Source organism: Vibrio splendidus, assembly GCF_024347615.1.
Lineage (GTDB): Bacteria > Pseudomonadota > Gammaproteobacteria > Enterobacterales > Vibrionaceae > Vibrio > Vibrio splendidus.
Genome location: NZ_AP025508.1, coordinates 1038086 through 1095756 on the forward strand (window position 1 = coordinate 1038086; position 57671 = coordinate 1095756).

At 44.3% G+C, this 57671-nt stretch carries 53 protein-coding genes, 6 tRNA genes, 1 other RNA gene and 1 pseudogene (2 of these 61 running past the window's edge); 38 read left to right on the forward strand and 23 right to left on the reverse strand.

From position 1 onward, the window contains the following. From OCU90_RS04615 to OCU90_RS04625, 3 genes are all read left to right on the forward strand, one after another. On the forward strand, positions 1 to 595 hold the 3' portion of the coding sequence (locus OCU90_RS04615; protein ID WP_004736072.1) for a TRAP transporter substrate-binding protein. The gene continues 401 nt to the left of window position 1, outside the view; 595 of the gene's 996 nt are visible here — the last part of the coding sequence; its start codon lies beyond the left edge, outside the window; its stop codon occupies positions 593 to 595. A 65-nt stretch (positions 596 to 660) separates the two neighbouring features. Further along, on the forward strand, positions 661 to 1416 hold the full coding sequence (locus OCU90_RS04620; protein WP_017076776.1) for a TRAP transporter small permease: 756 nt from the start codon (positions 661 to 663) through the stop codon (positions 1414 to 1416). 2 nt (positions 1417 to 1418) lie between these two features. After that, on the forward strand, positions 1419 to 2780 hold the full coding sequence (locus tag OCU90_RS04625; RefSeq protein WP_004736074.1) for a TRAP transporter large permease: 1362 nt from the start codon (positions 1419 to 1421) through the stop codon (positions 2778 to 2780). Positions 2781 to 2812: 32 nt separating this feature from the next. On the opposite strand, the gene OCU90_RS04630 is transcribed toward OCU90_RS04625, so the two are convergent. The 3 genes from OCU90_RS04630 to OCU90_RS04640 all read right to left on the reverse strand — a co-directional run bounded on the left by OCU90_RS04630 (position 2813) and on the right by OCU90_RS04640 (position 6353). Continuing rightward, positions 2813 to 2986 (reverse strand): hypothetical protein, encoded by a 174-nt coding sequence (locus tag OCU90_RS04630; protein ID WP_004736075.1) that lies wholly within the window; start codon positions 2984 to 2986, stop codon positions 2813 to 2815. A gap of 78 nt (positions 2987 to 3064) precedes the next feature. After that, complete coding sequence (locus tag OCU90_RS04635; protein ID WP_017084548.1) at positions 3065 to 4414, reverse strand: sigma-54-dependent transcriptional regulator; 1350 nt, start codon at positions 4412 to 4414, stop codon at positions 3065 to 3067. 97 nt (positions 4415 to 4511) lie between these two features. Continuing rightward, entirely contained in the window at positions 4512 to 6353 is a 1842-nt protein-coding gene (locus OCU90_RS04640; protein ID WP_061024985.1) for a sensor histidine kinase, read from the reverse strand. 164 nt (positions 6354 to 6517) lie between these two features. Between OCU90_RS04640 and OCU90_RS26095 the strand changes: the two are divergent. The 8 genes and pseudogenes from OCU90_RS26095 to OCU90_RS04675 form a co-directional block, all read left to right on the forward strand. Further along, positions 6518 to 6700, forward strand: a pseudogene (locus tag OCU90_RS26095) (hypothetical protein); the annotation flags it as partial. Between the two features lie 335 nt (positions 6701 to 7035). Then, positions 7036 to 8334, forward strand: coding sequence for a trigger factor (tig, locus tag OCU90_RS04645; RefSeq protein ID WP_004736079.1), 1299 nt, complete (start codon positions 7036 to 7038; stop codon positions 8332 to 8334). 105 nt (positions 8335 to 8439) lie between these two features. Continuing rightward, the gene (clpP, locus tag OCU90_RS04650) at positions 8440 to 9066 is read left to right on the forward strand and encodes an ATP-dependent Clp endopeptidase proteolytic subunit ClpP (protein WP_004736080.1); all 627 of its coding nucleotides are present in this window, start codon (positions 8440 to 8442) and stop codon (positions 9064 to 9066) included. Positions 9067 to 9147: 81 nt separating this feature from the next. Then, positions 9148 to 10428 carry an ATP-dependent protease ATP-binding subunit ClpX gene (clpX, locus tag OCU90_RS04655; RefSeq protein WP_004736081.1) on the forward strand — a complete coding sequence of 427 codons (1281 nt, stop codon included), beginning with the start codon at positions 9148 to 9150 and terminating at the stop codon, positions 10426 to 10428. Positions 10429 to 10560: 132 nt separating this feature from the next. Next, a complete protein-coding gene (lon, locus tag OCU90_RS04660) occupies positions 10561 to 12912 on the forward strand; it encodes an endopeptidase La (protein WP_061024987.1) in 2352 nt (783 codons plus the stop codon). Positions 12913 to 13082: 170 nt separating this feature from the next. Next, the gene (locus OCU90_RS04665; RefSeq protein WP_012604504.1) at positions 13083 to 13376 is read left to right on the forward strand and encodes an HU family DNA-binding protein; all 294 of its coding nucleotides are present in this window, start codon (positions 13083 to 13085) and stop codon (positions 13374 to 13376) included. Positions 13377 to 13596: 220 nt separating this feature from the next. Further along, positions 13597 to 15462, forward strand: coding sequence for a peptidylprolyl isomerase (gene ppiD, locus OCU90_RS04670; RefSeq protein ID WP_061024989.1), 1866 nt, complete (start codon positions 13597 to 13599; stop codon positions 15460 to 15462). Between the two features lie 260 nt (positions 15463 to 15722). Continuing rightward, positions 15723 to 16022 (forward strand): ComEA family DNA-binding protein, encoded by a 300-nt coding sequence (locus OCU90_RS04675; RefSeq protein WP_061024991.1) that lies wholly within the window; start codon positions 15723 to 15725, stop codon positions 16020 to 16022. On the opposite strand, the gene rrtA is transcribed toward OCU90_RS04675, so the two are convergent. Continuing rightward, entirely contained in the window at positions 16013 to 16561 is a 549-nt protein-coding gene (rrtA, locus tag OCU90_RS04680; RefSeq protein ID WP_029222361.1) for a rhombosortase, read from the reverse strand. The genes OCU90_RS04675 and rrtA overlap by 10 nt on opposite strands. Before the next feature lie 9 nt (positions 16562 to 16570). Between rrtA and OCU90_RS04685 the strand changes: the two genes are divergently transcribed. Continuing rightward, positions 16571 to 17170, forward strand: a complete 600-nt coding sequence (locus OCU90_RS04685) for a tRNA-uridine aminocarboxypropyltransferase (protein WP_061024992.1) — start codon at positions 16571 to 16573, stop codon at positions 17168 to 17170. A 26-nt stretch (positions 17171 to 17196) separates the two neighbouring features. On the opposite strand, the gene OCU90_RS04690 is transcribed toward OCU90_RS04685, so the two are convergent. From OCU90_RS04690 to OCU90_RS04700, 3 genes are all read right to left on the reverse strand, one after another. Then, positions 17197 to 18540 carry an anti-phage deoxyguanosine triphosphatase gene (locus OCU90_RS04690; RefSeq protein ID WP_017095902.1) on the reverse strand — a complete coding sequence of 448 codons (1344 nt, stop codon included), beginning with the start codon at positions 18538 to 18540 and terminating at the stop codon, positions 17197 to 17199. Positions 18541 to 18594: 54 nt separating this feature from the next. Continuing rightward, a complete protein-coding gene (yfbR, locus tag OCU90_RS04695) occupies positions 18595 to 19179 on the reverse strand; it encodes a 5'-deoxynucleotidase (RefSeq protein ID WP_061024994.1) in 585 nt (194 codons plus the stop codon). A 344-nt stretch (positions 19180 to 19523) separates the two neighbouring features. Further along, the gene (locus OCU90_RS04700) at positions 19524 to 20756 is read right to left on the reverse strand and encodes a pyridoxal phosphate-dependent aminotransferase (protein WP_004736094.1); all 1233 of its coding nucleotides are present in this window, start codon (positions 20754 to 20756) and stop codon (positions 19524 to 19526) included. Between the two features lie 296 nt (positions 20757 to 21052). On the opposite strand from OCU90_RS04700, the gene OCU90_RS04705 reads away from it, so the two are divergent. The 6 genes from OCU90_RS04705 (at position 21053) to menE (ending at position 28432) form a co-directional block, all read left to right on the forward strand. Beyond that, complete coding sequence (locus OCU90_RS04705; RefSeq protein ID WP_004736095.1) at positions 21053 to 22360, forward strand: isochorismate synthase; 1308 nt, start codon at positions 21053 to 21055, stop codon at positions 22358 to 22360. Continuing rightward, positions 22357 to 24081 (forward strand): 2-succinyl-5-enolpyruvyl-6-hydroxy-3-cyclohexene-1-carboxylic-acid synthase, encoded by a 1725-nt coding sequence (menD, locus tag OCU90_RS04710; RefSeq protein ID WP_061024997.1) that lies wholly within the window; start codon positions 22357 to 22359, stop codon positions 24079 to 24081. Before OCU90_RS04705 ends, menD begins: the two co-directional genes overlap by 4 nt. Positions 24082 to 24090: 9 nt before the next feature. After that, positions 24091 to 24891: a 2-succinyl-6-hydroxy-2,4-cyclohexadiene-1-carboxylate synthase gene (gene menH / locus OCU90_RS04715; RefSeq protein ID WP_017080363.1), complete on the forward strand. Its 801-nt coding sequence runs from the start codon at positions 24091 to 24093 to the stop codon at positions 24889 to 24891. A gap of 102 nt (positions 24892 to 24993) precedes the next feature. After that, complete coding sequence (menB, locus tag OCU90_RS04720) at positions 24994 to 25860, forward strand: 1,4-dihydroxy-2-naphthoyl-CoA synthase (RefSeq protein ID WP_029222208.1); 867 nt, start codon at positions 24994 to 24996, stop codon at positions 25858 to 25860. Between the two features lie 75 nt (positions 25861 to 25935). Then, the gene (gene menC / locus OCU90_RS04725) at positions 25936 to 26943 is read left to right on the forward strand and encodes an o-succinylbenzoate synthase (protein WP_061024999.1); all 1008 of its coding nucleotides are present in this window, start codon (positions 25936 to 25938) and stop codon (positions 26941 to 26943) included. 52 nt (positions 26944 to 26995) lie between these two features. Beyond that, complete coding sequence (menE, locus tag OCU90_RS04730; protein ID WP_061025001.1) at positions 26996 to 28432, forward strand: o-succinylbenzoate--CoA ligase; 1437 nt, start codon at positions 26996 to 26998, stop codon at positions 28430 to 28432. Positions 28433 to 28577: 145 nt separating this feature from the next. On the opposite strand, the gene nagE is transcribed toward menE, so the two are convergent. Next, complete coding sequence (nagE, locus tag OCU90_RS04735; RefSeq protein WP_183091213.1) at positions 28578 to 30023, reverse strand: N-acetylglucosamine-specific PTS transporter subunit IIBC; 1446 nt, start codon at positions 30021 to 30023, stop codon at positions 28578 to 28580. A 193-nt stretch (positions 30024 to 30216) separates the two neighbouring features. Between nagE and OCU90_RS04740 the strand changes: the two genes are divergently transcribed. Continuing rightward, entirely contained in the window at positions 30217 to 31095 is an 879-nt protein-coding gene (locus tag OCU90_RS04740; protein WP_061025004.1) for a LysR substrate-binding domain-containing protein, read from the forward strand. Positions 31096 to 31201: 106 nt separating this feature from the next. Beyond that, the gene (locus tag OCU90_RS04745; RefSeq protein ID WP_169798677.1) at positions 31202 to 31369 is read left to right on the forward strand and encodes a hypothetical protein; all 168 of its coding nucleotides are present in this window, start codon (positions 31202 to 31204) and stop codon (positions 31367 to 31369) included. Between the two features lie 133 nt (positions 31370 to 31502). Here OCU90_RS04745 and OCU90_RS04750 read toward each other — a convergent pair whose 3' ends face one another. From OCU90_RS04750 to OCU90_RS04760, 3 genes are all read right to left on the reverse strand, one after another. Beyond that, positions 31503 to 32423 carry a YeiH family protein gene (locus OCU90_RS04750; protein WP_004736106.1) on the reverse strand — a complete coding sequence of 307 codons (921 nt, stop codon included), beginning with the start codon at positions 32421 to 32423 and terminating at the stop codon, positions 31503 to 31505. A 146-nt stretch (positions 32424 to 32569) separates the two neighbouring features. Then, positions 32570 to 34444: an MFS transporter gene (locus OCU90_RS04755; RefSeq protein WP_017084561.1), complete on the reverse strand. Its 1875-nt coding sequence runs from the start codon at positions 34442 to 34444 to the stop codon at positions 32570 to 32572. A gap of 17 nt (positions 34445 to 34461) precedes the next feature. Then, positions 34462 to 35052, reverse strand: a complete 591-nt coding sequence (locus OCU90_RS04760) for a TetR/AcrR family transcriptional regulator (protein ID WP_004736110.1) — start codon at positions 35050 to 35052, stop codon at positions 34462 to 34464. Positions 35053 to 35248: 196 nt separating this feature from the next. On the opposite strand from OCU90_RS04760, the gene OCU90_RS04765 reads away from it, so the two are divergent. Beyond that, positions 35249 to 36157, forward strand: coding sequence for a Tim44 domain-containing protein (locus tag OCU90_RS04765; protein WP_017076759.1), 909 nt, complete (start codon positions 35249 to 35251; stop codon positions 36155 to 36157). Positions 36158 to 36248: 91 nt separating this feature from the next. On the opposite strand, the gene OCU90_RS04770 is transcribed toward OCU90_RS04765, so the two are convergent. The 7 genes from OCU90_RS04770 to OCU90_RS04800 form a co-directional block, all read right to left on the reverse strand. Further along, complete coding sequence (locus OCU90_RS04770) at positions 36249 to 37490, reverse strand: hypothetical protein (protein ID WP_017095604.1); 1242 nt, start codon at positions 37488 to 37490, stop codon at positions 36249 to 36251. A 294-nt stretch (positions 37491 to 37784) separates the two neighbouring features. After that, positions 37785 to 37869: transfer RNA gene (locus OCU90_RS04775), tRNA-Tyr, on the reverse strand. A 102-nt stretch (positions 37870 to 37971) separates the two neighbouring features. Continuing rightward, positions 37972 to 38056: transfer RNA gene (locus OCU90_RS04780), tRNA-Tyr, on the reverse strand. A gap of 102 nt (positions 38057 to 38158) precedes the next feature. Continuing rightward, positions 38159 to 38243, reverse strand: a tRNA-Tyr gene (locus OCU90_RS04785). 102 nt (positions 38244 to 38345) lie between these two features. Further along, positions 38346 to 38430, reverse strand: a tRNA-Tyr gene (locus tag OCU90_RS04790). A 102-nt stretch (positions 38431 to 38532) separates the two neighbouring features. Then, a tRNA-Tyr gene (locus OCU90_RS04795) sits at positions 38533 to 38617 on the reverse strand. A gap of 102 nt (positions 38618 to 38719) precedes the next feature. Next, positions 38720 to 38804 (reverse strand) — tRNA-Tyr (locus OCU90_RS04800). A 388-nt stretch (positions 38805 to 39192) separates the two neighbouring features. On the opposite strand from OCU90_RS04800, the gene OCU90_RS04805 reads away from it, so the two are divergent. Together OCU90_RS04805 and vexH are read left to right on the forward strand one after the other, a co-directional pair. Continuing rightward, a complete protein-coding gene (locus OCU90_RS04805; protein ID WP_061022831.1) occupies positions 39193 to 40269 on the forward strand; it encodes an efflux RND transporter periplasmic adaptor subunit in 1077 nt (358 codons plus the stop codon). After that, the gene (gene vexH, locus OCU90_RS04810; protein WP_061022829.1) at positions 40269 to 43382 is read left to right on the forward strand and encodes a vibriobactin export RND transporter permease subunit VexH; all 3114 of its coding nucleotides are present in this window, start codon (positions 40269 to 40271) and stop codon (positions 43380 to 43382) included. The genes OCU90_RS04805 and vexH overlap by 1 nt, the downstream gene beginning before the upstream one ends. Before the next feature lie 212 nt (positions 43383 to 43594). Here vexH and OCU90_RS04815 read toward each other — a convergent pair whose 3' ends face one another. Next, positions 43595 to 43918, reverse strand: a complete 324-nt coding sequence (locus tag OCU90_RS04815) for a DUF1244 domain-containing protein (RefSeq protein WP_061022827.1) — start codon at positions 43916 to 43918, stop codon at positions 43595 to 43597. 233 nt (positions 43919 to 44151) lie between these two features. On the opposite strand from OCU90_RS04815, the gene OCU90_RS04820 reads away from it, so the two are divergent. From OCU90_RS04820 to OCU90_RS04855, 8 genes are all read left to right on the forward strand, one after another. Continuing rightward, on the forward strand, positions 44152 to 44646 hold the full coding sequence (locus OCU90_RS04820) for a hypothetical protein (protein WP_061022825.1): 495 nt from the start codon (positions 44152 to 44154) through the stop codon (positions 44644 to 44646). 446 nt (positions 44647 to 45092) lie between these two features. Further along, positions 45093 to 45758, forward strand: a complete 666-nt coding sequence (locus tag OCU90_RS04825) for an NAD(P)H-binding protein (protein ID WP_061022823.1) — start codon at positions 45093 to 45095, stop codon at positions 45756 to 45758. A 61-nt stretch (positions 45759 to 45819) separates the two neighbouring features. Next, a complete protein-coding gene (locus OCU90_RS04830) occupies positions 45820 to 46326 on the forward strand; it encodes a chalcone isomerase family protein (protein WP_017094025.1) in 507 nt (168 codons plus the stop codon). Positions 46327 to 46405: 79 nt separating this feature from the next. Continuing rightward, positions 46406 to 46903 (forward strand): hypothetical protein, encoded by a 498-nt coding sequence (locus OCU90_RS04835; RefSeq protein WP_237296665.1) that lies wholly within the window; start codon positions 46406 to 46408, stop codon positions 46901 to 46903. Positions 46904 to 46957: 54 nt separating this feature from the next. Continuing rightward, positions 46958 to 47824: a DUF302 domain-containing protein gene (locus OCU90_RS04840; RefSeq protein WP_061022819.1), complete on the forward strand. Its 867-nt coding sequence runs from the start codon at positions 46958 to 46960 to the stop codon at positions 47822 to 47824. A gap of 172 nt (positions 47825 to 47996) precedes the next feature. Continuing rightward, positions 47997 to 48674: a hypothetical protein gene (locus OCU90_RS04845; protein ID WP_061022817.1), complete on the forward strand. Its 678-nt coding sequence runs from the start codon at positions 47997 to 47999 to the stop codon at positions 48672 to 48674. Between the two features lie 36 nt (positions 48675 to 48710). Beyond that, positions 48711 to 49238, forward strand: a complete 528-nt coding sequence (locus OCU90_RS04850) for a DUF3332 family protein (protein ID WP_061022814.1) — start codon at positions 48711 to 48713, stop codon at positions 49236 to 49238. 84 nt (positions 49239 to 49322) lie between these two features. Beyond that, positions 49323 to 49595 carry a hypothetical protein gene (locus OCU90_RS04855; RefSeq protein WP_061022812.1) on the forward strand — a complete coding sequence of 91 codons (273 nt, stop codon included), beginning with the start codon at positions 49323 to 49325 and terminating at the stop codon, positions 49593 to 49595. 99 nt (positions 49596 to 49694) lie between these two features. Here the strand turns inward: OCU90_RS04855 and OCU90_RS04860 are convergent, their stop codons facing one another. Continuing rightward, on the reverse strand, positions 49695 to 50762 hold the full coding sequence (locus OCU90_RS04860; protein WP_061022810.1) for a PLP-dependent cysteine synthase family protein: 1068 nt from the start codon (positions 50760 to 50762) through the stop codon (positions 49695 to 49697). 129 nt (positions 50763 to 50891) lie between these two features. Here OCU90_RS04860 and OCU90_RS04865 point away from each other — a divergent pair, with 129 nt between their 5' ends. Together OCU90_RS04865 and OCU90_RS04870 are read left to right on the forward strand one after the other, a co-directional pair. After that, complete coding sequence (locus OCU90_RS04865) at positions 50892 to 51365, forward strand: Lrp/AsnC family transcriptional regulator (RefSeq protein ID WP_017078855.1); 474 nt, start codon at positions 50892 to 50894, stop codon at positions 51363 to 51365. Between the two features lie 89 nt (positions 51366 to 51454). Next, positions 51455 to 52120, forward strand: a complete 666-nt coding sequence (locus OCU90_RS04870) for a hypothetical protein (protein WP_017078856.1) — start codon at positions 51455 to 51457, stop codon at positions 52118 to 52120. 154 nt (positions 52121 to 52274) lie between these two features. On the opposite strand, the gene tesB is transcribed toward OCU90_RS04870, so the two are convergent. Further along, positions 52275 to 53135: an acyl-CoA thioesterase II gene (tesB, locus tag OCU90_RS04875; RefSeq protein WP_026012255.1), complete on the reverse strand. Its 861-nt coding sequence runs from the start codon at positions 53133 to 53135 to the stop codon at positions 52275 to 52277. A gap of 168 nt (positions 53136 to 53303) precedes the next feature. Between tesB and OCU90_RS04880 the strand changes: the two genes are divergently transcribed. After that, positions 53304 to 53744: a YbaY family lipoprotein gene (locus tag OCU90_RS04880; protein WP_048616800.1), complete on the forward strand. Its 441-nt coding sequence runs from the start codon at positions 53304 to 53306 to the stop codon at positions 53742 to 53744. 75 nt (positions 53745 to 53819) lie between these two features. On the opposite strand, the gene OCU90_RS04885 is transcribed toward OCU90_RS04880, so the two are convergent. Then, a complete protein-coding gene (locus OCU90_RS04885) occupies positions 53820 to 54122 on the reverse strand; it encodes an MGMT family protein (RefSeq protein WP_061022809.1) in 303 nt (100 codons plus the stop codon). Between the two features lie 51 nt (positions 54123 to 54173). On the opposite strand from OCU90_RS04885, the gene OCU90_RS04890 reads away from it, so the two are divergent. Together OCU90_RS04890 and ffs are read left to right on the forward strand one after the other, a co-directional pair. Continuing rightward, positions 54174 to 54917 carry a VP0952 family biofilm-associated protein gene (locus tag OCU90_RS04890; RefSeq protein ID WP_017064066.1) on the forward strand — a complete coding sequence of 248 codons (744 nt, stop codon included), beginning with the start codon at positions 54174 to 54176 and terminating at the stop codon, positions 54915 to 54917. Positions 54918 to 55113: 196 nt separating this feature from the next. Beyond that, an RNA gene (ffs, locus tag OCU90_RS04895) (signal recognition particle sRNA small type) lies at positions 55114 to 55210 on the forward strand. 104 nt (positions 55211 to 55314) lie between these two features. On the opposite strand, the gene OCU90_RS04900 is transcribed toward ffs, so the two are convergent. After that, positions 55315 to 56076, reverse strand: a complete 762-nt coding sequence (locus OCU90_RS04900) for a transporter substrate-binding domain-containing protein (RefSeq protein WP_061022807.1) — start codon at positions 56074 to 56076, stop codon at positions 55315 to 55317. Positions 56077 to 56363: 287 nt separating this feature from the next. On the opposite strand from OCU90_RS04900, the gene OCU90_RS04905 reads away from it, so the two are divergent. Then, positions 56364 to 57413 (forward strand): HlyD family secretion protein, encoded by a 1050-nt coding sequence (locus OCU90_RS04905; protein WP_061022805.1) that lies wholly within the window; start codon positions 56364 to 56366, stop codon positions 57411 to 57413. 72 nt (positions 57414 to 57485) lie between these two features. After that, on the forward strand, positions 57486 to 57671 hold the 5' portion of the coding sequence (locus OCU90_RS04910; RefSeq protein WP_061022803.1) for a DUF2955 domain-containing protein. 828 nt of this gene lie beyond the right edge of the window; the window shows 186 of its 1014 coding nt (coding positions 1-186); it begins with the start codon at positions 57486 to 57488; its stop codon lies off the right edge, out of view.

Below are 57671 nucleotides of genomic sequence, written 5' to 3' on the forward strand. Positions count from 1 at the left end.
TGCGATGAAGCGTCGTGGCCTTCAAGGTCTAGCGTTTTGGCACAATGGCATGAAACAGATGTCGGCGAATAAGCCTCTTATCAACCCTGAGGACGCGGAAGGTTTGAAATTCCGTGTTCAAGCATCAGACGTATTGGTGGCTCAGTTTGAACAACTAGGCGCTAACCCACAGAAGATGTCTTTCAAAGAAGTTTATGGTGGCCTGCAAACTAAGGTTATCGATGGTCAAGAGAACACATGGTCAAACATCTACGGTAAGAAGTTCTTTGAAGTACAAGACGGCGTAACTGAAACCAATCACGGTATCTTGGATTACCTAGTGGTAACGTCAAACGACTTCTGGAAAGACCTACCTGAAGATGTACGTACACAGCTTGGCACTATCGTTCAAGAAGTCTCTGAAACACGTAATGCAGAATCTTCAAAAGTTAACCTAGCGAACAAAAATAACATCATCGAAGCCGGTGGTGAGGTTCGTACACTTACGCCTGAACAGCGTGAAGCATGGGTAGCTGCACTTCAACCAGTATGGAAGAAGTTTGAAAAAGACATCGGTTCAGACCTTATCGATGCAGCGTTAGCTTCAAACCAATAACACCGCTAAGGGAGTGGCGTGCATTTCGCCACTCCTTATTAAAATAACTATAAGCGGAGTCAATTATGGATAATCCTCAAATGGAACAACCAAATTCTAGCGAATCAGCACTGGAAACCTCTTTTTTTTCCAAAGTCGGAAGAGTTACAGATGTGATTGAAGAGTCATTAATCGCATTTTTCCTTGGCGCAATGACGCTACTTACTTTTGCCAATGTTGTATTCAGATACGCATTCAATGGCAATATCTTGTGGGCACTAGAACTGACTGTGTTCATGTTCGCTTGGATGGTATTAGTGGGCGCATCTTATGGCGTTAAAAAACACTTCCACATTGGCGTTGATGTGATCATCAACCTTGCCCCAGAAAAGCTACGTAAAGTGTATGCGTTAATCGCCGTCACAAGCTGCCTAGCATTCTCAATCTTACTTCTTATCGGTTCTTGGAATTACTGGTACCCGTTCGCGACTGAGCGCGCTTGGTACGAGACCGATGATATTCCAATGCCCGAGATGCTTCAGTTTCTTGCTGACTGGCTGAATGAAGGCGAGCGATACGAGAAACTGCCACGTTTTATTCCTTATATGGCGCTGCCGATTGGTATGGCAATGCTGACGTTCCGATTCATCCAAATCGCTTATCAAGTGGCGACGGGCAAGCTTGACCGCATGATTGCAGGCCATGAAGCCGAAGAAGAGCTGGATGCATTGAAAGCTGATGTGTTAGCGGGTTCTGATGAAGACGCGACAGCGGTATTGGATTCGACTAAGCAAAACAAGGCGAACGAGTCGGGTACAAAATCTAACGGTAAGGAAGACTAATCATGGCAATGTTATTTCTATTTTTAATGGTAATTGCTTTCATGTTGGTCGGTGTACCAATTGCGATTTCCCTTGGTTTATCAAGCGTCATATTCTTGTTGATGCACTCTGATGCGTCACTAGCTTCGGTTGCACAAACGTTGTTCAACGCATTTGCAGGCCACTACACACTCTTAGCGATCCCTTTCTTTATCTTGGCCTCTAGCTTCATGTCAACCGGTGGTGTGGCGAAACGTATTATCCGTTTTGCTATCGCAATGGTCGGCTGGTTCCGCGGCGGTTTAGCGATGGCGTCGGTTGTGGCATGTATGATGTTCGCAGCGTTATCTGGTTCGTCTCCAGCAACGGTAGTAGCAATCGGTAGCATTGTTATCGCTGGTATGATCAAAAACGGCTACACAAAAGAGTTCGCGGCAGGGGTTATCTGTAATGCGGGTACTTTGGGTATCTTGATTCCACCGTCAATTGTTATGGTTGTTTACGCTGCGGCGACGGATGTATCTGTAGGTCGTATGTTCCTCGGTGGCGTTATTCCTGGTCTGTTGGCGGGTGTGATGTTGATGATTGCCATCTACATTGCAGCACGTATTAAGAAGATTCCTGCACAGCCGTTTGTGGGCTGGGGTGAGATGTTCGCAGCAGCAAAAGACGCAAGTTGGGGGCTGCTACTGATTGTCATCATTTTAGGTGGTATCTACGGCGGTATCTTTACACCGACGGAAGCGGCGGCTGTTGCAGCGGTATACGCGTTCTTTATTGCCAACTTTATCTATAAAGATATGGGGCCTTTCGCTGACAAGAAGAATACAAAGCCTGCTTTGGTTAAGGTGTTCCAAACCTTCTTCCATAAAGATACCAAAGACACGCTCTATGATGCGGGTAAGCTGACGATCATGCTGCTGTTTATCATTGCCAATGCTCTGATTCTTAAGCATGTACTGACAGAGGAACGCATTCCTCAGATGATCACTGAGTCTATGCTTTCTGCAGGCTTAGGTCCGATCACCTTCTTGATTGTGGTGAACGTTCTACTCTTGATTGGTGGGCAGTTCATGGAGCCATCAGGCTTGCTGATCATCGTTGCGCCATTGGTATTCCCAATTGCAATTGCACTGGGCATCGACCCAATTCACCTAGGTATCATGATGGTGGTGAACATGGAGATAGGGATGATAACGCCGCCTGTTGGGCTCAATTTGTTTGTGACCGCCGGGGTCGCGAAGATGTCGATGATGAACGTGGTAAAAGCAGCGTTGCCGTGGGTTGGCGTGATGTTCTTGTTCTTGATTATCGTAACTTACGTACCTTGGGTATCAACATGGTTACCGACCACCTTGATGGGGCCAGAGATCATCACTAAGTAGATAGTGAAGTAACAACGAAGTGATGAGGAGGGTTAAACCTCCTCATCGATAATCTTGCCATATCTAGAGCCTGAATCAATCTGCTCATACAGCGCTCTTTTTGCCTCTAATTCTGGCGTGTATAGATCGACATGATTGTCAGTATAAAAAATACCATCTATCTCGAAAGTATCGGTGATCGAGGGAACTCTTGTTTTCTCACCCATAGTTATTTCCTTATTACTTTGATTGCATAACATCCTGTTATCAAAATAAGTATAGGTGATCTTGCTCCCAAATCTAATTTAGTTTTCGTTTTGTCTGTATGACTCTTTCACTAGCTGGTGTTTTTGCATCTTATCGTAGAGTGTTTTTCGGGGAAGTTGCAGCCTATCCATCGTCTCTTTGATGCTGCCATTACACTCAATAAGCGCTTGCTTTAACGTGTTTTTCTCAAAATCACAAACCAGTTCTGCTAACGAAAAATGTTGGGTCGACTCCGAAGTGCTGTCTGATAAGTGAGATAGCTTGCCTAAAAGTACGAAACGCTCTGCTGTGTTACGCAATTCTCGTACATTTCCCGGCCAATCGTGGGCTAAAAGCTCGTGCAGTTCTTTCTGTGGAATTGCCGGGGCTGTTTTGCCATAACGTGCCGCAGCGACCAGTAAGAAGTGGTGGAAGAGTGCTGGGATATCTTCTTGGCGGCTTCTCAACGGCGGTAAATCTAGGGTGACAACATTCAATCGGTAGTAAAGGTCTTGTCTGAAAGCCCCTTCTTCAGCTGCCTTTTTCAAGTCAACTTTGGTTGCGGCGATTACTCGAATATCAAGTGGGACCAATCCGTTTGAGCCAACTCTTTCGATGACGCGTTCTTGCAAGACACGTAACAGGCGAATTTGTGCCTGCATCGGCATGGATTCGATCTCGTCTAAGAATAGGGTTCCGCCTTGAGCAAACTCGAACTTGCCAATGCGTTTACTCTCAGCACCTGTGAATGCGCCTTTTTCATGGCCATACAACTCACTTTCAATCAGATTTTCTGGAACCGCCCCGCAATTGACGGCAACAAAGTTTTGTTCTCGTCGACTGCTTTGCTCATGTAGGGATCGTGCGACTAATTCTTTGCCCGTGCCTGTCTCACCAAACAACAAAATATCGGCGCTAGTGTCGGCAACGTGGGTGATGATAGAACGTAGCTCGGTCATTGATTGCGTGTCACCAATGATTCTTGGTCCAAGCGCTTTACTGGCCTTGAGAGAGCGCTTTAATTCAAGATTTTCAAGGGTAAGTTGGCGTTTTTCAATCGCTCGCTTAGTGGTTTCGATTAGACGTTCATTGGCGAACGGCTTTTCAATGAAGTCATAGGCGCCGTCTTGGATAGCTTGCACGGCCATGGAGATATCGCCGTGGCCAGTGATCATGATTACGGGGACTTCTTTATCTTTGTGCATTACGGTGTTGAGCAAGTCATGCCCGGAAATACCCGGTAAACAGATATCAGTGATGATCACGTGGGGTAAGCCGTTCTCTTGAATTGCGAGCAGAGCAGATTCGGCATCGGGAAAGAACTCCGCTTCAATATCGGCGAGCTCAAAGCTCTGTTCAATCGCCATTCTTAGATCGGATTCGTCATCAATGAAATAGACGTGACACATAGTGATTCCTTTACTTCTTTGTATTCTGATTATCGCTGAGTTTTTTGCTTGTTGGTTGGCTCGCTTGTTCAATAGCTAGCTTGCTAACGGTTTAATCTCAGTCTGTTGTTTTTGGTTTGGGTGTTGGTTTTTTTTCTTTTTGTTCTTGCTCAACAAGGGGCAACTCTATGCTGAATCGAGCGCCACCTAGAGGGCTGTGACCGGTAACGAGCTTGCCGTTGATTCCGCTGATTATTTGTTGAGAAATCGATAACCCAAGTCCAAGTCCGTTTTTCTTGGTGGTATGGAAAGGTTCAAAAAAATCTCCGCTCGAAGAGGAAGTGAAGCCGGGGCCATTATCATCGACATGAATCAGCAAGGTGCTGGCTTGTTGATGGTCGGATTCCTTAATCTCTAACAGAATAGCTAATTGCTTGTCGTTTTGTTGTTCCATCGCCTGAATCGCGTTGGTCAACAAATTAATGATCACTTGTTCCAATTGAATGGCGTTGGCGAGCACGCAAGCATCAAAGATTTCAGGGAGTTCGTTGACCTTAACTCGTTCACTCTTGAGTTGTGGTTTCATCAGCTCTCTTGACGAGTGCAATACGGGAAGTATCTGCAACGTGTGTAGCTCTTCCGCGGTGGATTTCTTGGCGAAGGAGCGAAGCTGGTGGCTGATTTTCGCCATGCGATCAGTGAGCGCCGAGATTCGCGAGAGGTTGTCATCGACACGATCGATCTTTTCTTTGGCAAGAAACAGTCGGCCGTTGTCGGCATAACTGCGAATCGCAGCGAGAGGGTTATTCAACTCATGGCTAATGCTTGCCGACATTTGCCCTAGCACCGCCAGTTTTGCGGCTTGGATGAGTTCGTCTTGTGTCTGCCTCAGTACATGTTCGGTTTCGATACGATGTTTAATCTCGACGTGCAGCTCTGATGTGCGCTCAAGTACTTGAAATTCTAGCTTTTGCTTGGCTTCAGATTGCAGCCTATCAATTTGGGCACGCCTTTGTTGTCGATGGTGATTGAGCTGCATCGTTAGATAAATAATCGCAAAGATAAGGCTGAGAACTACAAGGTAAGCCACCAAGTCCCACCAAACTAAGTGGGTCGGAGAAAATACTCGTATGGTGAGTTTCGGTTCGGCTAAGAAGCGTGAAGAGCTAAAGAATTGCTCTTGGACGAGCTTGTGCGGAGACTCAATATTGCTAGTCGCACTCTCGAAATCACCAGAGAAGTGAAGGCTTTCTATTTTGGTATCGAGATATTGTCTGCTTTCTTGAATTCGAGCTTGCTGTGCTTGGCTCAGCGGCTGAAGGCTTTTGAACAGCCATTCAGGGTTACTCGACATGAATACGATTTGGTCTTTATCGTCAGCAACAAAAAAACTCTGTTTGCCTTTCCAACTTGCTTCAATCAGCGATAAATCCATCTTTACGACAATGACGCCAATAATCTCAGCGGCATAGGAGACCGGATAAGAATAATAATAGCCTCGCTTCCCAGACGTTGAACCTAGCGCAAAATATTGATTTTCATTGCCCTGAATGGCTTCTTGATAGTAGGGACGGAAAGCAAAGTTTCGACGAATAAAAGAATGCGGTTGATTCCAGTTACTGGCTGCGATAGTGGTGCCAATGCTGTCTAATAGATAAGTGTCGGACGCTTGAATCACCGAATTTACGTGCTCTAGATAGCGATTGGTGAGTTCGATTTGCGCAGAGTTACTTGGAGAGTGAAGGGCATCGACCAGCTCTTTGTCTTTTGAAAGCAGCTCGGGAATGTGCGCGAACTTATCCAGTTGGCTTGAAATATGAACCGAAAAGCGGTCTAGCTTAGATTGATGATCATTTAACAAACTTTCATGACTTGTACTCCACACCCAATGACCGCCAAAGACCATCAGTAGACTGTATATGGCCATTAATAGTATTGGGATTCTAAAAGCTTGAAACATGAAGGCTCTCCGCTAATTTCTTTGGTAATCAATCAAGCCTGTCTTCTCTCATTTATGGTAGCAAATAGCGGTGGTTTTTGCTGAAAGGAGAAAGTCGATAGGTGGGGGGTAGGTTAAGGGTTTGTAACGGGGATTGTTGAAAAAGTTATCGACTCTGAGGGGTAAAACAAGAGCAAGATCTCTTTTTAAGGTTTTTAGCAAAAAAAGCCCTCGATTCCCTTGAAAAAGTCGCTATTGTCCCCATTTCTGTTGTGCTAAGTGATGATTTGATCGTTTTTGTATCATTTAGTTGGACGAATTTAGAGCATTCATCATCATGCAGAGGTGAACGGCTCGACAGAGATTAAACAGATCGCTAGAATGTCGCATCTAAAATTTCTGTCCTGAGGCTAATCGGAGATACCTTTCTTGTTTCCGAAAACAAGCTTCACTGCTTTTTATAAGTGCGTGAAAACGTTTTATAACTGCGTGAGAACGTTCAATAAGCATGTGAAGAACGAAGATATCGCTGATTAGTCTGGTGTTTGGTTGAATAATCAATTCAGACATCAATGCTCGATTTTAAATTAGGTGTTCGGATAGAGCACTACACAAGAATGCAGCCAACAACGTCGGCTTTTGAATTAAAGCTAAGTTACGGCTCATATGCTCAGATTACTGAGCCAGTTTTGAGGTTTATATAATGCAAGTTACTGTTGAAACGCTAGAAGGCCTAGAGCGCCGTCTTAATATTACTGTTCCTGCTGCTAACATCGAAGATGCAGTTACAGCTGAACTACGCAACATCGCGAAAAACCGTCGTTTCGATGGTTTCCGTAAAGGCAAAGTGCCTATGAAGATGGTTGCTAAAATGTACGGCAAAGCAGTACGTCAAGACGTGATGGGCGAAGTAATGCAACGTCACTTCATCGAAGCGATCGTTAAAGAGAAAATCAACCCAGCTGGCGCACCTACTTTCGCACCAGTTGAAAACAACGAAGGCGCTGACCTAGTATTCAACGCAACTTTTGAAGTTTACCCAGAAGTTGAGCTGAAAGGTCTAGAAAACATCACTGTTGAGAAACCAGCAGTAGAAGTTAAAGAAGCTGACGTTGAAGAGATGATCGAAACTCTACGTAAGCAACAAGCAACTTGGACTGAAGTTGAAGCTGCTGCTGACGCTGGTTCTCGTGCAACTATCGACTTCGTTGGTTCTATCGACGGTGAAGAGTTCGAAGGCGGTAAAGCTGAGAACTTCCCACTAGAGATGGGTGCTGGTCGCATGATCCCTGGTTTTGAAGACGGTATCGTTGGTAAAACAGCAGGTATGGAATTCGAAATCGAAGTAAACTTCCCAGAAGATTACCACGCTGAAAACCTAAAAGGTAAAGCTGCTAAGTTCTCTATCAAGCTGAACAAAGTTGAAGCTCGTGAGCTTCCAGAACTAAACGAAGAATTCGTTTCTAAGTTCGGCGCAGCTGAAGGCGTTGAAGGCCTTAAAGCTGAAGTTCGTAAGAACATGGAGCGTGAGCTTAAGCAAGCTGTTAAGAACCGCATCAAAGAGCAAGCAATCGACGGTCTAGTTAACGAAAACAACATCGACGTACCTTCTGCTCTAATCGATCAAGAGATCGGTGTTCTACGTCAACAAGCTGCTCAACGTTTCGGTGGCAACACTGAAGCTGCTGACCAACTTCCACGTGAGCTGTTCGAAGAGCAAGCTAAACGTCGCGTAGTTGTAGGTCTTCTTCTTGGTGAAGTAATCAAGACTGAAGAACTAAAAGCTGACGACGAGAAAGTTAAAGCTATCATCGAAGAGATGGCTACAGCATACGAAGATCCAACAGAAGTTATTGCTTACTACGAGCAAAACGAGCAAATGATGAACAACATGCGCAATGTTGCTCTAGAAGAGCAAGCTATTGATGCAATCATCGCTAAAGCTCAAGTTTCTGATAAAGAAGTTAGCTTCAACGAGCTAATGAATCAGCAACCTGCTTAATATAGTAATATCTGACGTAGAAGGTTGACGTACGGTCAACAATTCTGCTAACAATGGTCCGTATGATTTAATCATTCGGGCCATTTATTTTAGGGACATAAGAATATGAGCTACCAAGAAAAAAATACAATGCCATCGATTATGGACGCACTAGTTCCTATGGTGGTTGAACAGACTTCCCGTGGTGAACGTTCTTACGATATTTATTCTCGTCTATTAAAAGAACGTATCATTTTCTTAACAGGTCAAGTGGAAGACCACATGGCAAACCTTGTCGTGGCTCAACTGCTTTTCTTGGAATCAGAAAACCCAGACAAAGATATCTATCTTTACATCAACTCACCTGGCGGTAGCGTAACAGCGGGCATGTCTATCTACGACACAATGCAGTTCATCAAGCCAAACGTGAGCACAGTATGTATGGGTCAAGCTTGCTCTATGGGTGCATTCTTACTAGCGGGTGGTACTCCTGGTAAGCGTCACGTGCTTCCAAACTCACGTGTAATGATTCACCAGCCACTTGGCGGCTTCCAAGGCCAAGCGTCTGATATTCAAATTCACGCGCAAGAGATCCTAACGATCAAACAAAAGCTAAACAAACTATTGGCAGAGCATACTGGTCAGCCTTTAGAAGTTGTTGAGCGTGATACAGATCGTGATAATTTTATGTCTGCTGATCAAGCAGTAGAATACGGCTTGGTAGATTCAGTTCTTAATCACCGCGGTCAATAATTGCACGGCAATTGTTTAACGCAAAGTGATTCAAATTGATATACACTCAAGCATAGAGAGTAAAGGCTAAGAGGTTAGCGAATGACAGATAAAAGCAAAGAGGGTGGTAGCGGTAAACTGCTTTACTGCTCTTTCTGTGGCAAAAGCCAACACGAAGTTCGCAAGTTAATCGCAGGTCCTTCTGTTTACATTTGTGATGAATGTGTCGATCTTTGTAACGACATTATTCGTGAAGAAATTAAAGATGTTCTTCCTAAGAAAGAATCGGAATCGCTGCCAACACCGCGTGAGATTCGTGAGCATCTTGACGACTATGTAATCGGTCAAGAATACGCGAAGAAAGTGCTAGCAGTTGCGGTATACAACCACTACAAGCGTTTGCGTAATGGTGACACGACAGCTGAAGGCGTAGAGCTAGGTAAGAGTAACATTCTTCTTATCGGTCCTACTGGTAGTGGTAAAACGCTACTGGCTGAAACACTGGCTCGTTTCCTAGACGTTCCATTCACAATGGCAGATGCAACAACACTAACCGAAGCCGGTTATGTGGGCGAAGATGTTGAAAACATCATCCAGAAGTTGCTTCAGAAGTGTGATTATGACGTTGCGAAAGCAGAACGCGGCATTGTTTACATCGATGAAATCGACAAGATTTCTCGTAAAGCTGAAAACCCATCAATCACGCGTGACGTGTCTGGTGAAGGTGTTCAGCAAGCTCTACTTAAACTTGTTGAAGGTACAGTTGCTTCAGTTCCACCTCAAGGTGGTCGTAAGCATCCACAGCAAGAGTTCTTGCAAGTGGACACGTCTAAGATCCTATTTATTTGTGGCGGAGCATTCTCTGGCCTAGATAAAGTGATCGAGCAACGTGTAGAAAAAGGTTCGAGCATTGGTTTTGGCGCAGAAGTGCGTTCAAAAGATGAAGCAAAAACTGTGGGTGAACTGTTCACTCAAGTTGAACCTGAAGATCTCGTGAAGTACGGTCTAATTCCGGAATTCATTGGTCGTCTACCCGTGACAACGACATTGACAGAACTTGACGAAGAAGCTCTAGTTCAAATTCTTTGTGAACCGAAGAATGCGCTTACTAAGCAGTACGCAGCATTATTTGAAATCGAAGAGACTGAATTAGAATTCCGCGACGATGCTCTACGTGCAATTGCGAAGAAAGCAATGGAACGTAAAACGGGTGCTCGTGGTCTGCGTTCTATCTTGGAGGGTGTTCTACTAGAAACTATGTACGAGCTGCCATCTTCTACAGACGTAAGCAAGGTTGTGATTGATGAGTCGGTAATTAATGGTGAGTCAGAACCACTGTTGATTTACAGCAACTCAGATAACCAAGCAGCGGTTGCAGAGTAGGTCTTTTTTAGACAAGTCACTCAAATTGAAAAAGGAGGTAAGCAATTACCTCCTTTTTTTTATTCTTCCATTGAATCCAGTCGTTTAAGCCCCATATACTGCTTTATAAGTTAAAGCGGAAGAGAGAAATATATGAACTTGGAACGTTCCGAGCGTATCGAAATCCCCGTGCTACCTCTACGTGATGTAGTGGTTTACCCACACATGGTTATTCCATTGTTTGTCGGTCGTGAAAAATCGATTACTTGCCTTGAATCGGCAATGGAAGCTAACAAACAAGTACTACTTGTAGCGCAGAAAGAAGCGGACACTGATGAGCCTTCAATCGAAGACCTATTTAATGTAGGTACCGTTGCTACCATTCTTCAGTTACTTAAGCTCCCTGACGGTACTGTAAAAGTACTTGTTGAAGGTCAGCAGCGTGCAAAAATTCACCAATTTAAAGAAAGTGAATTTTTCTTAGCGGATGCCGAATACGTTGTAACCTCAGAACTTGACGAAAAAGAACAAGAAGTGGTTGTTCGCAGCGCGATCAATCAATTCGAAGGCTTTATTAAGCTAAACAAGAAAATCCCACCAGAAGTTCTAACGTCTCTGAACGGTATTGATGAGGCTGCACGCCTAGCCGATACGATTGCAGCGCACATGCCACTTAAATTGGTTGATAAGCAGCACGTTCTAGAAATCGCAGATGTGACTGAACGTCTGGAATTCTTAATGGGCCAAATGGAGTCAGAAATTGACATCCTGCAAGTTGAAAAACGCATTCGTGGCCGCGTTAAGAAGCAGATGGAGAAATCTCAGCGCGAGTACTACCTGAATGAGCAAATGAAAGCGATTCAGAAAGAACTGGGCGAGATGGATGACGCACCTGATGAATTCGAGACTCTGAAGAAGAAGATCGAAGATTCAAAAATGCCTCAAGAAGCTCGTGAAAAAACCGAGCAAGAACTGCAAAAACTGAAAATGATGTCGCCAATGTCTGCTGAAGCAACAGTAGTACGTAGCTACATTGATTGGATGGTTGGTGTTCCTTGGGCTAAGCGTTCAAAAGTTAAAAAGAATTTAGCGAAAGCGGAAGAGGTCTTGAATGAAGACCACTACGGCTTAGAGCGTGTTAAAGAACGTATCCTTGAATACTTGGCAGTACAAAATCGAATTAACAAGCTAAAAGGTCCAATCCTTTGCCTTGTTGGTCCTCCTGGTGTCGGTAAAACCTCGCTAGGCCGTTCGATTGCAGCGGCAACGGGCCGTAAGTACACTCGTATGGCTCTTGGTGGCGTACGTGACGAAGCGGAAATCCGCGGTCACCGTCGTACTTACATCGGTTCACTTCCGGGTAAACTGATCCAGAAGATGTCTAAAGTTGGTGTTAAGAACCCACTGTTCCTATTAGATGAAATCGATAAGATGTCTTCTGATATGCGTGGCGACCCATCTTCAGCGCTTCTAGAAGTGTTAGATCCAGAGCAAAACGTTGCATTCAACGATCACTACCTAGAAGTAGATTACGATCTGTCAGACGTTATGTTTGTTGCAACGTCTAACTCAATGGACATTCCAGGCCCGTTACTGGACCGTATGGAAGTGATTCGTCTGTCGGGTTACACAGAAGATGAAAAGCTGAACATCGCTAAAAGTCACTTACTGGACAAACAAGTCCAACGTAACGGTCTTAAGCCTCACGAGATTAATATCGAAGATTCAGCTATCGTTGGCATTATTCGTTATTACACGCGTGAAGCGGGTGTGCGTAATCTAGAGCGTGAAATCTCGAAGATTTGTCGTAAAGCAGTTAAGAATATCTTGCTAGACAGCAGCCTTAAGTCTGTAACGGTTAACATTGATAACCTGAAAGAGTACTTAGGCGTTCAACGACATGACTTTGGTAAAGCGGATGAGAGTAACCGTATCGGTCAAGTGACTGGTTTAGCGTGGACTCAAGTGGGTGGTGACCTACTGACTATCGAAACTGAATCAATGCCAGGTAAAGGTAAGCTAACGCAAACCGGTTCTCTTGGCGATGTGATGAAAGAGTCGATTCAAGCAGCCATGACTGTGGTTCGTTCTCGTGCGGAAAATCTGGGTATTAACACAGATTTCTACGAGAAACGTGATATTCACGTTCACGTACCGGAAGGTGCAACACCAAAAGATGGCCCAAGTGCGGGTATCGCAATGTGTACTGCATTGGTATCTAGCTTAACGGGTAATCCTGTGAAAGCTGAGGTCGGTATGACCGGTGAAATTACCCTTCGTGGTGAAGTTTTACCTATCGGTGGCTTGAAAGAAAAACTGCTTGCAGCACACCGTGGCGGCATCAAAACTGTCTTGATTCCTAAAGACAATGAGCGTGATTTGGAAGAGATTCCAGACAATGTAATCGCTGACTTAAAGGTGATTCCGGTCCAATGGATTGATGAAGTACTTAAAGTCGCGCTAGAACGAGATCCGTCAGGGGTCGAGTTTGACGTGAAAAAATAGTGATGCATAGCAAAAATAAGTAAAGAATTACGCTGATAGACCCGAAAAGGCTTGTCAGCGTTTTTTTTGGACGCTAAGTTATTTGACTAAAGCGGCAGCCCTTTTGCAATAAGGCTTGCGGCTAAATTAAAACCAAAATGGAACGTACAGTCATCGAGAAGTAGTCACAGATGACACATAGGGGAAAAACAGTGAATAAAACACAACTAGTAGAATCAATCGCAGAAAACGCAGACATCTCTAAAGCTTCAGCTGGTCGCGCTCTAGACGCTTTCATCGAAGCAGTTGGCACAACGCTACAATCAGGTGACCAAGTTGCACTTGTTGGCTTTGGTACTTTCAGTGTTCGTACTCGTGCTGCTCGTACAGGTCGTAACCCAAAAACTGGTGAAGAGATCCAAATCGCAGAAGCTAAAGTACCTGGCTTCAAAGCAGGTAAAGCACTTAAAGACGCATGTAACTAATTTTCACTGCTGAAACCTCGCTTTTAGAGAGGGGAAGGCAGTAAAATGCGTTTACTGTTTGAAAAATGATGTTTCATTCTTAGACAGTATGTGTGCAAAGCACATTGAACTTATTTAAATTATGCGCATCCTACTGATGCGCATTTCTTTTTCTGATAATATCGCGTGAATAGATTTTTATTTTGAAGCCAATGCTTCATATCCGGAGAGCACTTAAATTATGATGGATCGATTACGCGAAGGCGTGAATAGCATCGCGGTAAAAATTATCCTTGGGTTGATTATCCTGTCATTCGTATTCGCAGGTGTAGGCAGCTACATCACCGGTGGCGGTAACAACGCAGCAGCTAAAGTTGGCAACACAGAAATTGCTCGTGGTGAGTTCGAACAAGCTTACCAAAACGAACGTAATCGTATGCAGTCTCAACTTGGCGATTACTTCGCTCAAATGCTTGCAGACCCTGCATACGTAGAGTCTTTCCGTAAATCAGTACTTGATCGCATGATCAACGATGTTCTACTTGAGCAGCAAGCTGAGTCACTAGGCCTACGAATCAGTGATTCTCAAATCCGTACCATGATTCTAGAAATGCCTCAGTTCCAAACTGCTGGTCAATTTGATCAAGAAGTTTACCAATCAGCACTACGTCGTGCAGGTTTCAGCGCAGAAAGCTTCGCTGAATACATGCGTCGTGACCTAATGCGTAACCAGCTTGTGACTGCGCTTCAAGGCAGTGAATTTGTTCTTCAAGGCGAAATCGATACGCAAAGCAAACTTATTGCTCAAACTCGTGACATTCGTACAGTGACCTTGTCTGTTGCTGATCTAGCGAAAGGCATCGAACTAACTGACGAGCAAATCGAACAGTACTATTCTGAGAACCCTCAAGCTTACACTCGTCCAGAGCAAGCCAAGGTGTCTTACATCGAGCTTTCAGCTGAAGCACTTAAGTCTCAGCTTGAAGTAAGCGATGAAGAAGCACAGAAATACTACCAAGAGCACCTAGACAAGTACTCAACTGAAGAGCAACGTAAAGTTAGCCACATTCTAGTTCAAGGCGATGACGAAGCGAAAGCTCAGTCAATCCTAGACGAGCTAAATGCAGGCGCTGATTTTGCTGCGCTAGCGGAAGAGAAATCTGACGACTTCGGTAGTGCAGATGTTGGCGGTGACTTAGGTTGGATTGAACGCGATGTTATGGACCCAGCATTCGAAGACGCGGCTTTCGCTCTTGAGAATATTGGTGATACTACTGGACTAGTTAAATCTGATTTCGGCTACCACATCATCAAGCTAGACGAAGTAAAAGCGTCTCAAGCTCAGCCTTATACAGAAGTAGCTGCTGAGATTAAGCAAGAACTACTAGACCAGCATGCTGTAGACCAGTTCTACGAACAGCAAACTGAGCTAGAGAAAGTAGCGTTTGAATTCCCAGATTCTTTGGATGACTCTGCTGAAGCTATCAATGCGAAGATCACGACAACAGATTTCATCTCTCAAGTTGACGCTCCGGAAGTTCTGATGACGCCTGCAGTTATGCAAGCTATCTTGAGCCCTGAAGTGAAAGAAGACGGTCTGAACTCTGAAGTTATCGAAGTTGCACCTGAGCACGTGATTGTTGTTCGTGTAGAAGAGACTCGCGACGAGACAGTTCTTCCTCTAGCTGAAGTGAAAGATCAAGTTGTCGCTGCATTGTCTGCTGTACAAGCTGAGCAACAAGCAGTTGAGCTAGGTGTTTCTCTAGTGAACGAGCTTAAGCAAGGTAACGAAGCAGTACTTGCAGATAACAACCTTGAGTTCACTGAACTTGAAACGATTGACCGTAACTCGCCACTAGCAGCGTCTGTATTCGCTCTAGCGAAACCAGAAGCAGGTCAAGCTGTGTTTGGTCAATCTAAAGACCAAGACGGTAACATCGTTGTTGTTGAGCTTTCTAAAGTAACGGCTGAAATCAACCCAGCTTACAGCACTCAAATTGGTGCACAGTTGGAACGAGTTGGTAACCAGCAAGACCTTACTAATGTACTAAACGTACTGCGTAAAAATGCAGACGTTGAATACTACGTAGTGGGTCAAGATCAGTAAGCTCAGGTTAGCTTGAGTTAGATTAGCTCGGTAGTTAGCCTGTTTGGTGACTGACTACCGAGAATCAACATGCGATGGTTGTTGTTTTGCAAATTAGGTTTATTCGATAAATAAGAATTGCGAGCCAACAAACAAGCTGATGAAAACAAGATGTATAACGAAGCGGGTCACTCAGGTGACCCGCTTTATTTTTGTCTGGTGATTGTGTTATCTAGTGCGGTAAATGCATAAGTTACGTTTTTTGTTCAAAGGAACGGTTTATGCGCACGATATATTCAACACTACTTCTTTCATTTCTGATGGCCCTGAGCTCCCCAGCGTTTTCTGATAGCCCAACTAAAGCTGAGCTTTACGATGGCATTGAGATTACGGTAAACATCAATACTGCGACGGCAGAAGAACTCTCAGCGCTATTAGTTGGTGTTGGGGACAAGAAAGCCCAAGAGATCGTCGATTACAGAGATCAAAACGGTGCGTTTACGAATGTTGAGGATTTGGTGAGTGTGAAAGGGATAGGTGAAGCGACGGTTGAAAAGAACCGCGAAAGAATTCAACTTTGATCCGTTTTTCTACTTGTTAGAAATGAAGCGATAGATATGAAGCCTCCGGCCAATGCACCTGCTAGGTGGGCTTCAATCGCGACACGAGCATTAATCAGTTCGCCAGTCGTGCTAGAAGGGCCAATAAGCTGCTCCCAAGCGATTTTAGCGATTAATCCCAATACTAACAGCCAACTTGATCTCCTACCGTTTAAAGCCTCACTGAGCGCGAATAAGCCAAACAACCCATGCAAAGTGCCAGATAGGCCGACATAGATCTGAATACTCGAAAACAACAGAGCGATCCCAGTCACTAAACTAATCACAAGCAGAGCAAGAACAAGCTGTTTTTTATTCGGTTGAAACAGATAGCTGATGATCCATAAGCCTGCTAGATTCATCAGAAGGTGCGAGTAGTTGGTATGTGAAAAGTTTCCTGTTAGGATCCGCCACCATTGCCCCTCGGCAATCGCATTGCTATCCCATACGACCCAAGCTTGTATTGGCTCAAATTGGAATAAGACGCATAAAAGTGAAGTGAAAATTAAAACAGGGTACACATTAAATCCATGTCTCGTTATTGCCCCCAATGCAGCAAGGCTTTGAAAGCTTGTATTTGTCAGTGGGTTACACCACTCGAATCGAATGTTGAGCTTATCATTCTTCAGCACCCATCAGAAGAGCATCGCCCGATGGGAACTGCGCGTATCCTCTCGTTATCCCTAAATAACAGCGTGACGTTTGTCGGTGAAGACTTTTCAGACAACGAAAAATTGAACGCATTGCTGGCCGATGAACAGTACCAACATGTGATTTTATACCCAAGCGAAAACTCTGTTTCAGTTGAATCTGCGACATGCCCAAGCAAGAAGCTGCGTGTGATTTTATTGGATGGGACGTGGAAGAAGGCGTTCAAGATGTGGCAGGTGTCGAGTAACTTGCATGCGCTGAGCACAGTTCACTTACCGAAAGATCTCAAGGGTAATTATCGAATCCGTAAAGCGCCCAGTGAAAACAGCCTTTCTACCGTCGAAGCTGGCTATCATTTGCTTAGCTTGCTAGAGAGTAATGGTGACTTTAGCCCTTTGCTAACGGCATTTGACCAAATGATTCAGTTTCAAATCAATCAAATGCCGCCGGGTGTGTTTGAGAAAAACTACTTAGATTAAGCCGATTCATTCGTACGAGTCAGGAATTAAAACTCAGTATGAGCTGAGAACAATTGCTGATGCATTTTCTGCGCAAGGTCATCAGTCATTGATGAGATGTAATCGGCTATCACGCGCATCTTTCTAGATTCATCTTGATGCTGTAGCCATTGCTTCTTGATTGGCAAAGGCAACAAGCGTTCAGGGTCGGCGCTGAATGCTTCAAACATGTCCATGATGATCTGTTGGCCCTTGTATTCGATGACCTGAACCTGAGGGACTTGAATCACGAACTCGCTGACAAAGTGCTTCAGTTTATCGAGTGTGCCATCCATGCTTGGTTCAAGCACGGCATTGTAAGCCAACAGCACATTCTCAAAGCTAGCATCCACTCGTTCAATCGAAATACTGGTCAACAGAGCGTTGACTATCCCACCAATCGCATCCTTTCGACGATACTGCTCACCAGAGAAAAGCATCTCTGTAATTGAATCTAGGTGTTCACAAATCCAAGGATCGGCCATCTCTTTAAGTTGAGGGTAAGCTGAATCTACCCATTGGGCTTTGGTCACAGAGCCAAGAACAATGGCATCTTCTAAATCATGCACGCCATACGCGATGTCATCAGCCAGCTCCATGATTGAACAATCAAGTGACTTATATTTGGTCTTATTGTGCTCAAGTGGCTCGGTATGCGTTTTTCTTTTCTGTTTTAGAAGCTGTTGGTCGCTGCTTGAAAGCGGCTCCAGTACCCAGTTAAAAAGTTCTTCATCATGATCGTAGATGCCTTTTGCTGGCATCCAATCTTTGGCTCGGAGTTGTCGTTGGTGCTTAACAGGCTCAGACTGTAATTTAGCTTGAACTTCGCTAAGAAGTGAAGGGTATTTAATCAGCCCCAACAGAGTGCGTCGAGATAGATTCATCCCGTGATGTTCGGTGTAAGGTTCTAGCTGGGTGACAATGCGAAACGTTTGGGCGTTGCCTTCAAAGCCACCGTGGTCGCGCATCATGTAGTTGAGTGCGACTTCACCACCATGCCCATAAGGCGGGTGGCCAATGTCGTGAGCTAAACACAGTGAATCAATCAAGCTATCTGAGGGGAGAAGATCTCGAAACTCGGGCTGCTTTTTCTTGAGTTGAGCTACAATGCCAGTACCAAGTTGTGCGGCTTCTAGCGAATGGGTAAGGCGAGTTCGGTGGAAATCGTTTACCGTGGTGCCATGAACTTGAGTTTTTGCTTGGAGGCGACGAAAAGCCGCAGAGTGAAGCACACGCGCACGATCGCGTTGATACGGGCTACGATGGTCATCACGCCTTATTTTATGTTCATCGTCATTTCGATGTTGCCATTCTTGTTCGAGTTCAAATGGTGGTTCGAGTGGAGAAGTCAAAATAGCACCTATCAATCTGATTTATTTAGCTAATTACACTCAAGTTATACCCAGCTAGCTTATCTCGTCTAGTGATAATTCAAAGCTTGGCGCAAATGTGGTGAGAAAGTAGTCCATTTCTGGGCTTTTACGCTGTTCGAGTGTTTCTTCCAGTCGGCGTTTCGCTTGCTCGTATTCGTGGTTTCCCGCGCTGAGTTCTTCCAAGCATTTGAGGTAAGCACAGATAGTGTCGGCTTGCTTGACGATGCTTTGTTCTTCTTTGTTTGCTGTTCCGGATATTAAGAAGGGCGCGAAATCGTCTTGGAATTCTTCCGGTAGCATTGAAAGCAGTCTTTGTTCTGCTGCCGCTTCTATCTTCTTGTACTCTTGGGCGATGTCTGGGTTGTAGTATTTAACCGGAGTTGGTAAATCCCCAGTCAGTACCTCGCTGGTATCGTGGTACATGCCAAGCAGAGCAATGTGCTCGGGGTTGAGCTGACCATCAAACTTCTTATTTTTAATTAATGCCAAGGCGTGTGCGACGAAAGCCACCTGTAGGCTATGTTCTGAAATATTCTCGCTTGAGATTGAACGCATCAAAGGCCAGCGTTGGATAAGCTTCATGCGTGCGAGATGGGCGAAGAAATGGCTCTGTTTCATAAATGTCCTTATAGTACCAATCGTAGTAAATAACTGGTCATCCTAGCTTGTTAAAAAACTCGATAACTTTGTTAGAATTTTTGATTGTAGAATAACTACTTATCGAAGCTGCTTGTCGAAAATAGCTGCCTTGTTCTCAAGCTTTTTTCCTGCGCTATTTCTGATCACTTACTTACTGTGATTGGTATAAATAATTCTCCACTCGTATCTTGTGTTTGCACAGGCATACGAGACAGCGGATACAAAAAAGGCTCCCAAACAGGAGCCCTTTAAGCATAGAAGTGATTGATTACAAGTTAAAGTCTTTTAAAACAGCAAATTGTAGTCATCTTTCTTTGTGTTAATTAACCTTCGATGAGGTCGTCTTGGCTGTAGGTCTGTAAGAAGCGCTCTAGACGACCAATCGCGATTTCTAGGTCTTCGATATGTGGCAGAGTCACGATGCGGAAGTGATCCGGTTTTGGCCAGTTGAAGCCAGTACCTTGAACTAATAGCACCTTCTCTTGCTTAAGGAAATCGAGCACGAATTTCTGATCGTCTTTGATGTTGTACATGTTGGTGTCGATCTTAGGGAACAGGTACATCGCGCCTTTTGGTTTCACACAAGAAACGCCAGGGATCTTGTTGATCAGTTCCCATGCACGGTCACGTTGCTCAAGCAGTCGACCACCAGGAAGAATCAGTTCGTTGATACTCTGATAACCACCCAGTGCCGTTTGGATGGCGTGCTGCATGGGTACGTTGGCACACAAACGCATCGAGGCCAGCATTTCTAGCCCTTCAACGTAGCCTTTCGCTATGTGCTTCGGACCCGTTAAGAACATCCAGCCACCACGGAAACCACACACGCGGTAAGCCTTAGATAGACCATTGAATGTGACCATTAGTACGTCTTCAGCCAGCGTTGCGACTGAAGTATGTACGGCACCGTCGTAAAGCACTTTGTCGTAGATTTCATCAGCGAAGATGATCAAACCGTGCTCACGAGCAATCTCAACAACTTGTAATAGGAAATCACGGCTGTATACCGCGCCCGTTGGGTTGTTCGGGTTGATAAGAACGATGCCGCGAGTCTTTGGTGAGATCTTCGCACGCATGTCGTCTAGATCTGGATACCAATCAGCATCTTCATCACACATGTAGTGAACCGGTGTACCACCAGAAAGCGCAACAGACGCTGTCCATAGTGGGTAGTCCGGAGCGGGAACTAAGATTTCATCACCATTATCCAGTAGCGCCTGCATAGACATAACGATAAGCTCTGATGCGCCGTTACCAATGTAAACGTCTTCTACATCAAGGTTACGTAGGCCTTTTTTCTGGTAGTGCTGAACAACCGCTTTGCGGGCTGAATAGATGCCTTTTGAGTCACAGTAACCTTGAGATGTCGGTAGGTTACGAATTACATCAACAAGGATTTCATCAGGGGCGTCAAAACCAAATGGGGCGGGGTTACCAATATTAAGCTTCAGTATTTTATGCCCTTCTTCTTCCATGCGCTTAGCATGTTTGAGTACAGGCCCCCTGATTTCGTAGCATACGCTGTTGAGTTTTGACGACATCCCGATATTTTGCATTGCCGATTTCCTGAAATTAATTTAAATACTTTATTAAAGTACCGCAAAATGGGGTTTGATAGAATAAAAATCTGATGAATGTCGCATTTCAGTGTCACGTTTGGTCTTTTTGTTGTCACTCTTTTCTAAATTTTAATTAATCGCTTTCTTTGTTGTTGTCTAAGATGAATAAAGAGGCTGGATCGCTTAAAATCACAGGAATGTTCAAAAGATATAGTAGATTCTTGATCTAAGTGGGTGCTGCCCATAAAGTATCAAACTAATATAATAATAATTTAGATGTGAACGAGGTCGATTTGTCACATTTCCAGCAAACTATCTCCGCTTTGATTGAGCGAGTACAAAATGCCCAAGCAAGTGAAGTTCGTTGTGTTGAAGTTCTAACGCAAAAACCATCGTTTGCATTTATAGAATGGCTTCATGCTCAACCGCTCTTTCCAAAGTTCTACTGGCAGTCACGTGACACTCGTGAAGAGGTCGTCGCGCTCGGTCAACTGCACACTTTTTCTGATCCTGCTCCCGCGTACGCAATTCTTGGTGAAGACCAACGAATCTGGGGTGGACGTTCATTTGATGGACATACCGCAAAGAACCGTCGTTGCATGGAATCGTTTTTCTTCCTTCCTCAGGTTGAATTAATCCGCTTTGACGACACTTGGTCGCTAGCGGTTAACTTGTCTCCTGATCGCGTTGCCTCCATTAATGCTTTGAATAAGCTTTCTGTAGAAGCGGCGATATTGGCACCTTTGTCGGCTCACATTGAACAGATTAACCACGTTCCAGAACGAGAACAGTGGGGTAACCTTGTCGATAAAGTGCTTCAGGGCATTAGCGACGAAGAGTACAAGAAAGTTGTTTTAGCGCGTAAAACCACGCTGCAGCTCGATGCGCCAATCTGCGCAGCTCAATTACTCAAGGCCAGTTACCTACAAAACCATCACAGCTTTCACTTTATGTTGGTATTGGATTCTAAACACAGCTTTATTGGCTCAACGCCAGAGCGTTTGTATAGCCGATATGGGACAGAGCTTGATACTGAAGCTCTAGCGGGAACCATTGGTCGCGGAGAAAACGCGACAGAAGATATGGAGTTAGCGAACTGGCTTTCTCAAGACAGTAAAAACCTCAATGAGAACCAGTATGTGGTCGATGACATCATTGAGCGCCTCACTCCTCATTCTCAAACGGTCCATGTTGAAAAGGATACGCGTCTTGTGCGCTTGCGTAAGGTGCAGCATCTTAAGCGTAATATCCACGCTCAGCTTAATAATGGCGTTAACGGTGTGCAGTTGCTTGCTGCATTACAGCCGACTGCTGCGGTGGCGGGTTTACCGCGTAAAGAGGCGATGGATTTCATTCTTGAACACGAACCGTTTGCGCGAGGCTGGTATGCAGGTTCTGTTGGCTATATCAGTCATCAGAGAGCGGAGTTTTGTGTCGCGATTCGAAGTGCGTTAGTTGTAAACGATCAAGTACAGCTGTTTGCTGGAGCAGGGATCGTGCCGGGATCGGTTGCTGAACATGAATGGCAAGAATTGAACAAGAAGATGTCGACCTTACTCAGCTTGATTTCGGATCACCCGCCGTTGGGTGTGGCGTCATGAATCATGACCAAGCCGTATTAAATAGAGTTTGGAGTCACACATTACTTGAAGAGCTAGCACGCAACGGTGTTGAACATGTTTGTGTTGCACCCGGCTCTCGCTCAACGCCGTTAACTCTCGAAGCTGAAGCTAATCCCAAGTTAACCTTACACACGCACTTTGATGAGCGTGGTCTTGGATTCTTAGCTTTAGGTTTAGCTAAAGCCAGTGATAAGCCAGTTGCCGTGATTGTTACCTCTGGTACTGCTGTCGCTAACCTTCTTCCTGCGACGGCTGAATCTGGGCTGACACGCGAGAAGCTGATCTTGCTGACCTCTGATAGACCCATCGACTTGGTCGACTGTGGTGCCAATCAAGCGATTCAGCAACAGGGTATCTTTTCTTCCCACGTTGAAAGTGCTTTAAACTTACCAAGCCCTAGTACACAAGTTTCTCTGAATTGGTTACTGACATCGGTTGATCACGCCCTAGTGAAACAACGCAATGTTGGTGGTGCGATTCATATCAACTGTCCGTTCCCAGAACCTCTATATTCTGCGAATAGCGCGGAAATGTATGCGGAATACACATCCAGTGTCGCTGGGTGGAAATCGGGAACAGGTTGTTACAGCCAAACGTTTTTACCTAATCAAGTGAACACACAACCTATTGCTCCAGGTGAGTATCTTGGGCGTAAGGGTGTGGTTATTCTCGGTTCGCTCGATATTGAACAAGCGACAAAAGCTCAGCAGTTTGCCACTACATTAGGTTGGCCAGTTTTTTGTGACCCTCAATCAGGTGTCACAAGTGATTGGAAACATTATGATCTGTGGATGCAGAGTGATGTAGCGAAAGAACAACTTAACCAATGTGATTTCATCCTTCAGTTCGGTGAGCGCATTGTTTCTAAGCGACTTAATCATTGGATAAAGTCGCAAGCATCATCATTCTGCTCATCACAATATATTGTTGTGTCACCAGATACGCACCGAATCAACCAAGATCATCTGCCTCAAACCCATATCGTTGCTGCTATCGATTCATGGGTGTCAGAGCAGCATTTACCCACCTTATTAGGCCAGCATGCAGGTTGGGCGGCTCCTTTAATCGAGGTCGCAAATACTGTTCAGCAACTCGCCCTCGCGCAAATATCCAATAATGACCAATTGACGGAACTCAGTGTTGCCGTTGACTTGTCGTCTAGACTTAAAGGCAGAGAGCTATTTGTGGGAAATAGCTTGATGGTAAGGCTGGTGGATATGCTGTCATCAATATCTGCGAATCAAGTTTACAGTAACCGGGGTGCATCGGGCATTGATGGCTTGGTGGCAACGGCTGCGGGCGTGGTGAAAGCCAACCAGAATCCTTTGTTGATGTTGATTGGTGATACCTCTTTGTTGTACGACCTCAATTCACTGGCTCTGCTGGCTCATAATTTAACGCCGGTGGTTATTGTTGTGACCAACAATGACGGTGGTGCGATCTTTGACTTGTTGCCGGTACCAGAGCAGCAAAAACAGTCACTTTATCAAATGCCTCATGGTTTCAGTTTTGAACACGCTGCTGCGCAGTTCCAACTTGGTTATGCGGCGCCAGAAACTTTGAATTGCTATCAAAACATTATCGAACAACATTTCGAACAGGGTCAGGGTACCTTGCTCGTTGAAGTTAAGACGCCTCCCGAACAAGCGTCTACTTTACTGAAACAATTCAGTTCAATGCTCACCGAGGCATTAGCCTAAGGACTTTACATGCTTTACTCCAATTATTACCCAGCTGTACAAGAACCTTCCGACAAACCTTTGCTTGTTTTTTTACATGGTTTACTCGGAAGCGGGGATGATTGGAGTGCATGTCATCCATTTCTCGAGAATTTTCCTCTCCTTTGCATCGATTTACCCGGACACGGACAAAGTCGCTTTATCGATCCGGTAGGGTTTGATCATTGCTGCAAGAAAATTGTCCAGTGCATCTCAGCTCAATTGGCGCTAAACGATCTTCCTGCTGATTATCCTATCGTGGTGATTGGCTACTCTATGGGGGGAAGGCTCGCCATGTATGGAGTGACAAGCCCTTGCTTTGAGACGCTCAACCTAGAGAAAGTCATCATTGAAGGTGGCAACTTTGGCTTGGAATGTGATGAAGAAAGAGCACAGAGGTTAGTACATGATACGCAGTGGGCTGTTCGCTTTGCGCAGCAGTCGATTGAAGATGTTTTAGACGATTGGTATCAACAAAGCGTCTTTTCTTCACTAAATCATGAGCAAAGACAAACTTTGGTCATAAAGCGTAGTGGTAACCTTGGAGTATCCGTAGCAAATATGTTGTTATCTACTTCGTTAGCTAAGCAACCGGATTTACGTGCCACATTGAAATCTCATGAGCATTTATTGCATTATGTGTGTGGAGAAAAAGATCGTAAATTCATGGAGCTAGCTGAGAATAGTGGCTTTGAATATAGTCAGGTCGACTACGCTGGTCATAATGTTCATTTTGAGCAACCAGAGTTGTTTTCAAACTTGATAATCCAATGTATCGCCAGTCGTCGCTAATCTGACTGAGCGGATCTCTAGTCTCAAGCACTATCAAAAGCAGAGCAACACCGTCACGACTACTTGTTAGTCGTGGTCTCTAATAGAACAATGGGAATCACCATGGCTAAAACAGTAGGCATCACAGAAGAAGAACTTTACGCGGCAGTTAACTGGAGCGATGAAAGCAGTCAATTTGAAGATATTCAGTACCACAAGTCTGACGACGGTATTGCGAAAATCACGATTGCGCGTCCTCAAGTCCACAATGCGTTCCGTCCACAAACCGTAAAAGAGATGATTAATGCACTGGCTGATGCTCGTTATGACGAGAAGGTTGGCGTAATCATTTTGACGGGTCTTGGTGAGAAGGCGTTCTGTTCTGGTGGTGACCAAAGTATTCGCGGTGACTACGGCGGTTATCAAGATGATTCAGGTACACACCACCTGAACGTACTTGATTTCCAACGTCAAATTCGTACTTGTCCAAAACCAGTTATCGCAGCGGTATCGGGTTGGGCAGTAGGCGGCGGCCATGTACTTCACATGATGGCAGACCTTACTATTGCAGCTGAAAACGCGCAGTTCGGTCAGACGGGTCCTAAAGTCGGTTCATTCGATGGCGGTTGGGGTGCTTCTTACATGGCTCGTATCGTTGGTCAGAAGAAAGCACGTGAAATTTGGTTCTTGTGTCGTTTCTACGATGCTCAAGAAGCATTGGACATGGGCCTGGTAAACACCGTAGTGCCTGTTGCCGACCTAGAAAAAGAAACCGTTCGTTGGTGTCGTGAAGTGCTTCAACATAGCCCAATGGCGCTGCGTTGCTTGAAAGCTGCACTAAACGCAGACTGTGATGGCCAAGCCGGCCTACAAGAGTTGGCGGGTAACGCAACCATGATGTTCTACATGACAGAAGAAGGCCAAGAAGGCCGAAACGCATTCAACGAGAAGCGTCGACCGGACTTCGACAAGTTCCCGCGTAACCCATAGTCTTTTTCCTCTTCAAAATGAGTCGCTAATAGCGGCTCGTTTTGTTTTGATGTTCCCCGTTTTTTAGGAAACTTTATGAACTCAGTGAATTCTCAGCGTCACGCTAAACTCTACCGTTATCAATTGCCTATGGATAGTGGCGTGATTCTTCGTGACAATAAGTTGAACGAACGCGTTGGCTATATCATCCAACTAGAGTGTGATGGTAAAACTGGCTTTGGCGAAGTTGCGCCTTTGCCAGGTTTTAGCCAAGAAGATGCCGAACAAGCTGGCATTCAGCTTCAACACGAATTAGAGCTTTGGAGCCACAATAACCCTCAAACGCCTTTTGATGAGCTATATCCTTCTGTTGCGTTTGGCTTTTCGATGGCGATGTTGGAATTACGAGGCGAACTCAACGCTGAAGGTAACTACCAAGCCGCGCCGTTGTGTACAGGAGACCCAGATGAACTGATCCCTGTGCTGAATGAGATGAAAGGCGAGAAGGTCGCGAAAGTGAAAGTAGGTCTCTACGAAGCGATTCGTGATGGCATGTTGGTCAGCTTATTTCTTGAGTCGATCCCTGATTTGACCCTAAGACTTGATGCTAACCGTGCATGGAAGCCGGAAAAGGCTAAGCAGTTTATCAAGTACATTGCGCCTTCACTGCGTCAGCGTATTAGCTTTATTGAAGAGCCTTGCCAAAAACCAGAAGACAGCTTGGCATTTGCCATTGACCATGGCGTAGCGATTGCTTGGGACGAAACATTGCAAGAAGCGGTGCGAAGCCCAGAGTTTGATCTTAGCGACCTTACTGGTGTTAAAGCTGTCGTGATCAAGCCAACTCTTATTGGTTCTGTCGAGCGTTGTGTGGCAATCATTGAGCGTGCACAGCAACTCGGTATCAAACCAGTACTAAGCTCAAGCATAGAGTCTAGCCTTGGCTTAACTCAGATTGCTCGATTAGCACAACAATACTTGCCTAATGAAGTTCCAGGACTTGATACAATTGGCTTGTATCAGCAACAGCTAGAGGTTTCTTGGCCGGGTTGTCAGCTTCCGGTTTCTACTCTTGAACAGCAACAATTGATTTGGTCTTCTTAAGCTGATCGTTCGATTGGCTTAGACCGTTTTCAATCTATAACTTGGTTATCTTATGATGCGCCCACAATCTAATCATCACCCGCTTTGGGTACAGTGGGCGCAGCAAAACCCACATCAAACAGCGTTAGTGACTACTCACCACACTTATACTTGGCAGCAAGTGTCTGTGCTAGTGAGTGAGTACCAACAACAACTATCTCATCAAGGCTTATCTGAAGGTGATGTACTGACGATTGTTGGTAAGAATCAAGCTGAAGTGATTCCTGCTTATTTTGCCGCACTCAATTTGGGTGTTATTTGCGCTTTTACCATGCCTCAACCTCGCTTACGCCTGAAGCAAAAGCTCGATTCCTTATATCAAGCAGGTCAACAAAGCTACCTTTGGCTATTGGACAGTAGTGGGTTAGAGCGTTCTGATGCTGCTGATTTGAACACTAAGTTGGTGACCTTGTCTTGCTTAAATGAAGTGAAGGTCGATGGTGATGGCCTACCTTTAGCAATACTGGAAGAGTCCAGCTTCAATCCTCAAAACCTTGCAAGCATCGTATTCACTTCTGGCTCTACCGGAAATCCCAAAGCAGTGGCTCACACGCTTGAGCAGCATTTATGCTCGGCGGTCGGGTTGCTTGAGGTGTTTCGTTATCAACAAGGTGACACTTGGTTACTGAGTTTACCTATGTACCATGTGTCGGGGCTGGCGATAGTTCATCGTTGGTTAGCGGCTGGTGGCTGCATCAAGATAGGCACAGGTCAGCTTGAAACCGACATCGAAGGTTGCAGTCACGCTTCATTAGTGGCTACGCAGCTACATCGATTACTAAAGAGTAAGCAAGCACTTACTTTAACTCATGTACTTTTGGGTGGTAGCCATATTCCAGAAGCTCTTGGGCTTGAAGCTCAACAAATGGGCATTGAAACTTGGCTTGGATACGGTATGACAGAAGCGGCTTCAACAGTGACCGCGAAGCCTGTTGATGCCAGTAGCACGGCCGGTTTTGTCCTTAACCATCGCCAACTAAAAATTGAAGAACAACGTATCTTTATTGGCGGTGAGACGCTCGCTTCCGGTTATTACCACCAAGGTAAATTAACGCCATTAGTTGATAAGAACGGCTGGTTCGATAGCAAAGATCTTGGTGAGTGGGTTGGTGAACAAGTGTCGATTATTGGTCGCGCCGACAATCAGTTTATTTCTGGTGGTGAGAACATTCATTGCGAAGAGATTGAGCGAGCACTCAACCAATTGTCTGAGGTTAATCAGGCGTTTATTGTTCCTATTGAAGACGATGAGTTCGGATTCCGACCTGTCGCTATTGTGGATTGTGCTGATTTGCCAACCAAAGAGTGGTTTGCTGAGCAATTGAATGGCCGTCTTGAACGGTTCAAATTTCCTGTTGAGTATTATCGAATGCCTGAGCAAGAACAGCAGGGTATTAAGGTCTCACGCGCTGGATTAGCGCAGTGGCTACAGCAGATACGTTCTAAATAGAACTGAGAACAATAAAATGAAGCGCAATACACGGTGACTAGTCGTAATTGCGCTTCAGGGGGTTGTGACGGTGGTGAAGCCGTCACAAATTCTTAATATTTTATCTGGTCATTAAGGGTTTTATCTTTCCAGTTGGTTGTTTAACTTAAGCGAGTGCCTTCTTCATTTGTTCAGCAACCTTATCTACCTTACCTAAACCGATAATGACTTGTAGGCCACCTTTCCCAATGGGAACGACGCCTGCAGCACCTAGTTTTTTCAGTTTGCCACTGTCTGCTGCTGACGAGTCTTTTACTGTTAAGCGTAGGCGAGTAATACAGTTGTCTACTTCTAGAATGTTGTCTGCACCACCAATAGCTTCGATGTAGTTGTTGGTTAGGCTAACTAACGCTTCTGGAGATTCTGTCTCGCCTTCTGCTTCCATCTCTTCACCACGACCTGGAGTGCGCAGGTTGAACTTGATGATAGCGAAGCGGAAAATACCGTAGTAAAGCGCGAAGAACACCACACCTTGAACTAATAACATGTACCAGTTAGTTGCTAGTGGGTTTTGACTTGATAGCACTAAGTCAACAAAGCCTGCAGAGAAGCCGAAGCCTGCCATCCATTCCATGCTTGCTGCAATGTAAAGCGATAAACCTGTTAACACGGCGTGCAGTAGGAACAATACAGGAGCTAGGAACATGAAGCTGAATTCTAGCGGTTCTGTAATGCCGGTGAAGAATGAAGCCATCGCTGCGGCAAGCATGATTGCGAATACTTGGTTCTTGTTTTTCGCGTCAGCGCAGTGATACATCGCCAATGCTGCTGCTGGAAGACCAAACATCATGATAGGGAAGAAGCCCGCTTGGTACATGCCTGTTTTACCCGGAATACCCGTACCGTTAGCGATAGATTGTGCTCCGCCTAGGAAGTTTGGAATGTCGTTAATACCCACAACGTCGAACCAGAACACAGGATAAAGGGCGTGGTGCATACCAACTGATAGGAACAAACGGTTGAAGAAACCAAACAGACCGGCACCCACTGCGCCCATGCTTTCTAGTTTAATACCCAGAATGATCAGAGCGTCGTAAACAGCTGGCCAGATGTAAAGTAGAGCAAAAGAGAGAGCCATACCTGCGATTGAGGTCAGGATAGGAACCAAACGCTTACCGCTGAAGAACGCTAAAGCTTGTGGAAGTTCAACGGTTGAGTAGCGGTTGTAGATCTCAGCAGAGATGATACCCACAATGATACCTACGAATTGGTTGCTGATTTTGCCAAATGCCGCTGGCACTTCACTGAGTTCAACATCCATTAACTGAGCCACAGAGCCCGGAGCAAGTAGAGTGGTGACGACAAGGAACATCACAAAACCAGACAGTGCCGCAGAACCATTCTTATCACGGCTCAAACCAAATGCGACACCCACCGCGAACAGAACCGCCATGTTGTCGATGATTGCCCCACCAGATTTGATCAAGAATGCGGCTAAGATACTTTCAGAACCCCAACCAACAGGATCCAACCAATAGCCGATCCCCATAAGGATTGCTGCAGCTGGCAGTGTGGCTACGGGAACCATCAATGCCTTACCTACTTTTTGCATATACCCGAGTATATTCATACGTGCCCCTAAGTTTGTAATTAATTTTTTTAATGTTTCTGCTCGTCAACGTATGGAGTCAAATGTTGATCGAAGCAGTGCTTTAAGTAACTGCGGCCATTAGAAACTTATTTCTTAATGCAAACAAACGAAACGGGTAGTACTATGGATTAAAATTTTTAATGCATGAGTTCGTATGGCTAACCATCAATCTTTACTTAGAAATCTTCATACTTTTAATGTTGCGGCAGAGAAAATGAGCTTTACGCTAGCGGCGAAAAAGTTGCATCTGACTCAGGGGGCGGTAAGCCATCGAATCAAAGTGTTAGAAGGTGAACTCGGATTTAACTTGTTTGTGCGAGGGACTCGTAAACTTGAACTGACTGAAGAAGGTCAGCGCTTTCAACGAACGTTATCTAAGTCATTAAGCTCTATTTTTGGTGAGATCGAAGATATTACCAACACAGATCTGTATGGACAGATCAATATCGGAACCAGTCCTGCCTTTGCCAATAGTTGGCTACTACCAAGATTGGCTGATTTTAAACAGCGATACCCTAAGTTTAACCTCAACATTTTCTCGCAAGAAGAGCAGGATTTTCATCAAAATCATCTCGATGTCGCTATTTACTATGGTGCTGAAGATCTCAAAGATATGCATCGACAGCGCTTGTTTGGTGAAAAGTATATTCCGGTATGTACGCCGAGTTATGCGGCTGAACACAACATCTTTGATGATGGTGTAGAGTCGTTACATCGGATTAATTTCATTCATGCATTAGGGTCAGACGTGTGGCAGCGTTGGATTAAGCATAACGGCTTGGATGTGAACTTGTTTGAGCAGTTTTATTGCGTGAGCCATCGGGATATGGGCGTAAAAAGTGCCCTGAGCAATCTCGGTGTCGCGATGGGGCGCTATCATTTTGTTAAGCAGTACATTGAGACTGGTGAGCTCATAACGCCTTATCCGAGCATGGATACAGACAAAGGGTATGATTTGATCTGTCCGTTGGGCACGGAAAAGCGGCCTAAGGTTAGAACCTTTATTAAGTGGTTAGAGGGCCAATTATGCTAGGTTAGTTAATTTAGCAATTAGATAGTTCAAAACAGAATTTATTATCTTTATAACCATCCATCATAATAAGCCCTATAAATAACGGATTATAGAATAAGGTCTTATTATGAAAATTGCCCTCATCATTGCGGTTTTACTGCAGATAGGCCAAGCGGTCACTTCGTCAGGGTTGACTCGATCGTTGGCCGAACTCACCGCATTTGTGTTGGTTGTGGTACTTGTTTTAATGAAAAGAGAGAGCAAGAAGAGTGATAAGCCCCTGTTTAATTTGTGATTGTTGCAACAAAGAATATCGTTACCACAAACGATAAAGGCAAAGCCCATTGGAGCTTTGCCTTTTTGTTTTGTTGCTCGCTAATCTGAGTGTCTAGGTAACCGAACAACCAGTTAAAGCGTTTCTTTGCGAACTAAGCAAGAGTTAACCACGCCAAAGAACCCGTCGAAATCATCGTCCACATCGTAATACCAAACATCAATGGCTTCGGCCCTGCTGCTTTTAACTTCTCTACAGAAATACCACAGCCAATTAAGAACAGACACACAACTAACGCGCGTTTGGACACATCAAAGATCCCTTGGTAGACCATCTCAAATTGTGGCAGCAAGTCACTGATAGCAATGGCGGCGCAGTAGAAGAAAATGAAGTAAGGAATCGTAATTTTCTTTTGATCGTTCTTGAAGATCATCGCGCTGACTAAAGCGATTGGGATGATCCAAAGTGCACGAGCGAGCTTCAATGTTGTCGCTGTCGTCAGTGCTTCTTCACCATAAGCCGAAGCTGCACCTACCACAGAAGATGTATCGTGAATTGCAATAGCGGCCCAAGTACCAAATGTTTGTTGGCTTAACTCAAGCGCGTGGCCAATCATCGGGAATAAGAATAGAGCTACTGAGTTCAACACAAATACCGTAGCTAACGCCAAGCCAATCTGTTCATCGTCCGCTTTAATCGCAGGTGCCACAGCTGCTATCGCGCTACCACCACAAATAGCGGTACCTGAAGAGATTAGGTAACCCGTGGTGCGATCCAATCCCATTCGTTTGGCTAAGAACCAACCAATGACTAACGTACCAATGATGGTCGTGACAATTAGACCAATACCGTCGCCTGTTACCGCCAATGCTTTTTCAAACTGAATGCCAAAGCCTAAGCCGACAATCGAGTAGGCCAGTAACTTCTTTGTGAGTTTGCCTACTTCTAGATGCTCAGGGACTAAACCTAAACTAGCAAGCAGGAAGCCAATAACGAGGGCCGTCGGAGAGCTTACCCAAGGTGTTAAGCAAAACAGTGCAGCAAGATAAAATGGAGCAGACTTTTTTAGATTCATTGTATTTAGAGTCTTGTTGTATTGTCGCGTTATTGTAATGAGACCACTATACGTTCAATAAAATGATAAGTAAGTCTAAATGAATTGAACAAACGTTAAGGAAAACTTAACGCTTGTTCAGCTGATATGAATAAAGGGCTGGTTAGCTAGCGTAGTGTTCCACGAAGGTCTGAGACTGACTGCCGAAGAGTTTTGCACGAGGCATCTTTAGCGAGAATTGGCTTGCCAGCTTCTATTTCTAACTTGGTCCAGAAGCGGGTTGGTAACCCTTTGCAGGCACTGCCTTTGTAACGACTGAAGTAGCTGCCCCATAGCCCTTTGAGAGCCATTGGAATGACTGACACAGGAGATCGTTTGATAATCAGCTCCATACCACGCATGAACTCTGCGACTTCACCATCAGAGGTTAGCTTTCCTTCTGGAAAAATACACACGATGTGGCCTTCATGCAGAGCGCGTTCTACTTCTTTAAAAGCATTTCGAATAGAGCTACGGTTGGTTGCGGAGATTGGAATAACCCCAGCTCTTTTCAAGAAACGTCGAATAGGCGGCAACTTGGTGTAATCTTCTTCCATCACAAAGCGGATCAGGCGAGGGCAAACGGCGCTCAGCAATAATGCATCCATATAACTCACATGGTTGCAGATAATCAATGCGCCGCCTTTTTCTGGCAGGTGATGTAAATTTTTATGTTTAACTCGGTACATGGTGTGAGTGACCACCCACGTAAAGAAACGGAAAGCGTAAATAGGCACCTGATAAAACAGATACAGCATAACCAAAGTGTTTCCTATCGCGAGCAGTACAAATAGCTGTGGAATTGAAAGCTCCAGAATACTAAGGCAAACAATACCTAAAACAGCGCTCCCGACCATGAATAGCGAGTTGTAGATATTGAGCCCGGCGATTACTTGAGCTCGCTCATTTGGCTTTGCCCGTAGCTGCATTAGAGAGTAAAGCGGAACAATAAAAATACCACCAGAGATCCCCAGTAGTAGAAGATAAGCAAACAGCGGCCATAGTTCTGAATACGTCACAAACTGATGGAAAGAGTTAAAGTCAGGCAAAGACTCTGGGATGGATATCGCCATCAACAGGCCGAAGATCGAAATACCCAGGCTGCCCATTGGCACGATGCCGATTTCAATGCGGTGATTAGATAACTTATCACAAGCCAACGAGCCAATCGCAATGCCGACCGAGAACAGTGCCAACAAAAACGCGACAGCGCTTTCAGTACCGTTTAGGTAAACCTTGGTGAAGTTGGGAAACTGAGTGAGGTAAGCTGCACCGAGGAACCAGAACCAGCTGATCGACATCAGTGCTTGAAAGGTTGGGCGGTCTTTTTTGGCAATAGCGAGTGTTGCGCGGGTTAGCTTTACTGGCTGCCACTTTACTTTCAGATCTGGTGCGTTACTTGGCGCTTCTGGGATAAAGCAACTTGATACATAGCCAAGCACGGCGAACGAAACAATACATATCGCAGCAATGAGCTTCGCGCTTTCTTCAGATGCAATAATACCAGCACCTAGAGTACCGATTAGTATGGCTAAGAATGTGCCTGTTTCAACCAAAGCATTTCCGGACACAAGCTCTTTGGTTTCTAACTGTTGCGGAAGTAGGGCGTACTTAACGGGGCCAAAGAAGGCACTTTGTGTCCCCATCAAAAACAAAAGCAGTAGTAATATTTCGTAGCTTTCGTAGATAAATCCGACCGCACCCAGTGACATTATCACCACTTCAAGAAGCTTAACTTTACGGATAAACCACGATTTTTCATATTTGTCAGCCAGCACACCAGCCAAAGCAGAAAATAGGAAGAAGGGCAGAATAAAAAGGCCAGCGGCCAAATTAATAAATAAATTGCTGGAAATAGGTAGCGTGTCTACGCTTGCGAAAGCAACAAACAGTAACAGAACATTTTTGAATATGTTGTCATTAAAGGCTCCCAGAAATTGGGTAATAAAGTAGGGTAGGAACCTTTTTTGCGTTAACAGCGAAGATTGGCTGCTGTTGTTCATTGTCTTTCCTTGGATGATTACCAGTTGGTTAAGTAGTTTGAGACTAGGTTATTGATCAACTCTTTACCATCGATAGGCTCAGAGGCGAAAAATTTATCATCAACGCTAAGTAGAGTAATTCCATGTACTCCAGACCATAATACACGGCTGGCTTTAACGACTTCGCTTTCAGTATGTTCAGGAGCAATCGCGATTAATAGTTGCTCTAGCATACCTGTCATTCTATCGATACGGTTCGATTGCCATTCAGGAAGGTTTTCACCGTTCATGTTGTGCTCAAAGATAAGCTGCCAACGGTGAGGGTGTTTTTGTGCAAAATCGTGGTAGCAGTAGGCAAGGTTGAATAGAGCTTGCTGAGGATTGCTCGATTGTTCAACTGCTACAGCAGATTCTGACGCCAGTTCATCTAATGTTTGAGCAACAACATGCAGTAGCAATAGGTTGTAGTTGCCGAATACATTCACCAAGGTACTTGGAACATAACCAATCATATTGGCGATTTTACGCAGACTTAGCTCGTGATAAGAGTGCTCTTCTAAGAAGTCGGTCACCGTTTTTAAGGTTAATTGCACTAATTGTTCGCGAGTATGATCGTTTCGTCTTGCCATGGGTACTTTCTATTAAATGAACATCGTTCAATATTTTAATGCTGCCCCAGAGTGCCGTCAATCCCTTCGCTAGTTTAGTAATCAATTAATAGCCGCAATATTATGATACATGTGTAAACGCCGTGAATATTTCATTGTTCTTTGTTAACGAGTATGATTAAGGTGTCGAAAGATAAAAAACCTATAAAGGATAATAATGAAACGATTTTTCTCACTAGTCGCGATCCTGTTGGTAACAGTCGCGGTGACGCCAATCGCGGAAGCGAAAAAGTTTGGTGGTGGTAAGTCATTTGGCAAAAGCTTTAAAACGGCTCCAGCACCAAAACAACAAAACACGAATTCGATCCGTCAAGATCAAACGGGTAAGAACACAGCAGCTAACTCTAGTAAGAAAGGCCTTATGGGCGGTCTGCTAGGTGGTTTACTTGCTGGTGGTCTTTTAGCTGCATTCTTTGGTGGCGCATTTGAAGGTATCCAGTTCATGGATATTCTGATTATGGGTCTGATTGCTTTCCTAGCGTTTAAATTTCTACGCGGAATGTTGGGTGCGAAGCAGGGCTCAATGAATCAGCAGAATGCACGTGGTCAACAGCCAGCATTCGGCGGCATGGGTCAGAACAAGTTTGAACAACCTAAGCAACAGCCAAATGTTCATAACTTCGAGCAAGCACAACCTCAATCACAAGGCGCTGCTGGTGGTTTCGGTTTTGGTGCACAAAGCGATGTTCCACATAACTACCCACCGGGATTTGATCAAGCGGCATTCATCAACGGTTCTCGTGAGCACTACCGTACACTGCAAGGTGCATGGAATCACAACGAGCTAAACACGATTGAAGAATATGTATCTCCAAGCCTATTTGAAGACCTAAAAGCTGAGCGTAATAAGCTAGACGGTGATCAGCACACAGACGTAATGTACGTTGATGCTGAAATCGTTCGTGCAGACCACGATGGTAGCAAAGCACAGCTAAGCCTTCAGTTCAGCGGTCGTTACCGTGACACTGCGGATGGCGTTGAAGAAGATATCACAGATATCTGGCACCTAGAGCGTGACCTAACAACTGACAATGCACCTTGGTTAATTGTTGGTATTCAAGGCTAATTAGTCCAGTTTCGTGATTAAACGAAGAGCCCTCGCCAAATAGGTGAGGGCTCTTTTTTATATTCAGAAAGCAATTAGTACTGAGAGTGAGCTATGGCGCGTAGTTCAGTGTATGAGTGTGCATGCTTCCCCAATCATAGATCTCAAACTTTAGCTGGTTATCGCCAGTCTTTTTGAGGCTGATGCTCTCTTCGACACCGCTTGTTCCATCATAGTAATTACTCCAAGGACTATCAGGGCGCTGTTCACGTAAACTTTCAGACTGAACGCTAAGTTTGAGCGAAAGGGTGTTTGAAGGTTGACCGTTATTGATAAACGTATAGTCACCTGATTTTACGGATTCAGTTTTGAATACGTTCGTTCCGTTAATACTGCAGTCCCCATCTTGATAAGTCACCTTTGTTAGTGTGTAACTGTCTTGCGATAGCGCGAGTTGGTATCGTGCATTATCTGATGGTACGGGTGAGCATTGGTTGGTGGTTTCTGTCCAAGTTCCATAAAATGCCTCAATACCAAAGGCTTTATGTAGATTTTTCCAAGGGCTCTTTTCATCAATTTCAATGGCAACTGGCAGTGATGCGATTTCATCATCTTGGTCTCGATAGCGATTGAAGCTGTCGAGTGAGAGTTCAGCTGGGTAGGTAATTGAAGAGCTAGTGTCTTTGATTTTGACAATACCAATCCCCGGTGAAAACCAAAGTTCTTGCATTAGTGATACTTGATCTAGGTTGATCGTCCCATAGGCAGGCGTATCGACCGTCACATCAAACGCTAGGGTGAACTCGATGTGCACGGCCTCATAGTAACCGTGTTGAGTTACTATGGTTTCAATACCATGATTTTTCCATATCGGTAGGACATTTGTATATGCGGGGCCTATATCTGGTGTAATGGTGGTTACGGCAGAGGTATAGCTTGTGTCCAAGCGTCCTCCTAATTCAGCGTAAGCCGGTAGAAGGGTAAATGGAGTGTTTGAAATATCAAAGTGCGCTTTGTAGTGAACACCATTAACCCAAACTTGATTGAAGGTGAGACCTTTTAGATTCAGCTGATCATCTTTGTATTCGAAAGATTGGGTAAATCCACTGTGGACCCAATTCAGTGAAAATGTCTCAATACCATTAGCATCAATGGTTACTGGAGAACTGGTGACTTGATAGCTTTGCCCTGTATTGTCATCACTATATTGCCAAACAGCGTTATGCTGCGCTGGCATATATTGATTGGTAGAAATATATGATGATGCGGGAGCCGAAGGAGAACTGGACCCTCCGCCGCCACACGCTGTTAATCCAATAAGACACAGATTCATCATCCAATAGTTGTTATTCATGATTTATTTCCCTTACTTAGCCTAAACGACATTGTGCGTTTTAATGAGTATTTGCAGGAAAACCTTATGCTTATTGTTTTATAAAATATTGATATATCTCAATAGATTAATAAGGGATGTGATTATTTGATTATGGAATCTAAGAAGTATTGAATACATCAAGTTCTGTAGGTCTACATAGTTTGAATAGAGTCTACGATTGTATTGGGCTAAGAAGGGCTTTGCAGGAAGGCTCGGAAACGAAAAAAGCCAACTCAATGAGTTGGCTTTTCGATTTTCCAATTAAGGAGAATATGGTGGAGGGAGACGGATTCGAACCATCGAAGGCAGTGCCGGCAGATTTACAGTCTGCTCCCTTTGGCCACTCGGGAACCCCTCCAGGGTGTGTCTTACTCTTCACAAAGTAAGCCTAAATTGATGTTTTCCCATAAGCCCATCAATCAGGTTGTTCTCTTAATTCTCGAAAGAGGTAAGAAGAATATGGTGGAGGGAGACGGATTCGAACCATCGAAGGCAGTGCCGGCAGATTTACAGTCTGCTCCCTTTGGCCACTCGGGAACCCCTCCAGGGTGTGTCTTACTTTTCACAAAGTAAGCCTAAATTGATGTTTTCCCATAAGCCCATCAACTAGGTTGTTCTCTTAACTCTCAAAAGAGGTAAGAAGAATATGGTGGAGGGAGACGGATTCGAACCATCGAAGGCAGTGCCGGCAGATTTACAGTCTGCTCCCTTTGGCCACTCGGGAACCCCTCCAGGGTGTGTCTTACTTTTCACAAAGTAAGCCTAAATTGATGTTTTCCCATAAGCCCATCAATCAGGTTGTTCTCTTAGCTCTCAAAAGAGGTAAGAAGAATATGGTGGAGGGAGACGGATTCGAACCATCGAAGGCAGTGCCGGCAGATTTACAGTCTGCTCCCTTTGGCCACTCGGGAACCCCTCCAGGGTGTGTCTTACTCTTCACAAAGTAAGCCTAAATTGATGTTTTCCCATAAGCCCATCAACTAGGTTGTTCTCTTAACTCTCAAAAGAGGTAAGAAGAATATGGTGGAGGGAGACGGATTCGAACCATCGAAGGCAGTGCCGGCAGATTTACAGTCTGCTCCCTTTGGCCACTCGGGAACCCCTCCAGGGTGTGTCTTACTCTTCACAAAGTAAGCCTAAATTGATGTTTTCCCATAAGCCCATCAATCAGGTTGTTCTCTTAACTCTCGAAAGAGGTAAGAAGAATATGGTGGAGGGAGACGGATTCGAACCATCGAAGGCGGAGCCGGCAGATTTACAGTCTGCTCCCTTTGGCCACTCGGGAACCCCTCCAGGGTGTTTTTCCTAACTCATAATGGATAGGCTAAAGAGATGTTTTTCCCAACGCATCTCTCAAGTGCGGAGCGCATCATAGCAAACACGTTAAACCTGTAAAGAGTTTTTCTTATGGTTTTGTGTTGAATGCTGCCTTTTTGGGCAAAGATGGCGAAAAGTACGCATATTGCTCGGGAAGTGAACATCTGTACTAAGGTTTACGTAGTGATAGGTAACACCTTGAGGTAACTCGCTTTCTACATTGTGTTTGGTTTGTGCAATTCGCCAAGAAACGTAAATGGAATTTAATCTAGATTTACACTTCTTGACGTTACAGCATTCATCAGTTGATAGAATACGGTTAATTTCATTTATAGATATTAAATCTCACTTGCAGACCATTATTATGAAGCATAAATCTGTTTTAACCCTGCTTAGCTTGTCTATTCTTATGGCGTCTCCAGCCGCACTAGCTAAACGCATGGGCCCTAGCACTGTCACTGTTGTTACTGAGCAAGTTGATATTCACCAAGTTAGCCAATCTCTTTCTTTGGTAGGTAAGTTAGAAGCAGAACAATCTGTGATCATTACCTCTGAAGTAGCGGGCAGAGTTGACTCTATCAACATCAAAGCCAATCAAGATGTCACCAAAGGGCAGATGTTGGTTCAATTAGATGACGACAAAGCAAAAGCTGCAGTTGCAGAAGCGCAAGCGTACCTAAAAGACGAGCAACGTAAGCTAGCGGAATTCCAACGACTAGTGAAACGCAACGCGATCACGCAAACTGAAATTGACGCTCAGAAAACTAATGTAGAGATCGCCAATGCTCGCCTAGCTGCCGCCAATGCCAATCTTAAAGACTTACACATCAGCGCGCCTTTCTCTGGCACGGTCGGTTTTATCGACTTTAGCCGCGGAAAAATGGTGACAGCAGGTACTGAGCTTGTGACTTTAGATGATTTGTCTGTGATGCAGTTAGATCTTCAAATTCCTGAGCGTTACCTTTCTAAGCTGTCTAAAGGCATGACAGTGACGGCTCGCACCAGTGCGTGGGGCGAGACTCAGTTCACTGGCACAGTGGTAGGCATTGATTCTCGTATTAATGCTGAAACTTTGAACCTTCGAGTTCGAATCCACTTTGGCAACAATAATGATTACCTAAAGCCGGGCATGCTAGTGGCCGCTGATATGGATTTCCCTCCTGTAGAAGCGCCGATTATCCCAGTTCAAGCGCTTGAGTATTCTGGTACTAAGCGTTTCGTCTATGTTATTGGCGAAGATAACAAAGCGACTCGTACCGAAGTGTTCTTGGGTGCGCGTATCGATAACGAAGTTGTGATCGACAAGGGCATCGAGATTGGCCAGAAGATCGTGGTGCAAGGTATCGTGAACATGCGTGACGGAGTCTTGGTTCAAGAGCTTGCCGTTAATCGCCCAGCTAAACTTGATGAAAATACAGCAGCACAAGAAGGCGCTAACTAATGTTGTTATCTGATGTTTCTGTAAAGAGACCAGTAGCGGCTGTCGTATTGAGTCTGCTTTTGGTTGTGTTTGGTATTGTCTCTTTCAATAAGCTTGCAGTTCGCGAGATGCCTGATATTGAAAGCCCGGTGGTATCGATCAGTACTCGTTATGAGGGTGCGTCTGCCACCATCATTGAAAGTCAAATAACCTCCAATCTTGAAGACCAGTTATCCGGCATCAGTGGTATCGATGAGATCGAATCCACAACGCGTAACGGTATGTCGCGTATCACGATTACTTTTGAGCTTGGTTACGACCTCAATACTGGTGTCAGTGATGTTCGTGATGCCGTAGCGCGTGCTCAGCGTTCGTTGCCAGATGAAGCCGACGACCCAATTGTTTATAAGAACAATGGTAGTGGTGAAGCCTCGGTCTACATCAACTTAAGCTCGACGGAGATGGACCGAACGCAGTTAACCGATTACACCGAACGTGTGTTGATTGACCGCTTTAGTTTGATCTCAGGTGTGAGCTCGGTGGATATCTCGGGTGGCTTGTACAAAGTAATGTACGTGAAGCTGAAACCTGCGCAGATGGCAGGTCGTGGCGTTACTACTTCGGACATCACTTCTGCGTTAAACAGTGAGAACATTGAAAGCCCGGGTGGTGAAGTACGTAACGATGCGATTGTGATGTCGGTTCGTACCGCTCGTTCTTACACTGAAGCGGAAGATTTCGAATACCTAGTGGTAAAACGTGCCTCTGATAACACACCTATCTACTTAAAAGACGTAGCGGATGTGTACATTGGCGCAGAAAACGAGAACTCGACCTTTAAGAGTGACGGCGTTGTTAACGTTAGTATGGGGATTGTGCCTCAGTCAGATGCGAACCCACTTGAGGTTGCTGACTTGGTCCATAAAGAAGTTGAGGCGATTCAGAAGTTCCTGCCTGACGGGACTCGACTGGCGGTCGACTATGACTCAACTGTCTTTATCGATCGTTCGATCTCAGAGGTTTACAGCACACTCTTTATTACGGGTGGTTTAGTTATCCTCGTACTTTACGTCTTCATAGGTCAAGCGCGTGCAACGCTGATTCCAGCAGTGACCGTACCTGTATCTCTGATCTCGTCGTTTATTGCGGCGTACTACTTCGGTTTCTCTATCAACCTGATTACCCTGATGGCACTTATCCTGTCGATTGGTTTGGTGGTCGATGATGCGATCGTGGTGGTTGAGAACATTTTCCACCATATTGAACGTGGTGAGTCACCGCTGCTTGCTGCTTATAAAGGGACACGTGAAGTGGGCTTTGCGGTAATCGCAACCACTCTAGTCTTGGTGATGGTATTCCTGCCAATCTCGTTCATGGATGGCATGGTCGGTCTCTTGTTTACGGAGTTCTCGGTACTGTTGGCGATGTCAGTGATCTTCTCGTCGCTAGTCGCACTAACGTTAACGCCAGTGTTAGGCAGTAAAATCCTAAAAGCGAACGTTAAACCAAACCGTTTCAACCTGTTTGTCGAGCGCGTATTTGGCAAGCTAGAAGCCGGATACAAAGCGGTATTGCGCCGTGCTTTAAACTGGCGTTGGGCTGCTCCAATCATTATTATCGCGTGTATGGGCGGTAGTTATGGCTTGATGCAACAAGTGCCGTCGCAACTGACGCCTCAAGAAGACCGTGGTGTTATCTTTGCGTTTGTTCGTGGTGCTGATGCAACCAGTTACAACCGTATGTCTGCCAATATGGACATCGTTGAAGAGCGCCTAATGCCGCTGCTTGGTCAAGGTTTCTTGAAGTCATTTAGTATTCAATCACCAGCGTTTGGTGGTAATGCTGGCGACCAAACGGGCTTCGTTATCATGATCCTGGAAGATTGGGATGAACGTGATGAAACCGCTCAGGAAGCGCTGAACGAAGTTCGTAAATCTTTAAATGGTATTCCTGATGTACGTGTATTCCCGTTCATGCCGGGCTTCAAAGGTGGTTCAAGTGAGCCTGTGCAATTCGTACTGGGTGGCTCTGATTACTCTGAGCTTCAGAAATGGGGCGAACTGTTAAAGCAAGCGGCTGAAGACTCTCCAATGATGGAAGGTGCGGACATCGATTACTCTGAGAAAACACCAGAGTTATTGGTAACCGTAGATAAACAACGTGCAGCCGAGCTAGGCGTTAGCGTTTCGGATATTTCAGACACATTAGAGATCATGCTTGGCGGCCGTAGTGAAACCACTTTCGTTGACCGTGGTGAAGAGTATGACGTATACCTTCGTGGTGATGAGAACAGCTTTAATAATGCTAATGACTTGAGCCAAATCTACATGCGAACTCAGTCTGGTGAGCTGGTTACACTCGATACGTTGACGCACATTGAAGAAGTGGCTTCTTCGATTCGTTTGTCGCACTACAACAAGCAGAAATCGGTGACCATCAAAGCGAACCTAATGGAAGGCTACACGCTGGGTGACGCACTCGATTTCCTTGATGAACAAGCGATTGAGCAGTTACCAGGCGATATTTCAGTGAGTTACTCTGGCGAGTCAAAAGACTTTAAAGAGAACCAATCGAGTATCTTAGTGGTATTTGCGCTAGCGATGCTGGTCGCGTACTTGGTACTGGCCGCGCAGTTTGAAAGCTTCATTAACCCGCTGGTGGTGATGTTCACCGTACCTATGGGTATCTTTGGTGGCTTCTTAGGTTTGGTGTTGATGAATCAAGGGCTCAATGTTTACAGCCAGATTGGTATGATCATGTTGATCGGTATGGTGACCAAAAACGGTATCTTGATCGTAGAGTTTGCTAACCAACTTCGTGACCGTGGCATTGAGTTTGAAAAGGCGATCATTGATGCTTCGGCTCGACGTTTACGTCCAATCTTGATGACGGCGTTCACCACACTAGCCGGTGCAATCCCATTGATTACTTCAACGGGCGCAGGCTATGAAAGCCGAGTAGCAGTGGGTACGGTTATCTTCTTCGGTATGGGCTTTGCAACTTTGGTTACTCTGTTCGTAATCCCTGCGATGTATCGACTGATTTCTGGCTCAACACGTTCTCCAGGTCATGTGGAAGCGGTTCTAAATAAAGAGCTGAGCCACGATAACGTGGGAAGAAGCTCGCACGGTTAGTTGGCCAAATGAAGGGCTAGACTATAGATAGTTGTTATAGCCCTTAAGTTTAAAGCTTGATAAAGAAAGCCCAGTAACTGGTGTCCAACTATTGGGGGCAGTTCATTACTGGGCTTTTTGTTTGCTAAATATTGCTGATTGAAAGTAACAATGTGTTCAATCGATAATAAAAACGCGCTCAGGATACGAACTCTTATTTGGTGTCCAATTTCTTAACTCTTTTTCGCTTGGCGAGCTTCAAATTCGGCCAATTGTTCAGGCGTCGCTTTTGGTTGATGGTTAGCTTTCCACTCATCGTAAGTCATGCCATAAACACGTTCACGTGCATCGTCTAAATCTAAATCGACTCCCATCAATTCAGCTTCTGCTGCATACCATTTGCTAAAGCAATTTCGGCAAAAGCCAGCCAAGATCATTAGGTCAATGTTTTGCACGTCTTTATTGTTGTCTAGATGAGATAATAGGCGGCGAAATGAAGCGGCATCTAGCTTGTCTTGTTCTTCTTGAGTTAGTTGCTTGTATTTGAATTCAGCCAAAACTCTTTCCTTTTCAAGTTAATGATTATCCTTAATTAGAGTCTACACGGCTGCGAGATTGACGCCAATACTCATTCACTGGTTTGAGTATGTACCCCTCATATTTCGAGGTTCTCATAGGATAAGAAAATTACAACTAGACCGATCGGTCTGTGTTGTGTATTATTCATTCAACACTTCAAATTGGACCATCGGATCACTGAAGCAGTAAACCGGTGAGAGGAGAGCAAAGCATGACATTAGCATTTGAAACATACTTGGCTATTGGTTTATCGATGGCGCTGTTAAGCCTTTGGAAAACCTATTCAGGGCCTGCTATTGCCGCGTTTCTATCTTACTCCTACCCAGAAATGCTGTTGTTTAATTTAATCCCAGCGATGATTGCTGCATATGCGGGTTGGAAAATTGCTCCCGTCTATTCAACCTTATTTAAGAAACAAAAAGGCGCTGTCTTTAAACCAAAGCTCAGAAAATTCATGAAAAAATGGAATCAATACGGCCAACTTTCGATGGCTATTTTGGCTCCTGTCTTAGTCGGAATTCCGAGTTATACCTTTGTTTCCAAACGATTGAATCAAAGTGGCGTGAAAGCATTTGGCATGCTGGCATTGTCGATCTTAGGTTGGAGTAGCTTGGCTTATAGCTGTTTTGCATTCCTAGATGTTGGTCAGTATGTTGCGATAGAGAACATTATTCCCGAGTCTGTTCTTGAGAATATTCAGCAATAAATAGACTAATTTACACAACTTGCAGTGAGCAAAACGCAGTCTAACTCCTAACACGTATCGTGCTCATTTTGTTTCGTCGCCATTGGCGATTTGAAAGCTTGTCCTCCTAGATGTCCTCACTGAGCTCTCGCTCGGTTTTAAGTACCAAACACTTCAACGACTCATTTAATGAACAAGTCATCTGAATCTATACTGATACTTGAATCGGCTCTCTCCGGTTCTTGGAGTGTCAGTAATGACCTCACCAAATCTTGTCGAGCGTTCACGTCTTAGCCCCTCACTAATCAGATCTATATTCCAGAGGTCAATGCGTTTCAGCTTCGAATGTGTAAACCGATCAGTCTAATCCTGACAAAGTTGACAATATTATGACTAGACCGGTCGGTTTGTTGCGTTTATTATATATACAACGTCGAGACGACATAACTTTAAACGGTGAATTTCATATGAATAGATCAATCATTATTGCTGGTTCGAGTGGCTTAGTTGGGCGAGAAACGTTGAGTGCTTTGTTAAGCAGTCAGAATATCAGTACTGTTTACGCACTGTCTCGACGTGAACTTAATACGCAGCATCAGAAATTGAAGCAGATAATTGACAGTAATCTAAGTGTTCCTGCAATCCGTTTAGATTCAGATCTTCCGGACGTTGGGGTTATCGCTTTAGGTAGCACGATTAAAAAATCGGGTACCAAAGATAAACTTCGCGCAATTGATGTTGACCTAGTCGTGTCGACCGCAGCAAACATGAAAGATCTTGGAGTGAAACACCTGATCGTCGTGTCATGTCTTGGAGCTGATAGCAAAGCTCGCTCGCATTACCTTCGCTGCAAAGGGGAGATGGAAAATGACGTTGAATTACTTGATTTTGAGAAAACGACTTTCCTACACCCGGGCCCGTTGGCGGGGGATCGACAGGAGAAGAGAACTGACGAAAAGTTACTTCAAGGTGCTCTGAAAGTACTTAAGCCGATGATGATCGGCAGTATGAAAAAGTACCTACCAATTCAAGCATCGAATATTGCAAACAGCATTTTGATTCATTTGACATTTCCGAGCTCTAGAAAGGTGGAGAGATTAGATTCTCTCGATATGATGAAGCTAGCGTCTTAGCCCCATCTCGGCATGAGCGAGCGTCTGCGATGTTTAAACCTGAATGTAGGAAGAGATACTAATGAGATACAAAGTAACATTTTTGCTGATGATTCTTGTGATGGCCGGGGAAGCGTTCAGTCATGAGCTAAAAGCCGAGCCTTCGCACGCGCAATTTGAATCGTGGGCATACGATGATTATCGAATGGTCGTAGAAAATACTCGCACATTATGGTTTGTCGACTATTACGATATTAGTCACTTGAAAAGCAAAGAAGGTGATAGCGCACTTCTATTGACGTTTACGCCGGATAAGTTAACACAAGAAAAAGTCACAACAGCCACTATTGAGGCGCTAGAAGAGTCAAACCCTGGCATCAATATGAAAGACTCAAATATTCAAAAACTAGTGGATAGCCTATCCATGCCGCTCATTAAAGACGATGTGATTGCCATTATCTACAAAGGGGAAGCGATGCAGATTCAATATAACAATGACGTTGTGTATCAGGCTAAAGCATCTTCAAAACAGAGTGTTGCTTTAAGGAATATCTGGCTAGGCGAGACCCCTGTTGATGATTTGCTATAAGAGCCAACTAAAGTGGGGCAAGTTCCTCATGATAATGGTGCTAACTTTGCCATCGTTCGTTGCTATGAGTGGAGAAAATATGATGACGAGAACGGATAAAACTGAATACAGAGAGTTTGCGAAGGGACTTAAGTATGAGTTGGTATTTCGAAACTTAGGTAAACAGGTATTTTCTGAACTCAAACACAACCCGCCAGGCAGTATGACAGCAAACAGTTTGGACTTGCTCAGCAAAATGGAACAACACAATACCATTGTGATGAACCCTGTTCGCAAACAGTACAGTGTTGATAGCACTATTCGTTGTAAAGATAAGTTTTTCGCTAAAACAGTGACGTTGTCTTTGAAAGTGATGCCATATTTAGGGGCGAAATATTTAGAGGGCAGCGCAGAGCGATTTGTTCACCAGCTTAAGGATATTCAAGCATCCAGCCCAGTCGGTTATGAAAAAGAAATGACTTATATGGTAGAGCATGAAAAAGCGCTGTATGGGTACTTAGTCCACTTGAATGATGGTGACCCAAAGCGCGCCCATTCGGTCCTTGAAGACTTTGTTTCCGAGCATAATATTCAATAGATTTGATTGTTTCGTTTTGCCTTCAATCATTTTCAAACTCTAGAGAGGTTATCTATGAAAAAACTGTCTTTAATTGCTTTGTTTGTTCTGCCCATTCTAGGTTGTGAAACGACCGTTGATCAGAACGCTCATCAATCTCAACTAAATGCCGTTGATGAGAGTGTGCTCATTGTTGATCGAAACGTTGAAGATAAACGACTAGATAAAGTTTTAACTATCGACCATTCTCGATTAGCTGAGCAGGCAAATGAATATTTAGCACCAAGTCGAGTGGACTTTTATACCGACGACCAGTTGAATACTCAGTTGCTCAAAGACAGTTTACAAGTAGGGCTCGATTTACCATTTCGTATTTTGAATTATGTTGAAAATGGTGAGAAAAAAGTAATTTATACCGATGCTCAGTTTATTCAAAAGCGACACGGAATAATGGATAACGAAGCCCTTGAGCAGTACGCAGAAAAAACGGCATCGCTAACTAATGGGTTAGAAAATATTGCGCCAGTGCAGAGCGAAGGCTTAACAAAGAACTACGGCATTGAAACATTAGTATCAGAGTATGATTTTGAAACGACACTGAACAATATTAAACGAGATGTTCTTGCTCAAGGTGACACGGTTTGGTTTATGAACTGGGACTTTAAGGCTAGAGCGAAAGCTATTGGGGAGTCTCTATCTAATGCGACCTTGCTCGTTTTTGGTGGGCCAGCGCCAGGTGCAAAAGCAATGACCGATTTCCCAAGTATTGGATTGGATGCTTTTGGCCAAAAAGTATTAGTGACTGAAGAAAACGGTCAAGTGACGGTTGCCTACAATAATATTGTCGACATGTCTGAACTCCATTATCAGGACAATGCAATTTCTCATAAGGTCATCAACTTTCGATTGGGTAAAACTCTCGGCGGAGCCGTAGAAAAATAATCTATCTCGTTACTAATTATATCGATAATTAGCGTCTAATTAATTCACATTAATAAAAAGCTATGATTTTAAAATTATGGCGTGGCTTTTTATTACCTAAAAACTACGGCTAATTTAATAGCCTAATTTTAACACTGCCATTTTGGCACTAAAATTCAACTATTGGAATATCATGAAAACACAATTAGTTACATTATCTTCTTTGTTTTTTATTTCTTTATCTAGTTCAGTTCTTGCAAGTGACGCTATTGTTAATGAAAGCCTAGAACAAAAAAAACAAGATGAAAAAAGTTATCACAGTCAAGACATTAGAAATGTCCAGAGTAGTATTACAGGTGAATATGAATCTTATGAAGATGCTGATGCAATATCTTTGGACGGTACATACGGTATTAATGATAAAGCAAGTGTTGGTATAACATATAAAAACTACTCGTTTGACTACGATGATGAAGCATCAGACGTCATGTCGCTAACAGGTCAATACAATATATCCAGTAATGTCGTAATTGATGGCGTTTGGAATAACATAGATGGAGAATATAATAATTATCGATTTGGAGGTAATTATGTAGGGGATGCTAGGTTTGGTGTGTGGAATGTTGGTGCAAATTACTATGGTGGTGACCTTGCTGATGGTTTCGACGTAGAGGCTGGGGTTTTGGTTCCATTTGGTAATATGTACTACCGTGGTGACTTTACGTATTTTGTTGATGCAGAGGGGTATGAAAATATTTTCGAAAATAAACTTGGATGGACAAACGGAAAAATTGACGTTAATGCATCAGTAAGTACCTATGAATTAGGTGAAGATACGTTTTTTGGTGTTGAATTAGGTTATCTTTTTTAAGTTGTAGGCGAGAAAGTGAATTTTTTAAACAAAAAAATGGTACTAAAATTATCAGTATTGATGTTAATTGTGCCGGTTGTAACTGGTTGCGTCGGTAGTAACTTTACGACCAATAAACTAATGGAATTTAATGTTAAGGTTGTTGATAACCGCTATGCACGTGGCGGTGTTAACTTCTTATTGGCACCTGTTTATGGCTTTACAACATTGGCAGATTACTTCGTTGTTAACTCAATCGAGTTCTGGACGGGGTCAAACCCTTTCGACGGCACTCCGCATATCTTTGATAGTAAAGTCGAGACAATGATTGATATTAACGGTGATCTTGATCCTTCACTGCGTGATGCACCGATTGATCCTCTGACGTACCACAACATTGAAGACAGTCACATAAGAACTATTGACGAAAATACTATTGAGATGGAAGTGACTTATGTTGACGGCACTTCTTCAACGGTAACCGGCGTGAAGGAAGGTGCAAACGTTAAGTACTTTGTTGATGGTGAGTTTGTCTCTGAAACATCTGTAGAGGCGTTATCAGAAGCATTTGAAGTGAGCTCATAATCATCCATTGTCAAAGTGAACGTTATTGTTCGCCTATTATTTCTAAATATTTACGATTAATAATCAAGCTTTTAGGATATTAATATGAATCAATTTGGCGTGACTGGTTTTATTGTGAAAAGTAGCCTTACTAAAAAGAATATTCAACCTGTCGATGATATGTCTTATCCAGGATGTAGCTTTTTAGTGCAAACAGATAACTTTCTAGTGTCATGTTGTTCATTAGATAAATATATTCATAATGCGTTTGAAACTCTTCAAAACACAAAAGGAAAAGTTAAACTAGAAGGGTTTTTGTTTGTAGATACTTATAGTGATAATGCGTCTTTGTCTGTAGTGACAAAAATAACACAGTAATAGCGATTAATAAGCTTCTTAATAGGGGCTTGTTATAAAGAAAAAGGACGAAGTTAACTTCGTCCTTTTTTGTCATTGTAAACTTGTTAGTTAATGAACTTAAGCCAACTCACCCGTTTGCGAGAAAGCTTCTAACTTCGCCGCGTACGGTTGTAGGTCACCGATATTCAGATTTACCCACTCGTCATTGAAGTAAGTGTCTAGGTAACGTTCACCGCTATCACATAGCAAAGTCACGATAGAACCTGTTTCGCCACGTGCTTTCATTTCACTGGCTAACTGAAGCACGCCGTACATGTTAGTACCGGTTGATGCGCCAACCTTGCGACCAAGAATTTCAGATAACCAATGTGTCGTTGCGATACTTGCTGCGTCTGGGATTTTTCGCATTTCGTCAACCACACCAGGAATGAAGCTTGGCTCTGCTCGTGGGCGACCAATACCTTCAATCTTGCTGAATGTATTGCCTTTCACGTTCGCATTGCCTGTTTGGAAGTATTCGTGGAATACAGAGTTTTCAGGGTCGACAACACAAAGCTTAGTTTCATGCTGTTGGTAGCGAATGAAGCGGCCGATAGTTGCAGAAGTACCGCCAGTACCTGGGCTCATTACTACCCAAGCTGGGACTGGGTGATCTTCCATCTGCATTTGATTGAAAATCGAGTTCGCGATGTTGTTGTTACCACGCCAGTCGGTTGCGCGCTCAGCGTAAGTAAATTGGTCCATGTAATGACCATTCAGCTCTTCTGCTAAACGACGTGACTCATCGTAAATTTCATCTGAGCGGTCAACAAGATGTGCTTGGCCGCCGTAGAATTCAATCTGCTCAATTTTCTTCTTTGCTGTGCATTTTGGCATTACCGCAATAAACGGGAGACCTAGTAGGCGAGCAAAGTAAGCCTCAGACACGGCTGTGCTACCTGATGAAGATTCAATGATCGTCGTTTCTGGACCAACCCAACCGTTACAGATAGCGTATAAGAACAGAGAACGCGCTAAGCGGTGCTTCAAAGAACCCGTTGGGTGTGTGCTTTCATCTTTAAGGTAAACATCAATGCCTTCGATACTTGGTAGTTCGAGCTTGATAAGGTGCGTATCCGCTGAGCGTTGGTAATCGGCTTCAATTTTACGAATCGCGTTATTAATCCATTGATGGTCAGTGCACATAAGCGTTCTCCTGATCGAGTGTAGGAATTCTTTGTAATTGGTATGGTTCTAATTTAGCTACAATTGGAGAGAAAAACTTTGCCATATTTGCTTTGTTTTGCTTAAATTGTAGAAAATAATTCTCTTTAAATGCGATTTGGTGAAAGTGTGATAGATGCCGTAGATAAAAAAATATTAGGATTACTGCAAGAAGACAGCACTCTGTCATTGAATGACATTTCTGAAGCAGTCAATCTCACCACAACGCCTTGCTGGAAAAGACTTAAGCGTCTCGAAGAGAACGGCATTATTGAGAAAAGAGTGGCGTTACTGAATCCCGAAAAGCTCGATCTTTCTTTTACCGCGTTCGTATTGATTAAAACCAGTGATCATTCTCACGAGTGGTATGGTCGTTTTGTGAATACTGTGTCGGAGTTTCCAGAAGTGATGGAGTTCTATCGCATGGCTGGCGAATATGACTATATGATGAAGGTTCAGGTGAAAGACATGAAGTGCTTTGATGATTTCTACAAGCGCTTGGTGAATAGCATTGATGGTATCTCTAATGTGACCTCGACATTTGCGATGGAACCATTGAAGTACACGACAGCATTGCCGCTTTAAGCTACGCCTAGTTACGCATTAACAATCGTCTGAGCTTAACTATCGTCTCAGTTTAGATATCGCCTCTGCGATAAAGAAAAGGATTATTCATGTTTGCAAAAGTATCTACCGCTATCCAGCTGGTATTGGCGGTCGCCATTTTTTACTTGGGTTACACCATCTACTCGTTTACTAATAAAGTAGGGGAGATCGTCGATACTTATCCGCAGGTTATCGAAGATTTATCCGGTCTCACTAAAGGGCTCAAAGTGGAAGAGCTGCTAGCGTTTGCTGAACATGTCAGCGAGCTTGCTCCTCAAGTTTTGAACACAGTCGAAGAGGTCAGAAAGACGATAGATGACGTGAATCAAACCGTTTCATCGGTCGACAACAAAATCCCTGCGATATTAGATGAAGTAAAAAATGTTCGAACGGAAGTTGAGCAGGTCAGAACCGATGTTATTCCACCAACATTAACTGAGCTGAAACGATACCGTGTGGATGTCATGCCACCGATGCTCGCTGAAAGTAAATCGTACCGCGAGCAAACTATCCCCGCCGTTGTTACTGAATCTGAAATGCTAAGAGCGGAAGTGCCGAATATTTTGGTGCAAGCTAATTTGTTGGCAGATAAGAGTCAAGCTTTGGCTCAGGACGCTGCAGAAGGCGCTGTGAAAGGTGTGGTGCTATCACCATTTAACCTTCTGCGAGATGCCGGAGATGGCATCAAAACACGAGTACAGAGCGAGTTTGAGCCTACGCTAGAAGCAGAATAGATTTTAGTCACTCTTAAGTGACGGCTTTTCGTTAGTGTTATAAAAAAGAGAGGCTAGGTATTAAACCTAGCCTCTCTTTTTGTTTTCTCGTACATATTTTGGGCTTATAAAAAGCGTTTATTCGCTATTTATTTGAACGCTATTTATTTGAGCGTTATTTAGTAAAGCGCATCACACCTTCTTGTACTGCTGTCGCTACGAGCTCACCTTTCTGATTAAAAATTTCGCCGCGCACTAGGCCACGAGTGTTCGCCGCCGTCGGGCTTTCAATCGCATAAAGCAGCCACTCATCCATTTTGAACGGGCGGTGGAACCAGATTGAGTGGTCAATCGTCGCCACTTGGAAGTTGGGCGTCATGATTGACACTTCATGTGGGTGAAGTGCTGTCACCAAGAATCCCCAATCGGACGCGTAAGCCAGCAGGTATTGGTGAATCAATTGGTTGTCTGGCATTGCGCCATTTGCTCTTACCCAAAGGTACTGCTTCGCTTCCGCCTTCTTAGGATTGAGTGGATTCACGACCGTTACAGGGCGCATCTCAATCGGCTTTTCACCACAGAAGGTTTTACGCAGTTTCTCTGGTAGGAACTCAGCAATGTGGCTCGCTAACTCGGTTTCAGATGCAAAGTTCTCTGGCCCAGGAATATCAGGCATTGAAATCTGGTGCTCAAAGCCTGGAGCATCACCGTGATAAGAAGCCGTGAGATAGAAAATAGGGCGGCCATTTTGAATCGCTTTCACACGGCGCGTGCTGAAGCTGCGTCCATCTCTTAGGTTCTCAACATCGTAAATAATTGGCTTTTCAGGATCGCCAGGAAATAGAAAGTAACTATGAAACGAGTGCACACTACGGTCGTCTTGAACGGTATAACGAGCAGCAGAAAGCGCTTGCCCTAATACTTGACCACCATAAACCTGTGGTAGACCTAGGTTCTCACTTTGCCCGCGGAACAGACCTTCTTCCAGCTTCTCTAGCTGAAGTAAACTTAATAATTCTTGTAAAGGTTGACTCATCGCCAGCATGCCTCTTGGTAAAATGGATGTCAGATTATTGTGTTAATCATTTAGCTTAGTCAGATATCTGTCAATAAATCATAGGGTTTCAAGACAGAATATGAAAGCTCTCTTATAATTGGTGGGTAGATTTGCCGAGTCCGGCAAACATGTTGAGAGAAATTGAATATGAAAAAGGCTCTAATTCTTATTACGTCTTTAGTATCGTTTGGCCTACTTGTTGGTTGCCAAGCAACATCAGAAACGAACGCTTCTCAGGAAGTGGTTGCAGAGAACACTCAAGTGATTTCAGGAACAGTAAGCTACCGTGAAAGAATTGCATTGCCAGAGAATGCCGTGGTGACTGTTACGCTAGAAGACATCTCACTGGCTGACGCACCATCGACAGTTATCGCAACTCAAGAGTTCACCACAGACGGTAAGCAAGTACCGTTCGCATTCGAGCTAAGCTACGACAACGACAAAATTAAAGCTAACCACCGTTACAACATGCGCGCAGCGATTCACGTTGACGGTAAACTGCGTTTCACTACTGACACTATTAAGTCAGTAATTACTGATGTAGAAAATACACAGCAAGCAGACCTACGTTTGGTTGGTGTTCGTTAATCAGAAATCGATGCCACTGTTAAGGCATCTTGATTGGCTTAACTTAGCCAGTTGAATCAGCGATTAGTGGCAGCTCTAGGGCTGCCATTTGTATATTCTGAGTTTGATCTTTCCTGCATCACTCACCTCAATCCCTTCTTTAATCAAATGCTGCTTTTGTCGGGCGAACGAATCACCCTTTAAAGATATTTCACCCTTGCTGTTTATCACTCGATACCAAGGCAGTTTGCTACCTTCTGGCAGGTTACCCAGCGCTTTACCTACATGGCGCGCATAGCCCGGAAATCCTGAAAAACGTGCTATGTCTCCATAAGTTGTTACTTTCCCATATGGAATTTGGTGAATCACAGCAAAGATTTGAGGCAAAAATTGGTCCATACTAAATGTTCCTAGTTCATTAATACCACGGATCGGTAGAAGGAGAGGGCTATGGTATTTACAACGTTTCAGTTCTTGATAACCACATTATTAGCGGTTGTCTGCGCGAGAGCAATCAGTTTAAGTGAGGGAGATATCCCAGTACTTGCAATGGTCATTCCTGCTTTATGGATTCTGCCGCAAGGAGGCATCGCAGGATTAGCTTTGCTTGTTTCCATGACCACTTATGGTCTAACCCTTCCTTTGCAGCCCATCACGCTGTCTGTCAGTGCGTGGGTACTATTCCCGCTATTGATGGTGGTCTTCTCAAGACGTAGTAGTTTGTCAGTCGTGATTATTTCCGGCCTAATTGTGACTACTTTGCAGGTTGGGATCATGGTGACACAATCAGCAGGCAAGCTTGAAGGCGTCCCGTGGGTTACCACACTTCAGACCTTATCAATCATCGTGATTTGGTGGGCGGCAAATCATCTTAAGCCAGCCAGCCGACACAGCTGGTGGTCATTAGGCTTAATACTTCCATTATGGATAGCCGATTTACCTTATGCCGCTTTGGTTGCCTTGTGTGTAACGGGCATCATGGCATCGATGGAAACGCTGACGCGCTTGAAAACCTTCCGCTGGAATAAACTATTATGTTGGACACTGCCAACGGTCGGTTTTGCGGCTCTGGTGATTACTCCAAGCATCGAAGTGCCTAGTCCAGTCTTTGTGGTGTGGTTGTGTCTATTAGGTACCGCGTGGATGACAGACTACATCATTCGCACAGAAGATAACGAAGACATCGATATCTAGTACACCAGCAATCCAAACCTTCCAAATGCAGGTAAATGGTGAATTTACCTGCGATTTTCTAGTGGTTTGAATAAAGGATAAGCACTTAGACCGCAATTGTTCAAAAATAGGGTGGAAGGGCTTGCAATGGTTGCTGTGATGCTTAATAATCCAATCACTCTTTGAGGCAAGCCTCTTAGAAAACGAATCTATGGGGGCCTGGTCCTCCCGCAACAATAGCTCGTGAACTCGGTCAGGCCTGGAAGGGAGCAGCCGCAGCGAGTGACTTGTGTGCCGGGATGTGGCTGGGTTCCCACCCTTTAAAAAAGCCGTTACTTATGTGACGGCTTTTTGCTATCTGAAGCTTTTTAAAGTGAACAACAGTTCGCAATTAGTTTAGTCCACACTGCATACCAAACTATTCGTAAATGCTGTATGAAAAGTACTTACTTGCGATTTTTTGATGCTGACCATTGTCGATCAAGCGCTGGATACCGTCATCAATAAGATCTTTGAGTTCATTATCTTGTTTTCGTACCGCGACACCAATACCACGCCCGAACCATTTTTCTTCTGTAAATTTAGGACCCGTAAAGTGGTAGTCCTTACCTTGTTCCGTTTCAAGAAAGCCCGCATTGAGTCCCATAGAACCACCAAACACGCTATCTAGGCGCCCGTTGAGTAAATCGGTAAAGGCTTCGTCGAATGATCCATAACGCTTGATATCTACATTTGGGTAGATCTCGGAAAGGTATTTGTCACCAATGGTAGCGCGCTGAACCCCAATTGTTAGTTCATTTAAGCTGCCGTCATCCATATTGATTTCACGCCCCTTTTCCATGACAAAACGAGTGGGAACTTTAGCGTAAGGCATAGTGAAATTAACTTTCTTTTCTCGCTCTTCAGTGATAGTCATCGCAGCAATGATTGCGTCGTTTTTTCTGCTTAAAAGCGAAGGGATAATCCCGTCCCAGTCAGTTTTTGAGATAACGCATTTTACTTGTAGCTCAATACATAGAGCATTAGCCAAGTCGACTTCAAATCCTTCTAATTGGCCGTCTTGTGTCGTCCAGCTGAATGGTGGGTATGCTCCTTCCACCGTAAATCGGATTTGCTTCCAATCTTTTGCGTAAGTAAATACTGAGAAAACACTGACGAATACAACAAATATCCACTTCATTTTTATTTCCTTATAGTTTTAATGGATAAGTATGGTTAATCAAATGTTAAAAAATATCAATGTTAATGCATATCATTGTGAGCAAAGGCATTAGATAACTTCTGGAACTCTTGTTTCCCAAACTAATTACACGACTTTTTTTTATCTAAATTTCTATTTATATCTTTCATAAACAGTAACTTGCTGTACTTACCGCAAGATCTTTAAGATCCTCTCCTTTGATTTATGTTGCACCTGAAACAAAATTTAATATAATGAGCGCATTATTTTGTTGCAGGTGAAACATTATGGCTAATAAAGCGTATCAATGGATGCTCTATCTAACACTTGGCACCAGTGCCTTGTTTGCTCTTTTCTTGGTGGCAAGTGACAACCTTGCGCCATTCACAACTCAAGCTCAATTGCACATTCCAACCAGCCGTATTGCTGCAGAAGTGTCGGCGCCAGTGGTGGAGTTGGCTGTTAAGAATGGTCAGGATGTAAAAAAAGGGGACGTGCTAGTTCGCTTAGATCCAACTCGTTTTGAATTGGCGTTAACTCAGGCTGAAGCGGCTTTGGTTGAAGCAGAGCAAAGCTATGAAGCAAACAAGCAGCTCTTGCATGGTGCAGAAGCGACGTTACGTCAGCGCCAACACGAAGCTGTGAATGCCGAGAGAAAATTGAAGCGTAACCAGCAATTGATTTCGAGAAAGCTTGTTAGCCAAGAAACGCTAGACGATAGCCGAGCGGACACGATTGTAAGACAGCAAGCCGTCGAAGCTGCGCAAGCCGATATTGAGCAGATAAAAGCTGAGCTTGAGAAAAGCAGCGACAACGGTGCTTTGGCTGTTGCTCGAACTCGCGTTGAACTGGCGCAATTGGATTTGGACAAAACGACAATCGTCGCGCCTGTTGATGGCGTAATCAGCAATCTCAACCTTAACTCAGGAACCTATGTTGGCGCTGGCAGCCCCGTTTTGTTTTTGGTTGATCGCCAGCATGCTTGGATTAACGCAGACTTCAACGAAAAGGGCAGTGCAAATCTGACTGCGGGAACAACCGTTCGTTTGGTGTTTGATGCAATGCCTGGTGAGGTATTTGAGGGAAATATTCAAGGGCGTGAACTGGCTATCTATGATGCGAGTAGCGACAACAGCGGCCTCGCGAAAGTCGTGAACGATGATCGCTGGATTCGAGACCAACAAAAAGTGCGTACACAAGTAACGCTGCCGTCACTTGATCACTCATTGTTCTCAGGCTCTAAAGTGAGCGTGATGGTGGTGCCTGAAGCGACGTTTTGGGATGTGATCGGAAGTGCATGGATGGAAGTGCTAGCTCGCATTCGCTACGTAGTTTAACTGTGCTCTTCAATCATCGACTAACTGACTACCCACTGACGAAATAACGATTTACGACCTAAGAGGCAGATTATGAATAACGAAGTTCGAGGCCCGATTAACTGGTCTGAAGTAGCTTGGATCAGCGCTATTGTGTCTTTGGGTATGTTGGCTCAACTTTGGCTACAGCTAGGTGTTGCGGCATACCTCGCTCTTTATCCGGTAATGGCGGCGACCAAGATTAACGACTACTCAGTGAGAGGTATGCTCAAAGCGTTT

Excerpts from the sequence above, each read along its gene's own strand:
- OCU90_RS04620 (WP_017076776.1), top strand. The coding sequence starts at position 661 with ATGGATAATCCTCAAATGGAACAACCAAATTCTAGCGAATCAGCACTG.
- OCU90_RS04625 (WP_004736074.1), top strand. The coding sequence starts at position 1,419 with ATGGCAATGTTATTTCTATTTTTAATGGTAATTGCTTTCATGTTGGTC.
- OCU90_RS04630 (WP_004736075.1), bottom strand. The coding sequence starts at position 2,986 with ATGGGTGAGAAAACAAGAGTTCCCTCGATCACCGATACTTTCGAGATA.
- OCU90_RS04635 (WP_017084548.1), bottom strand. The coding sequence starts at position 4,414 with ATGTGTCACGTCTATTTCATTGATGACGAATCCGATCTAAGAATGGCG.
- OCU90_RS04640 (WP_061024985.1), bottom strand. The coding sequence starts at position 6,353 with ATGTTTCAAGCTTTTAGAATCCCAATACTATTAATGGCCATATACAGT.
- tig (WP_004736079.1), top strand. The coding sequence starts at position 7,036 with ATGCAAGTTACTGTTGAAACGCTAGAAGGCCTAGAGCGCCGTCTTAAT.
- clpP (WP_004736080.1), top strand. The coding sequence starts at position 8,440 with ATGAGCTACCAAGAAAAAAATACAATGCCATCGATTATGGACGCACTA.
- clpX (WP_004736081.1), top strand. The coding sequence starts at position 9,148 with ATGACAGATAAAAGCAAAGAGGGTGGTAGCGGTAAACTGCTTTACTGC.
- lon (WP_061024987.1), top strand. The coding sequence starts at position 10,561 with ATGAACTTGGAACGTTCCGAGCGTATCGAAATCCCCGTGCTACCTCTA.
- OCU90_RS04665 (WP_012604504.1), top strand. The coding sequence starts at position 13,083 with ATGACACATAGGGGAAAAACAGTGAATAAAACACAACTAGTAGAATCA.
- ppiD (WP_061024989.1), top strand. The coding sequence starts at position 13,597 with ATGATGGATCGATTACGCGAAGGCGTGAATAGCATCGCGGTAAAAATT.
- OCU90_RS04675 (WP_061024991.1), top strand. The coding sequence starts at position 15,723 with ATGCGCACGATATATTCAACACTACTTCTTTCATTTCTGATGGCCCTG.
- OCU90_RS04685 (WP_061024992.1), top strand. The coding sequence starts at position 16,571 with ATGTCTCGTTATTGCCCCCAATGCAGCAAGGCTTTGAAAGCTTGTATT.
- yfbR (WP_061024994.1), bottom strand. The coding sequence starts at position 19,179 with ATGAAACAGAGCCATTTCTTCGCCCATCTCGCACGCATGAAGCTTATC.
- OCU90_RS04700 (WP_004736094.1), bottom strand. The coding sequence starts at position 20,756 with ATGCAAAATATCGGGATGTCGTCAAAACTCAACAGCGTATGCTACGAA.
- menD (WP_061024997.1), top strand. The coding sequence starts at position 22,357 with ATGAATCATGACCAAGCCGTATTAAATAGAGTTTGGAGTCACACATTA.
- menH (WP_017080363.1), top strand. The coding sequence starts at position 24,091 with ATGCTTTACTCCAATTATTACCCAGCTGTACAAGAACCTTCCGACAAA.
- menB (WP_029222208.1), top strand. The coding sequence starts at position 24,994 with ATGGCTAAAACAGTAGGCATCACAGAAGAAGAACTTTACGCGGCAGTT.
- menC (WP_061024999.1), top strand. The coding sequence starts at position 25,936 with ATGAACTCAGTGAATTCTCAGCGTCACGCTAAACTCTACCGTTATCAA.
- menE (WP_061025001.1), top strand. The coding sequence starts at position 26,996 with ATGATGCGCCCACAATCTAATCATCACCCGCTTTGGGTACAGTGGGCG.
- nagE (WP_183091213.1), bottom strand. The coding sequence starts at position 30,023 with ATGCAAAAAGTAGGTAAGGCATTGATGGTTCCCGTAGCCACACTGCCA.
- OCU90_RS04740 (WP_061025004.1), top strand. The coding sequence starts at position 30,217 with ATGGCTAACCATCAATCTTTACTTAGAAATCTTCATACTTTTAATGTT.
- OCU90_RS04745 (WP_169798677.1), top strand. The coding sequence starts at position 31,202 with ATGAAAATTGCCCTCATCATTGCGGTTTTACTGCAGATAGGCCAAGCG.
- OCU90_RS04750 (WP_004736106.1), bottom strand. The coding sequence starts at position 32,423 with ATGAATCTAAAAAAGTCTGCTCCATTTTATCTTGCTGCACTGTTTTGC.
- OCU90_RS04755 (WP_017084561.1), bottom strand. The coding sequence starts at position 34,444 with ATGAACAACAGCAGCCAATCTTCGCTGTTAACGCAAAAAAGGTTCCTA.
- OCU90_RS04760 (WP_004736110.1), bottom strand. The coding sequence starts at position 35,052 with ATGGCAAGACGAAACGATCATACTCGCGAACAATTAGTGCAATTAACC.
- OCU90_RS04765 (WP_017076759.1), top strand. The coding sequence starts at position 35,249 with ATGAAACGATTTTTCTCACTAGTCGCGATCCTGTTGGTAACAGTCGCG.
- OCU90_RS04770 (WP_017095604.1), bottom strand. The coding sequence starts at position 37,490 with ATGAATAACAACTATTGGATGATGAATCTGTGTCTTATTGGATTAACA.
- OCU90_RS04805 (WP_061022831.1), top strand. The coding sequence starts at position 39,193 with ATGAAGCATAAATCTGTTTTAACCCTGCTTAGCTTGTCTATTCTTATG.
- vexH (WP_061022829.1), top strand. The coding sequence starts at position 40,269 with ATGTTGTTATCTGATGTTTCTGTAAAGAGACCAGTAGCGGCTGTCGTA.
- OCU90_RS04820 (WP_061022825.1), top strand. The coding sequence starts at position 44,152 with ATGACATTAGCATTTGAAACATACTTGGCTATTGGTTTATCGATGGCG.
- OCU90_RS04825 (WP_061022823.1), top strand. The coding sequence starts at position 45,093 with ATGAATAGATCAATCATTATTGCTGGTTCGAGTGGCTTAGTTGGGCGA.
- OCU90_RS04830 (WP_017094025.1), top strand. The coding sequence starts at position 45,820 with ATGAGATACAAAGTAACATTTTTGCTGATGATTCTTGTGATGGCCGGG.
- OCU90_RS04835 (WP_237296665.1), top strand. The coding sequence starts at position 46,406 with ATGATGACGAGAACGGATAAAACTGAATACAGAGAGTTTGCGAAGGGA.
- OCU90_RS04840 (WP_061022819.1), top strand. The coding sequence starts at position 46,958 with ATGAAAAAACTGTCTTTAATTGCTTTGTTTGTTCTGCCCATTCTAGGT.
- OCU90_RS04845 (WP_061022817.1), top strand. The coding sequence starts at position 47,997 with ATGAAAACACAATTAGTTACATTATCTTCTTTGTTTTTTATTTCTTTA.
- OCU90_RS04850 (WP_061022814.1), top strand. The coding sequence starts at position 48,711 with ATGGTACTAAAATTATCAGTATTGATGTTAATTGTGCCGGTTGTAACT.
- OCU90_RS04855 (WP_061022812.1), top strand. The coding sequence starts at position 49,323 with ATGAATCAATTTGGCGTGACTGGTTTTATTGTGAAAAGTAGCCTTACT.
- OCU90_RS04860 (WP_061022810.1), bottom strand. The coding sequence starts at position 50,762 with ATGTGCACTGACCATCAATGGATTAATAACGCGATTCGTAAAATTGAA.
- OCU90_RS04865 (WP_017078855.1), top strand. The coding sequence starts at position 50,892 with ATGCGATTTGGTGAAAGTGTGATAGATGCCGTAGATAAAAAAATATTA.
- OCU90_RS04870 (WP_017078856.1), top strand. The coding sequence starts at position 51,455 with ATGTTTGCAAAAGTATCTACCGCTATCCAGCTGGTATTGGCGGTCGCC.
- tesB (WP_026012255.1), bottom strand. The coding sequence starts at position 53,135 with ATGAGTCAACCTTTACAAGAATTATTAAGTTTACTTCAGCTAGAGAAG.
- OCU90_RS04880 (WP_048616800.1), top strand. The coding sequence starts at position 53,304 with ATGAAAAAGGCTCTAATTCTTATTACGTCTTTAGTATCGTTTGGCCTA.
- OCU90_RS04885 (WP_061022809.1), bottom strand. The coding sequence starts at position 54,122 with ATGGACCAATTTTTGCCTCAAATCTTTGCTGTGATTCACCAAATTCCA.
- OCU90_RS04890 (WP_017064066.1), top strand. The coding sequence starts at position 54,174 with ATGGTATTTACAACGTTTCAGTTCTTGATAACCACATTATTAGCGGTT.
- OCU90_RS04900 (WP_061022807.1), bottom strand. The coding sequence starts at position 56,076 with ATGAAGTGGATATTTGTTGTATTCGTCAGTGTTTTCTCAGTATTTACT.
- OCU90_RS04905 (WP_061022805.1), top strand. The coding sequence starts at position 56,364 with ATGGCTAATAAAGCGTATCAATGGATGCTCTATCTAACACTTGGCACC.